The following is a 57,671-nucleotide window of genomic DNA, read 5'->3' as shown; positions in this document are numbered from 1 at the left end:
CGGCTGCGCGCGTTCGACCCGGCGGCACTGGACGACCTGCTGACCGGGCGGCGTGTGGCGCGCACCCACCTCATGCGCCGCACCGTCCACCTGGTCACCGCCAGGGACGCCGTGGAGTGGCGCGCCCGCCACGACCTCATGCTGCGCCAACGGGTACTCGGCGTCTACCGCCGCGAGTTCGACGGGGTGAACCTCGAAGAACTCGCGGCGGCGGCTCGAGCGGTGTTCGCCGAGGACGAACCCCGCACGATGCCCGAAGTCGGCCGGACGCTCGCCACGCGCTGGCCCGCCACCGGACCGCGGGCGCTGGGCGAGATGGCGGTCGTCGCCCTCGTCCCGACTGTCCAGTTGCCACCGCGCGGACTCTGGCGGACGAAGGCGGGCGCACGTACGGCCTTGCTCTCCTCCTGGCTGGGCCGGGAGATCGACCCGCCTGCCCCGGACGGCACCGACCCGGTCGGCGAAACACTGGCCGCGCGCTACCTGGCCGCTTTCGGACCTGCCACCGTGGCCGACCTGCGCGCGTGGTGCGGACTCGCCGGGCTCCCCGGCGCGGTCGCCGCGATCCGCGAGAAGCTGGTGACCTTTCGGGACGAACGGGGCAGGCAACTGCTCGACCTCCCCGACGCGCCGCGGCCCGACCCCGACACGCCCGCCCCTGTCCGGTTCCTGCCCGCCTTCGACAACGCAGTGCTCGGCTACCACGACCGCAGCCGGATCATCGACGACGCCCACCGCGGCCTGTCGGTCACCGGCGCGCGCTTCGTCCTGGTGGACGGTCGGGTCGCCGGCACATGGACGGCAGCAGAGGGAACTGTTGCCGTCACCCCACTGCGGCCGTTCACCAGGACCGAGCACGTCGCCGTTGCCGAGCAAGGCCGGAAACTCGCTTCGTTCATCTCGGGCAACGACGACGGCACCGGCGTCACGGTGGCGGCAGCTCCGCACTGAGCACCCGCGAGTGACCCTGGACCGGTTGCCGGTGTGGATCGAGGCCAGTGCGCAACGGACCAGCGCGGAAACCCGCGCACCGCCGGATCCCGGTGGCGGCTCAGGGCCGGACGCCGTCGCAGGCGAGGCGGAGCAGTCGGCGTGCCGCTGCCGGATTGCCTTCGTTGGCCAGGGAAATGGCCGTTACGAGGGCGAGCAGGTCGTCCGGTGAGGTTCCCGGTCGTACGGCACCCGCCGCGAGCGCTCGGTCCATCAGGTGCACGGTCGCCTCTCGCACCACGCCGTGGCAGTCCGCTGCGGATGAGGGCCCGCCGTCTGCGTCGGCCTCCAGCGACGCGGTCAGGCCACGGGTTTCGACAGCGGCTACGGTCAGTTCTTCCAACCATGTGAGGAGTCCCGCGCCGGGGTCGCCGTCGACCAGTTCGTCACCTCGCCGGCGCAGGTGCTCGACGGCCTCGCGGAAGACTTCGTCGAGCAGGGCGCGTCGGGACGGGAAGTGCCGGTGCAGGGTGGCCGAGCCCACGCCGGCCTCGCGGGCGACCTGCTCGAGGGAGACCTGGGCCCCGTCCCGGGCGACGAGGGGCCGGGCCGCCGCCAGGAGCCGCTCGTGGTTGCGCTGCCAGTCCGCCCGCTGCGACCTGGGCCCACTGCTCGCCATCGGGGTGACCTTTCACTGGACAAACGGGGTGGCACCCCATATCGTAGCCCATAGAAAACGGGGTACCACCCCACTTGCTGATCGGAGGGGCAGCCGTGCCCACATCACCGTCGTTCGTGCTGGTCGCCGGAGCGACCGGCAAACAGGGGGGCGCCGTGGTGCGCGCGCTGCTCGCCTCCCACGTCCCGGTTCACGCTCTGGTGCGGGACACCGACACCGAGCGCGCCGCCGCCCTGCGTGGACTCGGAGCCGTTCTCGTGCGAGGCGACCTGGACGACGTCCGGTCGTTGGAAGCGGCCCTCGACAACGCTCGCGCGGTGTTCTCGGTGCAGATGCCCGACATCGCCGACCTGCTGGGCGACTCCGAAGTCCGCCACGGCCGCAACCTGGTCGAGGCCGCCCGACGGGCGCGGGTAGGGCACGTGGTGCACACCTCGGTCTCGGGCGCCGGCACGATCGACGTCGAGCACTTCGACGAGCAGCGCTGGGGCTCCTTCACACGGCACTACTATCGCAGCAAGGCCGCGGTCGAGGATCTCGTGCGCACCGCGGGCTTTCCACGGTGGACGATCCTCAGGCCGGGCGCGTTCATGGAGAACTTCGTCCGACCGTCGCCCTACTTCGCCGACATGACCTCGAACCGACTCGTCGTCGCCGGCGACCCCGACGTCGCACACCCTTTCGTCGCGGTGGACGACATCGGAACCGCCGCCGCCGCGGCGTTCGCAGACCCAGAACGCTTCCACGGCGTCGAGTTGGAACTGGCCGGAGACGTCCTGAGCTTCCGCGACGCCGCACAGATCCTGTCCCGGGAACTCGGGACCGACATCGAACTGGCCCCCAGCCCGGAACCCGCTCGCGCGCAGGGCCTCCTCACCGCGCTCTTCCAATCGCAGCAGCACATGAGTGCCCATCCCGCGCCGGCGCGTCCAAAGTTCGCCGCACACCTGGGCATACCAACAACGACCCTCGCCGACTGGGCGAGGAACACCCTGTCCACCCGGTCGTCCGGCTAGGCCGTCAACAGCCGCCGCCTGTCCGCGTTCACCGCCGCCGGCCCGCGTATCGGAGCGGCACAGGCCGTTCATGGGGCGGGGCCACGTACGCGACGCCCGGCCGGCGGTGGCGGCACCGGGTGCGAGACGGAGATCCTGACCGGGTGGGCGTCGACGCGACGTGTCGGGAGAGCGGTTGTCACGAACCGCACCGCGGGGCCGTGTCGAGGATCTGGGCCCGGTTGACGGCCGCGTCCGTGCGCAAGCGGGATGATGTCGTCGGCACGACTCTCACTTCAGGCGGAGCGGAAGACCCCGCCCGGTTCTGCTTGCTAGAAGTGGAGCATGTCTTCCACTTCGATGCGACTGGCCACCTTCGACCGTTACGGACCGCCCGAGGTCCTGTCCGTGACCACCGGGCCGGTGCCGCGCCCACGCCCCGGCGAGGTTCTGGTGCGCGTGCGGGCGGTGTCGGTCAACGGAGGCGAACTGGCTCTGCGCGCCGGCCGGCTGCGCCCCTTCAGCGGCAGGCGGTTCCCGAAATGGGTGGGGATCGACCTGGTCGGCGAGGTCGTCACCGCGTCCGGCAGGTTCGCGGCGGGCGACCTGGTGTGGGGGCTGTGCGGCCGGCGGATGGGGTCGGCCGCCGAGTACGCCGCCGTGCGCGCCGACCGGCTCGACCACGTCCCCGCCGGGCTCGACGCGGTGCAGGCCGCCGCGCTGCCCACCGGGACCACGGCGATCACCGCGCTGCGCGACGTCGCCGCCCTCGCGCCCGGCGAGCGGCTGCTGGTCCGTGGCGCGACCGGCGGCGTCGGGTACGTCGCCGTGCAGCTGGGGAAGGCGATGGGGGCGCATGTCACCGGACTGGCCGGCGCGCACAACCTGGACCTGGCGAAGGACCTCGGCGCGGACGACGTGCGCGACTACCGCGCCCCCGGCGACCTGGGCCGCTTCGACGTCGTCCTGGACACCGTCGGCATCGACCTGCCGGCCTTCCGCCGCCTGCTCACCCCGCGCGGGCGCGTCGTCACGATCGCGTTCGACCTCGACCACCCGGTCCGCTCACTGGCCTACATCGCCGCCCACGCGACCCACCGTCGCCGCTGGGTGCGCGCTTTCAGCGGCAACCCGACCGCTCCGCTGTTCGCCGAACTCGGCCGTTGGGTCACGTCCGGGGCGGTCCGCCCGCAGGTGGACCGGGTGTTCCCCCTGGAGCAGATCGCGGGCGCGCACCGTGCGCTGGAGCAGGGCGGTGTCCGGGGCAAGGTCGTCGTGCGGATCGACTGACACGCGTTCGCCGTCCGCGTGGCGCTGAGCCGACACCAGCGCCACACGGAGTTACTCCGGCTACTTTTCGACCACTACCGCACCAGGTCTACCCGAACACACATGTCGACGCGGCCTTCCGCGCACTGCGCCACTCACGGCACCTGGGCAAGGTCGTCGTCACCTCGGTGGTCCAGACCGGTGTTCCGCACTGCCAACAAGTACGCGTCGCGTTGTGCGGGCCGGGTGACGCGGGCGGGGTGGTCGAGGACACGGGCGGTGAAGCGGCCGTTGCGGGTCAGGACGATCTCGTCGTCATCGGTCGGCGAGAGCAGCTCCCACGCCAGTCGGTGCGCGTCGGCGTCGGAGTCATGGCTCCGGTCGAGGGAGAGACGGCGGACGGTGATCTCCGGGTGCTCGTTGGCCAGCGAGCGCGCGGCGCCCCAGGGCGCGGCGTCGGCGACGTGGGTCGCGGCGTCCGGCAGCGCACCGCAAGGCCTGGTCACCAGCCACAGCGCCGCTTGATCGGTCGCGTTCGTTCCTCGGTACGCGGTGACGATCGCACTGAGCGCGGCCGTGCGGTGGACGGCTTGGTCGACGATCGAGCGGTGCCCCGCCGAGCCCACGTGAGAGCTGTCGAGCAGCACGACCAGGCGCACGGCGGTCGCGGCGGTCGGGCCGGTCGGCAGCACGGCACTCCAGTGGCCGGTCTGGTCGCTCAGGGAGGTGGTGCGTACCGACCCGGCCTGGTCCAGGCGTCGCGTCAGCGGCGCGACCACCGGGTCGTCCGGATCCTCGGCAACGACGACCCAGTGGAACGGCTTCGTGCCGGTCGGCAGGGACGGTGCCGAGGCCGGGCGGGGCTTTCGCCGGGCGACGGTCACCGAGAACGCGGGGTCCGGGTCGTCCTCCTCGCCTCCGAGGCGGGTCGCGGTGCTGAAGTCGCTGCCCAGCAACAGCGTGGTCCACTGCCGCGCCGACAGCAGCGGTGATGACGGGCGCAGGTCGGTGTCGTGGAACGTCCAGAAGTCGTCCGGCGCACCGGAGCACAAGGCGATCAGCGGCAGGTCGTGCGGTTCGGCGAGCAGCAGTCGCCCGTCATCGACCACTGGCGCGCGCGGCGGCCAAGGCCGAACTGGAGGGCACTCCACCGCCGGACACCCCGACGTTCGTTGTATGGCGACTCGTCGGAGATGAATCGAGGACGTCGCCATGAGTGTTCCGGACCGCAGGAACCTCGCCCTGTGCCTCGACGGCACGTGCAACGAGCCCGAGCCGGGTGACACGAATGTCGCCCGGCTCTACGACATCGCCGTGAAGTCCGACCGGCAGCTCGTGTACTACGACCCCGGTGTCGGGACGATGGACTCTCGCAGCGCCACCACCCGGCCGGGCAAGGCACTGACCCGGGTCACCGGGATGGTCATAGGGCACGCCGTCCGGAAGAACGTCCAGGGGGACTACGGGTTCCTCATGAACACCTACCTGCCGGGGGACCGGGTGTTCGTCTTCGGGCTCAGCAAGGATGCGTACACGGCACGGGCATACGACCCCGAGGTGGTCCGCGCCGTGCTCAAGCGCCTGGACGCGGCGCAGACCCCCTGACCCGTTCGACCAGCTCGTCCCGGTACTCGGTGGCCGCCTGGAACTCCGGCTCGTCGCCGACCGCTTTCTTCAGCGCGCCTTCCAGGATCTTCAACCCCTGGCGGTCGTCACCGTGCGAGTCGGCCATGCGCGCGGCGTTCTCCATGGCCTTGGCCAACCGGGTCGTGGGCTCGGGTTCCGCCTGCGCCCTGGTGATCCGGATCCAGTTGCCACCCGGATCGATGACCGTGAATCCGGTGTAGCGGTCGTTGCGGAGCCGGGGCCGGGTCATCCGCGGGATGCCGGAGGTGAGCAGCTTCCCGTGCGTCTTGCGCATGGCCGCCGCGAACTCCTCGAACAACGCGTGGATGTCCGGCACGACGACGATGCACGAGCTGTAGGACTGCGCCGGGTCGTAGTCGTCCATGCCGAAGAAGTGCAGGTTGATGTCGTCCCGCCGCACCGCCAGGTACGGGTTCGGCCGCGTCTGCCGATAGGTCACCTCGAAGCCGAGCATCTCGTAGAACGACGCGATCTCGTCGATGGAAGGACAGGGCAGGGCCGGAATCGTCAGTTCGTTCGCCACCGCCCGAAGCTAAGCCCGACCCGGCCGAAACGACACGGACCTATTTGCACAAGCGAACGGCAGTGCAACCCCGCCGAGCAACAACAACGCCGACTGCGCTATCGCGGCGAACGCGGATCGGGTCGACGTGGTGGTCGGCGAGTACGAGCGCGCGTTCCTCGACACGGCGCAGGTGCGGGAGCTGCGGGCGGTGCTGGAGCGGTACGGGTACAGCTGTGGCTGCCCGAAGCCGAAGGGCCGGTGGACTTCGACGACCCCTCGCACGAGGCGTTGCTGTCGTTGCTCGCGGCGCGCTCACAGACAGGGGTGCTGGGTTCCGGCACCGGGTCGTCATCGCCATGCGGATGCAGACGGTCGAGCAGGGGCGCTACCTCGGTGACCGGCCGCCCTACGGCTGCCGTCTGGTCGACGCCGGGCCGCATCCGAACCGGGCGTTGGCGCGTCGCGGTGTGCGGCGGCAGCGGCTGGTGCCGCACCCGGCCACGGCACCCGTGGTGGGAGCTGATCTGCTCCTTGCGCCTGGCGGGGCACAGTGCCGCGGGTATCGTCCGCCACCTCAACGAGCGATCCGTGCCCAGCTCTACGGGCGCCGACCCGGCCCGCAACGGACGCCGGGACGACCACGGCTGGTCGTTGCGCACGGTGGTGGAGGTCCTGGGCAATCCGCGCTACACCGGTCACAGGTGTGGAACCGCACGACCACGGTCGTGCGGCCTACCGCTGCCGCCACGGCCACACCACCGCCCGCCCCGAACGGAGGACGCGCCGCGCAACCTTTATCTGCGCGAGGACCACCTGCTGGCCCCACATCGCAGCACACCTCACCGCCGGGGGCATCGCTGATGATCCCGATCCAGAACAGACCGTACGACTGGTCGACGAACCTGATCTCGCCTTCCGCTGCGACGCCACCGGCTTCACACGCCCCGACCGCAGCGCCACTACGCGAGCGCGCAAAGCACGGCCAGCGCCTTCGTGCCATGATCTCGCCACCTTCGTCTCCGATCGGAAGTCACGTCGTTCCCGTGACTGCAGTTCAGCCGCCCGTTGACCAGGCCTCTCGGGTTCCTGGACGTTCCTGGACATTCCTGGACGGCAGGGAGAGGGACATGGCGGTGGTCCGGTGCACCGCCTGACGTCGTAGTCGGCGAGGTGGCCTCGTACAGCGAGGTCGCTCACCCCACTGGTGGCACTGGGCTACATGACTGACACGGAACCGCTCTGTGTTGTTGGTACTCGATCTCGTCCAGCCGGGTCGTCTTGGCCTGGTGCTCCCGCGCGGTCTGCTCCGCGCGGGTCAGCTTGGTGCCGGCCTCCTCCTACAGCTGATGTCGTCTGGCGGAACCGCATGAGGGACGCGTCGGCGAGGGAGATCGCGGTCTTATCCGGATCCATAAGGGATCTATTGGTCATGACCGTCCGATTCGGCTGAGCCGCGATGTCGGTTCCGGCTGAGTCCGCGCAACCGGGTGGTGTTCACCATGTGATGTGCCACTGTGCGCGGGTGTCGCTGTGGACTTGTGCACCGTTCAGGTGTTGATCAACAGCGTCGGTGTGAAGGACCGGGCGGCCACGGGTTCGCCCCTGGCAGGGTTGAAGCCGTGTCCCGCGTTTCCGCCCGGTGTGCCCGGTGGCGGTCGGGATGCCGTGTTCACTATCGGAGGAGTAGCTGCATGGTCAACGAACTCGTCTACGGCGCGAAGATCCACCTTCAGAACGGGTATGCCGGTTGGAGTGGCGGCTACCTGGACACCAATGGGCACAGCACCGACTCAGGCGCCAAGTACGCCGTCTCGACCGCCGACACGGCCACTCGTGGGGCGGGCACGGGCACCTGGGAGATCCTGTCCGCCTCGGGCAAGGCGAACGGCAGCCCCGTGGTGAGCGGTGACGTGGTCCACCTGCGCAACCTCTACGGCGGTGACGGCGGTTACCTCGACACCAACGGGCATGCCAACGCATCCCAGAAGAGCGCCGGGGGCAAGTACAACGTCTCCACTTCCACGGCCAAGGATCGCGCCGCCGGCACCGGTCGCTGGCGGCTCTATGCCCAGACTTCCGGCTCGCCCGCCGATCAGACGGTCCGGGCCGGTGGCGTGATCCACCTGTGGAACCTCTACGGCGACAACGGCGGTTTCCTGGAGACCAACGGCCACGCCACCGACGGCGGCAAGCTCGACGTGTGCACCAACGCCTACTACAACCGCAGCCAGGACGTCGCCGACTGGAAGATCCACAACGCCTGATCCTGTTCGCGACCGGACACCGGATGACCTCACTCGTCACCCGCACCCCGGTGTCCGGTCGCTTCGGCGATCGGGATGACCGTCCGGACCGCCGGATGGAAGGCAAGCCCGGTTGGCTGTGCGCTCGCGACCGTAGCGCCCACAGGGCAATCGCTGCGGTGAACGTGCACGGTTGTCCTCACGTCGTGTATGGCGCAGACCCGCCCCGCGGACACCGACGTCGCGGACGTCGACCTCAGCGACGACTGGGACTACGCCCAACTGAGGCTGCCGCCCCGCCGCCCGGAACTCCACCGGGCAACCCGGTCGACCGATACCTGACCCACGACGTCCCGGCCCTGTCCGAACACCGACCCGAAACGGTGGACTTCGCCCTCGGCAACAAAAGCCCCACCCCGACTGCGGGCGGCATCCACCTGACCACGGCGACTCTGATGTGCCCTGGGTTCTGTGGAGTCGAGTTGCTGGACTGTCATGCTGATGTCCTCGGGAGAGGTCGGTATGTCCGACCTCAACAGGCGCTGTCGTCGTGGTGCGCCGGGGTTCTCGGCAGTGGTCGAGCGGTGTGGGGCAGGAAGCGCCAGATGAGCGCGGCGGCCGCGATGGTGACGATTGCGGCGACGGTGGCGGCGGAGGTCATGCCGTCGATGAAGGCTTCCCGGGCGTCGTCCAGGAAACGGGTCCGCAGCGGTTCGGGCAGGTGCTCGGCCTCTGTCCGGACGTCGGGGAACGAGGCGTCGGCCGGTGGGTGTGCGGTGGAGGCGGCGGCGAGGATCGAGCCTTGGACCGCGACGCCGAGGCAGGCGCCGACCTGTCGCGTGCTGTCGTTGATCGCCGATCCCAGCGCGGCCCGGTCCGCCGGGGTCGCGGCCATGACCGTCTCGGTGCCCGCGGTCGCGACGAGGCCCGCACCGAATCCCGCGACGAGTTGGAACAACAACACGTGCGGGTAGCCGGAGTCCGCGTCCGTTGTGGACAGTGCGATGAACGCGGCGCTGACGACTCCCAGTCCCGCCAGGATCGGCGGCTTCTCGCCGTGCCGGGAGAGCAGGGGCAGCGCGGTGCCCGCGCCCGCGGTGAGCGCGACGGCCAGCGGCAGGGTGCGCAGCCCGGCCTCCCACGGGCCGTACTCCAGGACCCCTTGCAAGTACAGCGTGATGACGAAAAGTGCGCCGTACAAGGCGAAGGACATCATCGCCAGGGCGAGGGCGGCCATGCCGACGCGTGGCTTGCGCAGCAGTGCCGGGGGCAGCATCGGGTGGCGGGCGCGGGCCCGCCGGGCGGCGAACGCCGTCAGCAGCACCGCGGCCACGACGTAGCCGGCGAGCACGGAGGTGTCGGTCCATCCGCGACCGGGGCTCTCGATGATGGCCCAGACCAGCGCCAACAGGCTCGCTGCGGACAGCACCACGCTCGGCGCGTCGACGCGAGCCGTCCGCGGCGCGCGTGATTCGGGCACCACCAGCAGCGCGGTGACGATTCCCACCACTGCCGGCGGCACGGTGGCCCAGAACCCGGCCCGCCAGGAGAACAGTTCCACCAGCCACCAGCCACCCGCAGACGACCGGTCCGGTCATCCCGCCGACGCCGGCGGCGGCCGCCCACCCGGCGATGGCGCGGCGACGCAGCGCGGGCTCGTGGAACAGGGTGGTGATGATGGACAGGGTGGAAGGCATCAGCAGCGCCGCGCCGGCGCCCATGCCGCCGCGGGCCGCGATCACCTGCCAGGGGTGGGCGGCGAGCGCGCCGCAGGCTGCGGTGGCGCCGCACAGGGCCAGTCCGGTGATGAAGGCCCTTCTGCGGCCGATCCGGTCGGTGACCGCGCCGGTGGCCAGCACCGTGCCGCCCAGGACCAGGGCGTAGCCGTCGACGACCCACTGCACCTGGGACAGGGACGGCGCCAGGTCGCGTTGCAGGTCGGGGATGGCGACGTTGAGCACCGTGAAGTCCATGCCCAGCAGGAACACCCCCGAGCAGACCACGACGGCGGCGGCCCAGCGCCGTCCGCCGCCGGGGGTGGACCTGCCGGTCATGAGGCGTGCTCCCCGACTGCCGTGCGCAGGTCCTGGTGCAGCCGGGTGGTCACGGCCTCGGCATGCGCGACGGGGAAGGTGTGCCCGCCGGGGAACAGTCGCGGGGTTGTCGGGGTGGTGGCCAAGTCGTTCCAGGCCGCGAGTTCGGCGGGTGTGGCCGCCGGGTCGTCGTGGCCGCCGTAGACCGCGAGGTCGCAGTCCAGCGGTGGTTCGTCGCGGTGGCGGTGTTGCAGGAGCAACAGGAGGTCGCCCACCACGGGCAGGTACGCGGTCGCCAGCCGCGCCGGGTCGTCGAGGGCGTCCGCGCGGAACCCGAGGAGTTCGGCGGCGCCGAGGTGCCCGGCGGCGAGCAGTTCGCCCACCATCGCGGGGTAGGCGCCCAGTTGGGGTGGGGGGAACCCGGACACGGCCAGCAGCGCCGGCGGGCGGCGGTGGGCGCGTTGCAGCCGGCAGGCGGTGGTGAAGGCGAGCAGGGCGCCGAGGCTGTGACCGAACAGCGTGAACGGCCGGGGGTCGGCCTGGGCGGTGATGAGGTCGGCCAGGGCGGCGGTGAGGGCGCGGGTGTCGGTGGCGCAGGGGTGGTCGGCCAGCGGGCCGCGACCGGGCAGCCGCACCGCGCACAGTTCGACGTCCTGCGGGAGGACCGCGCACCAGGGCAGGTAGAACTCCGCTCCCAGCCCGGCGGGTGGCAGGCAGTACGCCCGCCACCGCGCATGCGGACGGGGGGTGAGCACGGCGATCGTGCCGACGACGGCCGTCACCGCGGTCCGGCCTGCGCGGCGGGACGCTGGTCGGGGATGTCGCTGCCGCCGGTGGCGGGGGTGTCGGTGCCGGGCGCGGACCGCCCGAGCCGGGTGTGCAGGCGTTGCGCCAGCGCGGTCACGCTGGGAGCGCCGACCATCTCGACCACGGCCACGTGGCAGCCCAGGCTCCGGTTCACCGCGGTGGTGAACTCGGCGGCCAGCAGGGAGTCCACGCCTAGCTGGTCGAGCCGGCGGCGCCGGTCGACGCGATCGGGGCTGGTCTGCAGGACCCGGGCGAGCAGCACGGTCAGGGCGTCCTCGATGAGCGCGTGGGCCTCGGCGTGGTCGGCCTCGGCCAGCGCGCCGCGCAGCCGGTCGGCGGCGGTGTCCTCCTCGGTGGACAGCACCGCGGCGGTCCGCGGCGCGGCGAAGGCGGGCAGGAACCGCGCCACCCGGTCCCAGTGGATGTCGCCGACCACCACGACCTCGGCATCGGGCCGGTCCAGCAGGTCGTCCAGCTCCCGCAGGGCCTCGGCCACGGGCATCACGTCGAACAGCCTGCCCAGTTCCTCGATGCGACCGGTGCGGTGGACGTAGCCGGTGTCGCCGATGCCGCCCCACTGGACGGCCAGGCCCGGAAGCCCGGACCTGCGACGGTCGCGGACCAGCGCTTCCAGCGCGGCGTTGGCCGCGACGTAAGGTGCTTGGCGGACGTTGCCCAGGCACGAGGCCACCGAGCTGTAGACGACGAAGAAGTCCAGCTCGCGGTGGCGGGTGAGCCGGTCGAGCAGGTGTCCGGCGGTCAGCTTGGGCGCCAGCACGGTCCGCAGCCGGTCGTCGGTGAGGTCGACCAACGGCGCGTCGTGCAGGACCATGGCCGCGTGCACCACCCCGGCGAGCCGTCGACCGGAGGCGTCCAGACCGGCCAGGACGCGGCCGATCGCGGCGGGGTCGGCGGCGTCGGCGGCGTGCGCCTCGACGTGCGCGCCGAGCGCCCGCAGGGCCGCCACGAGCCCGGGCGCCCCCGGTGTGCCCAGGCCGCGTCGGCCGATCAGGATCAGGTGGCGGGCGCCGCGGGCGGCCAGGTGTCGGGCGGTGGCCGCGCCGAACCCGCCCAGGCCGCCGGTGATCAGGTAGGCCGCGTCGGCGTCGAGAACCGCCGGGACGGGCTGCGCCGCGACGGGGACGGGTTCGTCGAAGGTGATCACGACCTTGCCGGTGTGCCGGGAGTGCTGCACGCAGGTGAACGCCTCGCGGATGCGCCCGGCGGGGTAGACGCGGTAGGGCAGCGTTCGGTAGGTCCCGGAGCGGATCGCCCCGTCCACCTCCGCCAGGGCCGTCGCCATGTGCTCGGGTTCGGTGAAAGCGGCGGAGAGGTCCACGCTGAACAGCGACAGGTTCTCGGTGAACGGTGCCAGCGGCAGCGAGGTGTCGGCGAGGAAGTCGCGCTTGCCCAGCTCCACGAACCGGCCGTGCGGCTTGACCACTTCCAGTCCGCGGACCATGGCTTCGCCGGCGAGGGAGTTGAGCACCACGTCCACGCCTCGGTCGTCGGTGAGGTCGCGGACTTGGTCGGCGAAGTGCAGGCTGCGGGAGTCCAGCACGTGTTCGACGCCGAGCAGGTGCAGCAGGTCGCGCTTGGCGGGGGTGCCCGCGGTGGCGATGACGTGGGCGCCGACGTGCCGGGCGTACTGGAGGGCGGCCAGGCCGACTCCGCCGGCCGCGCCGTGCACCAGCACCGTCTCGCCGGCTGTCAGGCGTGCCAGCCGGTGCAGGGCGTGGTGCACGGTCAACGCCACCAGCGGCAGGGTCACGGCCTCGGCACAGGACGTCTGCGCCGGCACCGGCAGGGTCTGCTCGACGGGCACCACGACGTGGGAGCCGAAGCACCCCGTCGTCACGCAGACCACCCGATCACCGCGGGTGGTGCCGGTGACGCCCGCGCCGACCGCGACCACCTCGCCGGCGCACTCGAACCCGACCTCGGCCGTGTCCGACCGGCGGCGCGGGGGAGCCGGCACCAGTCCGGTGGCGATCATGACGTCGCGGTAGTTCAGCGCGGCGGCCTCGACCGCGACCACCACCTCGCCCCTTCCGGGCGCGGGCACAGCCGCCTCCCGCCAACCCAGGCGGTAGCGGGGGCCGTGGTCGGACAGGGTGAGGGTGTAGGAGCCGCGCGACGGCACGAGCGAGTCGACCGGCGCGTGGAGGCGGGGGACGAAACGCCCGCCCGCGGTGAGCAGGACCTCGTCGTCATCGGACCGTGCCGACAACTCCCGCACGAGGTGACCGACCAGGGCACCGCCGGTCCCGGCGAGGGCCACCCGCCGCGTGGTCAACCGGGGGTGCTCGTTGGCCAGCGTCCGCGCCGCACCCCACAGGGCCGCCGCGCTTGCGGGCAGCACGGGAGCGCTGCCCTGGTGCGCGGGAACCACCACCCACACCGTGACCTCGACGTGCTCGGACACCTCCGAGGCGGCCAGCGCGCGCAACACCGCGCAGTGCCGCACCGCCTGCTCGGTCACCTCGGACGACGTGACGTCCTCGGACGTGCCGGCCAGCAGCACGACCTCGACCGGGCCGCGCGCCCCCGACAGCAGCGCGGTCCACCCGCGGGCGTCCTCCTCGACGACGACGTGGTGCGCCTCGGCAGCGCCGAGCGCGCCCAGCACGTCCTGCTCGGACACCGGGGGACTGCCCGCACCGGGCAGCCGACCGATCAGCCACCGCCGGGTGCCCGCGACGACGGGATCGGGCGCGGTCACCGCGACGGGCGCGGGCCGGTCGCCCCGCGCGGCGAGGAACACGGAGTGGCCACCGCAGGTGTCGTCCTCGGTCTGCACGACGTCGCGGAAGCCGCAGCCCGCCAACAACCCCGGCCAGCTCTCCCTCGCGGGCACCGGACCGAGGGGGCGCAGGCCGGGGTCCTCGATCTCCCAGAAGGAGCGCAGCAGGCCGAAGGTCGCCGCCAGCCCGTCGAGGTCGTGGAACTCCAGTGCCAGCAGTTGCCCGCCCTCGGCGAGCAGCTCACGCACCCGGTGCAGGGCGCGGGTCAGGTCGCGGGTGGCGTGCAGCACGTTGGCGGCGACCACCAGGTCGAACGAGCCGGGGGTGAAGCCCTGCCCGGCGGGGTCTGCGTCGAGGTCCAGCACGCGGTGGTCGAGGAAGTCGAAGGCGGCGAAGCGTTCCGCGGCTGCGGGGAAGAACGCGGGGGAGACGTCGGTGTAGGTGTAGTGGGTGCGGTCGGCCGGCAGCAGCGGCAACAGCGAGGCGGTCACACCTCCGGTGCCGGCACCGACCTCCAGGACCCGCAGCGGCCGGTCGGCGGGCCACTCGGCGACCAGGGCCCGCACCAGCTCGGCGGCCACCCGGTTGTGGTGGCGCAGCAGGCCGGAGCTGTCGTACAGGCGTGCGGCGAGGGTGTCCGGCTCGGCGAACAGCAGGTCCAGCGGATCGCGCTCCCCGCGGAGCACGGCCGCCAGGTGCCGCCCGCACACGCCGTGGGCGAGGTGTGCGGTGGCCTCCTGCGGGTGGTCGGCCAGCGCGGCTTGGAACACCTCGTGCGCCCTCGGTTCCGCGCCCCACGTCCAGCGTTGTGCGCCGGCGGTGGTGAGCAGGCCGTGCCGCACGGCCAGGTCGATCAGGACCGCGAGCACCCGGTGGTGCTCGGGCAGCACACCGGCGTCGGTCAGGGCGGTGATCGTGACGTCGGCCCGGTCGGGCAGCACTTCCCGCAGGGCGGCGGCGGTGAAGTGCGCCACCATCTCTGCCGTGCGCAGGCGCAGGTCGGCGAAGACGTGAGGTTGCCACTGCTCGCTCAGCGCGGCGAGGGCCGGCGCGGCGGCGGCCATCACCGCAGGCGGCGCGGGCAGCGGGCTGGGGGCGGCGGGTGTGCCGGGCAGTGGAGCCGCCCGGAGGGTTTCCACCAGCCACGTCCGGGCAGCCGGGCGGGCGTCGGCGAAGCGGCGTGCCCGACAACCCGACAGCTCCAACGCCACGGCACCGCCGGGATCGGTGATCACGAGGTCCCACCGCACCTCCCGGTGATCGGCGGCGCGGAGCCGCACGTGGACCACCCCGCTGGCGGGCATCGGCTCCCAGCAGCGGACCGCGTCGAACCCCACCGGCAGGTACGCGACCGGATCGGCGGTGCGGCAGACCAGGAGCAGCACCGCCTGCAACGCGCCGTCCAGCAGGGTCGGGTGCGCCTGGTGTCGGCCGTCGGGCTCGACCGTGGCGGTGTACTCGGCGAGTACCTCGTCGTCCCCGGCGCGCAGCCGCGTCACGGTCCGGAACGCCGGTCCGTAGGGCAACCCGGCTCGGGCACAGGCCGCGTAGTGCTCCTCGGCGGTGATGGTCCGCGCCAGGCGCGCGGCGACCGCCGGCACGTCCAGCGCGGGCGGCCGTTCGGCGAACAACCTGCGGACCCGGCCCCGGACGTGGTCGGTCCAGTCCCCGTGGCCCCCGGTGCGGGCGGACACCGTCAGGCCCGCGTCCCGGCCCACCGCGGTGTGCAGGTGGACCGGATCGTCCGCATCGTCCCGGTCGTCCCACGGCAGGGACAGCGCCCGCCCGATCGCCACGCGGACCAGCTCCACCGGTCCGTCGAACAGCTCCCGACCGGCGGCCAGCGCCAGGTCGAGGTGTCCCGCGGCGGGCATCACCACGGCGTCGCCGACCCGGTGGTCGGCCAGCCAGCCCAGCCGGTCCGGGTCGAGGGCGTGGGACCACACCGGGTCCGGGCCGGGGTGCCGGTCGCCCAGCAGCGGGTTGGACCGGTGCTGGGCGTCCCGCACCGGTCCTTCCAGCCACCACTCCGGGTGGCCGTTCCAGTGCCGCTCGCGCTGCCAGGGGAGGGCGGGCAGGTCCGCGACGCGGCCCGGTCGGGGGAAGAACGCGGTCCAGTCCACGCCCGCGCCGACGGCCAGCAGCTTGGCCTGCGCGGCGTCCAGCGCCGTGGTCCCGGCCACCGCGCGGGTGGTGGTGGGCACGATCGCGACCGGCGCGGCCGAGTCGGCCGTGACGCGGCGCAGGTAGGCGCCCAGGACCGGATGAGGGCCGATCTCCACCAGCACGTCGCACCCCTGCCGCCGAACCAGCGCGGTGACCGCGTCGGCGAACAGCACCGGATGGCGGACGTTGCGCCACCAGTACTCCGCGTCCAGCCTCGCACCGTCGACCACCTCGCCGGTGACCGTGGACACCAGGGGGATCGAAGACCTCTCATAGTCCATTGTGGACAGTGCGGTCATCAGGTCGTCGCGCAGCGCGTCCATCACCGGGCTGTGGAACGGGTAGTCCAACTCCAGGTCGCGGAAGAACACCCCGCGTTCCTGCGCGACCCCGGCCAAGGCCGCCAGGGCCTCTGCCGCGCCGGACACGGTGACGTCACGCGGGCTGTTCACCGCGGCGACCCACACCTTTCCGGCCCAGCCCGTCTCCGCCAGCAGAAGTTCGGCGCTCGAGGCGTCCAAGCCGATCGCGGCCATCCGCCCGGTGCCGGCGGTGGCGGCCTGGGCACGGCTGCGCTCGGCGATCACCCGGCACGCGGCGGCCCGGTCCAGCGCCCCGGCGCAGTAGGCGGCGGCCACCTCGCCCACGCTGTGCCCGGTCACCGCCGCCGGCGTGACGCCCCGCGCCGCCAGTGCCGCGACCAGCCCCGCCTGCACCACGAACAGCAGCGGCTGCGCGACCTCGGTGCGCTCCCACCGCCGGGGGTCGGGCGTGCCGAGTTCGGCGGACACCGACCAGCCCAGCAACGGGGTCAGCACCTCGTCCAAGAGGGTGACCTCGGCGCGGAACGCGGGGTCCTCCGCGAGCAGTTCGCGGCCCATCCCGGCCCACTGCGAGCCGTTGCCGTCGAAGACGAAACCGATGCGCCCCTCGGCAACCGCCCCTGCGGCGGCCCCGTCGTGGACCGCGTCCCCGTCGGCCAGCGCCCGCAGTGCCGAAGCGGCCTGCCCGGGGTCGGTCGCCAGCACCGCGATGCGCTGCCCGTGCTTGCCCCGCCGCCGGCACGAGGTGTACGCGATGTCGTGGAACCGGGCCGGCTCGGTCCGCTCCAGCAGGTCCGCCCATCGCCGAGCCGCCTCGGTCAGCGCTTCGGCGGTGTGGGCGGTGACCAGGACCGGCAAGGCGCCGTGGGGCACGACGTCCGAAGCGGGCAACGGGGGCGCGTCGGTGAGCACCAGGTGGGCGTTGACCCCGCCGAACCCGAACCCGCTGACCCCGACCACCGCGGGTCCGTCACCCGAGGGCAAGGGCGAGGAGTTGCCGACCGGGCGCAGCCCCAGACCGGTGAAGTCGATCTCGGGGTGCGGCTCGTCGAGGTGCAGCGTCGCGGGGATCCGCCGCTCGCGCAGCACCAGCACCGCCTTGAGCAGTCCCGGCACCCCCGCGGCGGCCTCCAGGTGACCCAGGTTGGACTTCACCGACCCGATCGGCAACGGGCCTGCACCGTTGCGCCGCCGTCCCAACACCTGGCCCAGCGCCGCGCACTCGATCGGATCACCGGCCTGCGTGCCGGTACCGTGCGCCTCGACGTAGGCCACGTCCTCCGGTGCGACGTCCGCCTCGCTGTACACCCGTTCCAACAGGTCGGCCTGCGCCCGGGGGTTGGGCAGCGCCAACCCGCCGGTGCGGCCGTCGGTGTTGGTGCCGCTCGCCGCGATCACCGCGTGCACCCGGTCACCGTCGGCCAGCGCAGCCGCCAACGGCTTGAGCACCAGCACCCCCGCACCCTCGGCGCGCACGAAGCCGTCCGCGCGGGCGGAGAACGGCCGGCAGCGCCCGGTCGGCGACAGCATCGACGCCTGCGAGAACCCGATGAACCCGGACGGGCTCAGCAGCACGTTCACCCCGCCGGCCAGCGCCAGGCCGCTGCGCCCCGACCGCAGCACCTCGCACGCCCGGTGCACCGCCACCAACGCCGACGAGCAGGCCGTGTCCACCGCCGCCGACTCGCCGTGCAGGTCCAGCGCGTAGGACACTCGGTTGGCCGCGTTGCAGGCCGCTGTCCCGCTCAACGAATACGGGTTGAGTGAACGCGATCGCTGCATTTGCAGGTCGCCGTAGTCGTGCGAGGACACCCCGATCAGCACGGCGGTATCGCCGCCCGCCAGGTCCGCTGCGGCGATCCCGGCGTCGTCCAACGCCTCCACCGCGCACTCCAACACCAGTCGGTGCTGTGGGTCGACCCGCGAAGCCTCCTTCGGCGAGATCCCGAAGAACCCCGCGTCGAACCCGGCGACGTCGTCCAGGAAACCGCCTGCGGCCGTGTACGACTTCCCAGGCCGCACACCACCCCCGGACACGAACGCCACGCTGTCGAACCGGGACGCGGGCACCGTCCCGACCAGGTCCACGCCGCCGTCCAGCACCTCCCACAACCCGTCCAGCGACTGCACGCCACCGGGCAGCCGACACCCCACCCCCACGATCGCCACCGCGGACGAATCCCGGACAGCGTCGAACGTCGACATGCGCACCTCATCGCGATGGGGACCTGAACGAAATAGGATCTAATCGATTTCTCACGCCCAGTGCACAGCTGTTCACTCAATGTGGTGACACGGTGAAGCCGTTCGCCCGGTATGGAGAAGCCAGACGGTGCTCACGTCGCAGAAGAAGTCCACGGACGGTTCACCGAATCGCGCATCGGCAGCCCCGACCCGAGCGAAGCCGTGGTCGGCAACCGGTGGTCACTCATCCCCTCTGGCCCATGGCGGCCCACTGTCCACCGCCCTGTCCGAGGACACCACCACCGCGTACAGCCGCCGCCGCACTCCCGACCTCTGGTGCTCGATCGTGGTGGTCGTGTGGGTCGACCATCCGGGCGCGCAGCCGGGCCGCTGCTCGGACGCGACTTCACCGCCGAGGGGGCACAGGTCCGAATCCTCTCGTCCCGACGGTCTGAAAGTGCCCGCTGGCTCTCGACGCTGCCGGCGACACCTACTACGCGTTGGAACGCTACGGACGTCCTGCACTTCCACCGGTCGGCAGCCGGCGTCTTCGGCGAGTGTGGCAACGTGCGTCGACGACCGGAGCCCTGGTGAACCTGGGCGCCGCTCTGCTGCGGGCCGTGGCGTTGAGGCGGATGCGAGTCCGGCCGAGGCGACGCGTCTGCTGACCGAGTTCTACGACGCCGCCTCCGCCGCACTGCGCGGGTGGGGTCGCGGACGGGTAGATCGCCGGCGGTTCAGCTGCGGCGCGGTAGGCGGGTGATGGTCAGTGCCCCCGCCACGACCGCGGCGAGTGCGCCGGCCAGGACGAAGGTCGTGCCGAGGCCGACGGTGTCGATGACGGGCTGCGCGATCAGCGGTGACGAGAACTGGCCGAGGAACAGGGCCGAGGTGAGCAGCCCCAGCGCCTTGGTTCGTGCGCCGGGGGACACGGAGGCGACCAGCCAGCCGTTGCTGGTCGGGTTCAGCAAGCCGACGCCGACGCCCACCACGACCATGCCGAGACCGGCCGTCCAGAGCGTGCCCGCCGACCCGATGAGGAACAGCCCGACGGCGAGCGCCGCGAACATGGCCGTCGCCAGCACCGCGAAGTTCCACCGGGTGTGCAGTCGTCGGTAGTTCAGGCCCACCAGGGTCATCGCCAAGTTCACCGCGGCGATCAGGGCGCCGGCGACCGCCGGACCCGCTCCGCCCACCTCGGCCAGCCAGAACGGGGCCTGGGTCGGCACGGTGTAGAACGCGACGACGCCCAGGAACATCAGCGCGTACAAGCCGAGCGACCGCCGTTGCCACGGTGTGCCCTCCGAAACGCCTTCCGAGGGCTGCACGGCCGCCTCGGGCACGAACCGGAGCACGAGAACCAGCAGCGGCACCGCCAGCAGGTACACCGCGAACGGCCCGCGCCAGCTCCCGTCCGCCAGCACACCGCCCAGCAGCAACGCCACAACCCCGCCGAAACCCATCGCCGCGCCCTGCAGGCCCAGCACTCGGCCGTGCTCCCGGGTGGGGTGGTGATCGGCGAGCAGAGCGGTCGACGTGGTCATGATGCCCGCGATGCCGACGCCGAGCAGCGCCCGCCCGACGAGCAGCCCGGACAGCGAGTCCAGCACCAGCCCCGAACCGCCGCCGACGGTGTAGAGCGCCAGGCACGCCGCCAGCACCGGCACACGACGTGTGCGGCCGCTGACCCGCGCCAGCAGCGGGGCGGACAGCATGATCAGCAGACCCGGTAGCGTCAACACCAGGCGCACCAGCAGTTGCGCGTGCGGCTCGCCGGCGAAGTGCCGCTCCATGCCCGGCAGCGCCGGAGTGATCGTGGCGCTGGCCATGATCGTCATCGTGCTGACGCCGAGCAGCGTCCCCAGCAAGGACTTCGGCGGTCGCCGCACGTCCGCGACGGTTGTTGCGGTCATGGCGGCGACGCTAAGACCTCGACCAAACTGGAGGTCAACGATCATGTCGCCCCGATCACGTCAGGGTGGGGTTTGCCCAGCGGCCGTCAGGCGCCGCCTCCGATCGTCCGGTGGTCGACCGGGACCGGTAGCCGGCGACGCAGGAGGATCCCGCCCCTCGGCAACGTGAGTCAGGTGCTGCGGCGCGTGACTCACCCATTGGAGGCGGAGACCGGACACCACGCGGGCGTGCCGTCGCGGGCGGGAGTGGGTTTCGGGCGAATTCAGCGGACAGCAGCTTCCGGGTCACTTTGTACAGCAGCGAAACGATCGCCCGGTCATGCTCTCACGACGGTGTCGCCCTCGCTCTACCGACGACAATGCCTTGTTGAGCGGATGCGAGTGCGGACCCACTGTGTCCCACCGCTTGTGGGCGGATCCCGGAAACAGTCCGACTGCTGCGCGAGCACCGGAGGCGCACCACTCGACGACATCACCGCGGCACTGATCGAGTAGATGGCGTGCGACTTCTTCCACGTCGACTCCGCCGCCACCCTCGATGGCCGACTCTCGGAATCCCACAGGGTTGAATCGTGTGGTTCCGCCCGAAGCAGTGGCGTAGCAGGTGATCCGCCGGACGGACCAGGAAAACGAGAAGGCCGTGAAGTATGCGGCGTGCCGGAGTCCGGGCACTGACCGGATCGGGCCCGTCCGATGATCTTCGTGCCGGTACCGGCGATACAGCCGAGTGGCCCTGCAGGGATGAATGGTCAAGCCGTAGCCTGTTTCCGGGGTAGCCCACTGCCGCCGGCATGAAGCCTCCCGATGCGATAGGAGACGCTCCTGTGGCTGTACGAGCCGAGCTCACGTCGTGCCCCGACCCTCTCGTGATCCGGAGGTGCTGGTCTTGGCTTTCGGGGTGACGGCCCGAACTCTGCCCTTGTCGGCAGTGCAGGCCGCCATCTGGTTCGGACAGCAGCTTGCTCCGGCGAGTCCCGCTTACAACACGGCCGAGTACGTGGTGATCGAGGGCGCCATGGATCGGGCGCGGTTGATGTGGGCGGTGCGCACAGCCGTGGCGGAGGCGGATTCCCTGCATGCGCGCTTCCCACTCGACCAGGGGCAGCCAACCCAGGTGATCGAGCCCGTGCGGGACTGGCGGTTTCCGGTGCTGGATCTCACCGTCGAGGCGGACCCGTTCGCGGTGGCACTGGAGTGGATGCGCCAGGACGTGCGTACGACCGTGGACTTGGCGTCCGGACCGCTGTTCGCCGAGGCGCTGTTCGAACTGGCCGACCACCGGTGGGTGTGGTACCAGCGTGTCCACCACATCGCTCTGGACGGTTACGCGTTCTCCCTGCTGGCTCGACGCGTGGCCGATCTCTACACCGGAACGGAAGGCGTCAGGTTCGGGTCGTTGGAATGTGTCGCCGACATCGACCGGACGTACCGGGATTCGCCGCAGTTGCGCGAGGACGCGTCGTTCTGGCGCGACTACCTGGCGGGGCTGCCCGAACCGCCGCGGTTGGCGGGCCGGGTCGCGGCCATCGACGGGCACGCCCTGCGTTGCGCGAGGACGCTGTCGCGGAAGGATGCCGATGGGTGGCGCGAGCTGGCTCGCGCCGCGGAGGTCGGGTGGCCTGAACTGGTCATCGCCGCCGTCGCGGCTTATCTGCACCGTGCCACCGGGGCGCATGAGGTGGTGCTGGGGTTGCCCGTGATGGGCAGGCTGGGCACGGCGGTGGCACGGGTGCCGGCGGTCGTGATGAACATCGTGCCGGTGCGCGTCGCGGTCGGTCCGGTCGACCCGCTGCCCGCGGTGGCGCGCGAGGTGGCCGGGCAGCTGCGGCGGATCCGGCCGCACCAGCGGTACCGGCACGAACAACTCCGGCGGGACCTCAACCTGGTCGGCGGCGATCGAGCGCTGTTCGGTCCGGTGGTCAACGTGATGCCGTTCGACAACGACCTGCGCTTCGGCGAGCACCGCGGTCGGGTGCACAACCTGGCCGCCGGGCCGGTGGAGGACCTGTCGATCGGTGTGCGGGCCTCTTCCGAGGCGGCCGGGCTGGAGGTCGAGCTGGACGGCAATCCCGCGTTGTACGGGCACGAAGACCTGGCACGGCACCGTGACCGGCTGCTGCGGTTGCTGGACCAGGCGGTTCGCGACCCCGACCGGCCTGTCGGCCGCATGGCGTTGGCGGAGGTGGCGGTCGCGTCCCGGGCGCGGCGCCCGCCCGCGCCGGACGTGGTGGACCTGATCCGCCGGCACGCCGCCACCCACCCCGATGCGGTCGCCATCGAGCAGTACGGGGTCCGGCTGACCTACGCGCGCCTGATCGCGGAGGCGGATGAGCTCGCCGGACGCCTCCGCGACCGGGGCGCCGGAACGGACGTCCCGGTAGCGCTGCTCATGCGCCGGCGGCCGGAGACGGTCGTGGCGGTGCTCGCCGTTCTGATCGCGGGTGCGGCGTACGTACCCCTGGACCCGGACGCGCCCGAGGAACACACCCGAGCGCTGCTGGAGGCGACCGGGTCGCCGATCACCCTCGGCGAGAATGGAGCGCTCGCCGGCAGCGCTGCGGCGCAACCCGGTGCGGCCACAGCGGATCGTCTGGCCTACATCATCCACACCTCCGGTTCCACCGGCCGGCCGCACGGGGTGCTGGTGTCGCGAGCCGCCCTGGCCGAGTTCGTCCGCGCCGCCACGGAGCGGTACGGCATCACCGCCACCGACCGGGTGCTGCAATTCGCCGTGCTGCACTTCGACGCCAGCGTCGAGGAGGTGTTCCTCACCCTGTGCGCGGGCGCCACCCTCGTGCTGCGGAGCGAGGAGATGGCCCGTTCCGCCGACGGGTTCCTGCTCTACTGCGACGAAGCCCGCATCACCGTTCTGGACTTGCCGACCGCGTTCTGGCACGAGTTGGCGCACACGGTCACGACGCGCCAGGGCTTGCCCGCCTCCGTGCGCCTCGTGATCATCGGCGGCGAGGCCGCGTCCGCCGCCGTGGTCGACCGGTGGGTAGAGGCGGTGCCGCACGTGCGGTTGATCAACTCCTACGGGCCCACGGAGGCGACCGTCGTGGCGTGCGCGGCCGATCTCAACGGAAAGGCCGTCGGGGCGGCGACGGTCGCAGAGGAGGTCCGTAGATGATCGGTCGCGGTACCGAGGGCACGGTGGCCCTGGTGACCGGCGCGGGGCCGGCCCGAAGGAGCCACCGGTGATCACCTCCGACGTACCCCTGACGGAACCCACCGACGTCTTCCGCGAGGTTTGCTTCTACTTCGCCTCGCCCACCGGCACCCTTCTCGCCGAGAGAGGGGATCGGACCCTGTCCGCTGTGGAGGTCCTCGACGTTTCCTCGGCCCGGGAACTGCTGCCGACCTGTGCGATGTGGCACCTGTCCACCAGGATCACCGGCGTGCTGCGACACCGACACCACGGCGTTGCACCTGGCGACGGCGTTACACCCGATACCGGCGGTGTGCGGGGTACCGCGGGAGAGCGCCAGGACGTTGATCGGCGAGTTGGAGCGGTTCGATCGCGGTTTCCACTCCGGACTGGTCGGCTGGACCGACGGGCGCGGCGACGGCGAGTGGGTTGTGGCGCTGCGCTGTGGCGAACTCAGCGACCGGACTTTCGAGTTGGAGGAGCGGCATGAACACCGAGAGCAGGGACCGGGTGCGGGAGCGGATCGCGGCACAGCTGGACATTCCGCCCGAGGTGATCGCGGACGACGACAACCTCCTCGACCACGGCTTGGACTCGGTGCGGGTCATGGCGCTGGTCGAGTCGTGGCGGGCGGATGGCGCAAGGGTGTCGTTCGCCGACCTGGCCGAGTCTCCCACCGTCCGAGCGTGGACCGACCTGTTGACGCGGTGATCGGCCGGATCACCCGTGGCATGTCCGCCGGCAGTAGGAGGGATTCGATCATGTCGGTCAGCGAGCCGAACGCCGCCGCGGCGGTATCGATCGGCAGACCCTTGGCCAACACGGAAGCTTACGTCCTCGACTCCGGGTTGCAGCCGGTGGACGTGGACCTGGTCGGGGAGCTGTACCTGGCCGGCGACAGCCTGGCCCGGGGATACCTCGACGATCCCGCGCTGACCGCGCGGCGGTTCGTGGCGAACCCCTTCGGCTCGTCAGGTAGCCGGATGTACCGGACGGGCGACCTGGTCCGGTGGCGTTCGGACGGGGAGCTGGAGTACGTCGGCCGTGCCGACTTCCAGGTCAAGATCCGCGGCTTCCGCGTCGAACCGGGAGAGGTCGCCGCCGTCCTCGGCACCCACCCCGGTGTGAGCCAGGCCGTCGTGGTGCCGGACGGCAACCGGCTGCTCGGCTACGTGACCTCGCTGTCGGGCGTCGATCCGCAGGACGTGCGGGCACACGTCAGGGCCCGACTGCCCGAGTACATGGTGCCCGCCGCCGTGGTGGTGGTGGAGGCCTTCCCCCGTACGGCCACCGGCAAGCTGGACACCGCCGCGTTGCCGGCTCCGGTGGCCGTCGGCAGCGGGGGCGAGCCGGAGACAGAGGCCGAGCATGTGCTGTGCGACCTGGTTTCGGCACTGCTCCACGTGGATGCCGTGGCTCCGACCGACGGGTTCTTCGACCTCGGCGGGGACAGCATCGTGTCGATGCAGCTCATCAGCCGAGCCGCGGCAGCGGGGTTCTCCATCACCCCCGCCGACGTCTTCACCCACCGAACCGTGCGAGGCATCGCGGCAGCCGCCACCCCGGTGACCACCACGACGACCGAGGAGCCGACCGAAGCCCTCGGCACGGTGCCGGCCACGCCGATCATCGCCTGGCTCGGTGGGGTGGGCGTCGATGTGTCCAGCTACCACCAGGCGGTCGTCGTGCGGACCCCGGTGGGCGCGGACGAGGACCGGTTGCGGCGTGCGTTGTCGGCGGTCATGACCCGGCACGACGTGCTGCGGGCACGCCTGGTGCCGGGCGACCCGTGGTCGCTGCACATCCCCCCGACCACAACTGTCGACCTGACGAGGGTGGACGCGGCGGCCGACGATCTCACCGCCGTCGTCGAGCGAGAAGTCAAGGCTGTGGGGAACCGGCTCGATCCCGAGGCCGGACGAATGATGGCGGCGGTGTTCGTCGACGCCGGGCCGGCACGCGCCGGCAGGTTGTTGCTGGCCGCACACCACCTCGTAGTGGACGGCGTGTCGTGGCGGATCCTGCTGCCCGACCTGGCCGACGCGTACCGGGGGAAACCGCTGCGGCGCTCAGGCACCTCCTTCCGCCGCTGGAGCCAAGCGGTGGCCGCCCGCGTCCACGACTTCCGGCGTGACCTACCCGCCTGGCTCGAGGTGCTCGCCGCCCCCGAGCCGCCGCTCGGATCCCGCCGCCTCGCACCGGGTATCGACGTCGAGGGTGCGAAACGCCGGCTCACCGTCACCCTGCCCACCGACATCACCACCGCCGTGCTGGGAGCCGTGCCGGCGGCCTTCCAAGCCCACGTCGACGAGGTACTGCTCACCGCGCTGGCGGTGGCCCAGCAGCGGGTCCGCCGGCTGACCGACATCGTGGTCGACCTGAAGGGACACGGCCGGGTGGACCTGGGTCCGGACATCGACGTCACCCACACCGTCGGCTGGTTCACCAACGTGCACCCGGTCCGGCTACGCATCGGCTCCGACACCACGAGCTCGGCAGTGGACGCCGTCAAAGAGCAGCTGCGCGCGGTGCCGGACCCTCTCGGATTCGGGGTGTTGCGCTACCTCGATCCCCTGAGCGCAGCCCTGCTCCAGGCACGTCCCCCGGCACAGATCGGGTTCAACTACCTCGGCAGGTTCACCGTCGACGACGAGGACTTCGCACCGGCCACCGACAAGGTCGCCCTGGTAGGCGGATTCCCCCCGCACATGCCGGCCATTCACGTCCTTGACCTCGACGCCATCACCCACGAACACCGAGACGGGCCTCGACTCACGGCAACATGGGCTTGGCCGGGCGAGCTGATGGACCAGGCCGAGGTCACAGCGCTCGCTCGCGAGTGGGTCAACGCGCTGGCCGAGCTGGCGGGGATCCGGTGTTCCGGGTCGTCGATTCGTTGTAAGGAATTGTGATGGCTCGTCGTGGGCCTGCGTTACCCGTTGGTGCCGACCGAGGCGGAGCGTCTGACGCTGGAGGCGTGGCCCGCGTCGTCGGTCGACGGCGAAGGCTTCGGCCTTGCGGTCGCGGATCGGGTGCGCCTGCAGCTCAGTAGGGATCGGAACAAGAACGTGCAGATCCCGGTGCTGTGCCACCAGATCACCGTCCTGGAAGGCGAACCGAGCCGCACCCAGGTCAGGGCGGCGGGTACCACCGGCGTCCTGGTCGCGTGTGGAGTGCTCCAGGCCGGGTCGGCGTCGATTCTCCGGCCGGATCCAGGCGGCCGGTTCGGCCAGTCCTCAAAGGACACTGATTCGGGGTGAGTAGCCGAGGTCTGTGGACCGACGGACCCTTGAGTACGCACGACACGCCCCGCAGCGTCTACCACAGACTCGACCAACCGGTGCGGGAGGCCGTCATGGCTGCGCATCCTGCTGCTCGTCCTCGGCGTCTACGGCGTGATCTGGATGTTCGGCTTCTACGCGGGTGCGCACACGCGGCCCCACTACATCGACCACGAACTGGTGCTCCGGGTGGGCCACCTGGCGGCGATCTTCATGCACGTCGACTCGATCCGCGAACCGGTGCCCCTGGCCACCATGCTTGCCCCTGGCCACCATGCTGGTGGCCAGGGGCACCGATTCGGTGTGTTCGGACGTGCCCGCGCCGATCGAGCCGCGGGTGCGGAGGCCGGTCAGTCGATCTGGTCCAGGACCACGTGCTTCGCGCCCTTGCCGGGAACGTTGCGGCACAGGTGGTTCCACTTGTCGCCGGAGTACTCGTAGAACGCGGTCAGGCAGGCGCCGAGTGCCTGCTGGCCGTAGTAGTTCGGGTGGACCGACTCGTCGGTGTCGCCCTGGTTCACGAACGGTGTGGCGTCGAGGAATCGGGCCCATTCCGCCTTGTCACCCAGCTGGGGCTTGAGGTGGTTGTCGTAGTCGGTCGCCTGCTCCGCGCTCTTGGCGCACACCTCGTGCCCGCTGAACAGGTCCCGCACGTCGAGGAACTCCACCTCCTTCTGGTCGGCCACGTACTCCAGCGAGTCGGCGATCTTGGGCACCACGACGTTGCGCACCCAGTCGGCGTCGGAGTTGTAGACCGGGCACCCGCCGACCTGGTAGCGGTCGTAGCCGTTGGCCTCCGGGTAGCGGATCTGCGCGCCGGTCGGCACCGGCGAGGGGTAGGACTGGAGCACGAACCGGTAGTCGTCGCGGCGGTAGCCGGCGGCGGCCATCACCTCGCGAACCTTGTCGATGGCCAGGGCGACGTTGGTCTCCGCGCGCACCAGGCCGTTGGTGAAGGCCGTCGCCTTCTCGGCCCGGCAGCGCGGGCCGCTCCTCAGATACGTGATCACGCAGCTCTTGATGATGTCGCGGAACCCGATGTCGTTGCCGCCGACGTTGAGCACGACCAGCTTCACCCGGTAGTCCCGCGCCACCAGGGCGAGTTGTTGGGACTGGGGAGGCTCGTTCTTGAGCGGCGTGTTGATGATGTCGGACGTGTCGGCCCCCGAGCAGGCCAGGTTGATCCGGCGGGTGACGGGCAGGTCCGCGGCCTGGATCTGCGCCGAGTAGGACCGCAGGCACTTGTTGTCGTAGGAGCGGCCGTAGACGATCTTCGGGTCGTTCTTGCAGGAGTTGGTGCCGAGCGGGCCGCAGCGGTACACGGCGCGATCGGTGCCGAGGACGTCGGTGCCCCTCAGTCCCTCCCGCACCCCGTTGCCCTGCCACCGGCCCGCGACACCGGAGATGAAGCTGTCGCCCAGCGACACGGCGGCGGTGAGGGTCTGCGGCACGCCGGTGGCGATCCCGGTGGGACCGGAGTCCACGTCGGCGGTGGAGACGCGGGTCGTCGCGGTGTCGATGACCGACGTGGTGCCGGACTCGCTGTTGGACACGTAAACCTTGTCGCCGTCCGGGCTGATGGCCACGCCCGTGGGCCGGTGACCGACACGCACGACGTACCGCACCGCGATCGAGTCCGTCGTGGCGGGATCGGTGTCCAGCGCCGTGACGGTGTCGTCGGCCCCGTTGGAGACGTAGGCGCGCAGGCCGTCGGGGGCCACGGCGACCCCGGACGGCCCCGCGCCCACGGCCACCGTCTGAATCCGACGGTTGCTGCCGGTGTCCAGCACGGACACGTCACCGGAGCCGGTGTTGACGACCAGGACCTTGCTGCTGTCCGGGGTGGCCGCCAGCCGACCCGGGCGGGTGCCGACCGCGATGTCGTCCACGTGCGCGGTGGTGGTGGTGTTCAGGACGGACACGGTGTTGCTGTTGGTGTTGGACACGTAGGCGCGGGTTCCGTCGGGGATCACGGTGATGCCAGTCGGGCTCTTGCCGACCGCGGTGAGCGCCACGACGCGGTGCGTGGCGGTGTCGATCGTGCTGACCGTGTTGGAGCCCGCGTTCGTGACGAACGCGCGGGTGCCGAGGGCGTTGAACGCCACGCCGGCGGGGTGGCTGCCACCGGACGTGAAGGTGGCGATGACGCTCTTGGTGGCGGTCCGGATCGCAGAGACGGAGTTGGACGTGGTGTTGGCCACGTAGGCCAGCGACCCGTCGGGCGAGATCGCGACGGCCGAAGGCCCGCCGCCCACCCGGATGGTGGCCGTGCCGCCGGTGGACACGCTGATCGTGGTCACGGTGTCGGACCCGCTGTTGGCGACGTAGGCGAACCCGAGCTCCCCGGCCACCGCCGGAGGTGCCACGACCGCCACCCCGGCCACCGCCAGACCCACGACCGCCGCACCGGCCACCGCGCACCGCGCTGTTCGCTTGAGCAGATACCTCGCCACGGGGTTCCTCCCGGTATTCCACAAGGATTTCGAATAGGCGACTTCCTCTCGCCCGACGGGTATCGGCGATTTCCGACACGGCATTTCGCTCCATCCGGGTGACAACCCGAATGGACGCCGTGCGGTTGATCAGAGTTGATGGAAGTCGATCGGCGCGGTGATTGCCCGGTGCGGGACCATTCGCAGCGCGAGTGGTTCACTTCTTGGGGTGGCGGTAGAATCCTTCGCCGGTGTTGCCCCCCCCGGATGATCATATGCCCAGCGTGGGCGAGAAGCGTCGCGCGGCGATCACCCGGAGGCGTCGGCGCGCGGCACGGGGCATTCCCCACCGGGGGCGACGGCGAGTTCGAAGTGCCACATCTCGTTCGCATACGTCTGGCACAGGCCGTACTCCGCGCCGTTCCGGATCACCCAGTCGGCGGCGTCGGTCGGGCCGATGTCGACGGCCTTGCCGGTCACGTGCGTCGACTTCTCCGGGGTGTTGACCAACCTCCGCGCCTCCGCGAGGCTCCCGTGCTTGGCCACGGCTTCATCCAGCAGGCGTTGTTGGTACGCCTTGCTCCGCTAGCCCGAGGTCACCTTCAGCTCGACACCCGCGGCACGAGCGTCCGCCGCGGCCTTTCGCACGGCCGCCAACAGGTCCGGGTCCATCTTCCGGATCGCGACGTGCTGGGAGTGGGGTGAGATGCCGGGGTCGGGAATGTGCCCGTCCTCGTTTGCGCTCTTCGGGAAGCCACTGCCGCTCGTGGTGTTCGACGTGCAGGCCGTCAACGCTGCCACGAGCGCGGTGAAGACCGCCACCGAGGTGAGGCGGCCGGACTTCCGACTACCGTCTTCCTTCGCGCGCACCGCTTCGCAGAACATGTTTCCCCGCTGGTCGTGTCGGATCTGAACACCTCCGACACTGCCGGTTCGATGTCTGCGCCCCGTGCGAGTCGTGTTCTCGTTGTGTGACAGCAGTTCAACACTCGTGCTCGACCGCTCCTCGCGGCACGGTGAGGGTGAACACCGCGCCGTCGACGTTGGCGACTTCCAGCGTGCCGCCGTGCAAACGGGCGTTCTCGTGGGCGATGGCCAGCCCGAGCCCGCTGCCCTCCGTGCGGCTGCGGGCGCGGTCGCCACGCACGAAGCGGTCGAAGACGACCGGGGTCAGGTCGTCGGGTAGACCGGGGCCGGAGTCGGCCACCGTCACGCGCACCCGCCCGGTTTCCGTGCCGTCGACGGTGACGTCGACCGGTGGTGCGCCGTGCCGGACTGCGTTCGTCACGAGGTTGCGGACGATCGTGTGCAGCCGGCGCGGGTCTCCCAGCACGACGACGTCCCCAACACGTCGGACGGGGATGCCCGTGCCCGGCGCGCTCACCTCGACGGCGTCCGAGACCAGGGCTGCCAGGTCGACGACCTCGGGACGCAGCTCGGCCGCGCCCGCGTCGAACCGGGACATCTCCAGCAGGTCCTCCACCAGCCCGCCGAGCCGCCTCGTCTGGCTGCCCAACAGCTCCGCCGACCTGGCCCGGTCCGCGGCGTCCGGGCTCTGCAGGCCGTCCGCGGCCGCGACCATGGACGCCAACGGGGTGCGCAGGTCGTGTGCCACGTCGGCGACGAACCGCCGCTGCTGCTGGTCCTTGAGCCGCAGCTGTTCGATGGACTCCCCGAGCCGCTGTGCCATCGCGTTGAAGGAACCGGCGAGGGCGGCCAGCTCGTCCCGGCCCTGCACGGGCAACCTGGTGGCCAACTCGCCGGCCCCGAACCGCCGGGCGGCGTCGGCCGCGGTGCGCACCCGGCGCTGGATCGCCCGTGCGGCCAACACGCCCAGCGCGCTGCCGAACAGCGCGATCAGCACCGCCACGGCGGCGAGCCGGGTGCGCAGGGTGGCCAGTTCGCTGTCGATGCCGCGCGTGTTGTAGAACTCGGCCAGCAGCAGACCCGGTTCGACCTCGCCGACGATCACGAGCTGCGAACCCTCCGGGGTGTCCACGGTGTAGCGCACCGAACCCCGGCGGTCCCGAACCTGGTCCACTTCGGACATGGGGAGCTGACCGGGGAACCACCCCGTGCCGGCCACCGGGACGTACATCCCGTCCCGGGAGACGGAGACGGGACCGGACGTCGGGGTGAAGTTCACCAGCGCCCACGTCAGGCCCAGCCGCGCCCGCATGTACTCGGCCACACCATCCACAACGGACTTGAAGTCGGTGCTGCGGACGAGGAACTGGTGCGCCTGCTGGGTGTCGGAGTCAAAAGCGGCCTGCGCCGCGGCGGTGAACCGCTCCCGGGTGGCCCCGGCCTGGAGGTGGTAGGTCGTCAGCGCCATCGCGACGGTCGTGACCAGGGTGACGACGACGACGGTCAGCACGATGCCGGCCCGCAGGCCCGGCCGCCACGTCACGGCTTGACCAGGCGGTAACCGAATCCCCGGACGGTGCGCAGCAGCACGGGGTTGGTCGGATCGGGCTCGATCTTCGCCCGCAGGCGGGCCACGGCGGCGTCGACCAGGCGCGAGTCGCCGGAGAACCCGTAGTCCCACACCCGCTTCAGCAGCGCCTGCCTGCTCAGGACCTGACCCGCGTGCTCGGCGAACTCGATCAGCAGGCGGATCTCCGTGGACGTGAGGTTCAACTCCTCGCCGTTCCGGGTCACGACCATCGCGACGGTGTCGAGTTCCAGGTCGCCCAACGTGTGCACGTGTTGCCGCGACGGCTGTACGGGCACCGCGCGGCGCAGGATCGCCTTGATCCGGGCGTCGAGCACTCGCGGCTCGACCGGTTTCACGACGTAGTCGTCGGCACCGCACTCCAGGCCCACCACGATGTCCACCGCGTCACCGCGAGCGGTCAGCAGAATCACCGGAACCGTGTCGCCCGACCGGATGCGGCGGCACACCTCGAACCCGTCGACACCGGGCAGCATCACGTCCAGCAGCACCAGGTCCGCGGCCACCCGCCGCTCGACCAGGCTCTCCAACGCCTGCTCTCCCGTGGTCGCCACCGCGACTTCGTGCCCGAGGCCGCGCAGGGCGAGCGTCAACGCCTCGGCCAACATCGCGTCGTCCTCCACGAGCAGCAACCGCGACACTGGTGGAACTCCTCGTCCTCGGCACGACCTCCCGCCCACAAGCGTATATCCCCACCATCGACGACGAGTGTGCGCGCCCTGCCGCAGGATGATGACAGGTCTGTGACGAAGTGTGACGAACGCGCACAGCCGCACCCCGGCCGACGCCGGGATCGGCGATCGACCGACCACAGTGGTCCGGACGTGGAAGACTGGCCGCCGGTTGAAGCAGTTGATGCGGGAGTGGCGAATTCATGGGGATGACGCTGTCGTTCACCCGGGTGACCCCGGCGGAGCTGGATCGGGCGTTCGAGGATCCGGAGTGGGCACGGGAGCACCTGGACGACGAGGAGCTGCCGTACTGCTTCCTGGAGAAGTCGTGGGCGGGTATCCAGTTCCTGCTGGACGCGGCCGAGGTGAGGGTCGACGTGTACGAGGACGGTGACGCCATCGACGAGGAGTGCACGCTCTTCGGTTGGAGCGACAGCATGGTCGCCGAGGCCGCCAAGGCGTTGAGCGCCACGCCGTTCGAGGTGTTGGCCGGCTACTACGACCCGCGGAAGTTGAGCGAGAAGGACGTCTACCCCATGAAGCACCTCTGGGACGCCGACGACATCGACTACCTGCGGTACAACTACCAGGACCTGGTCGCCTTCTTCGAAGAGACGGCCGCCTCGGGGAACGCGGCGATCCGGCACTTCAGCTTCTGACCCTGGAGCCCCGCGAACGGCGGCCACGTCACATCGCTCGAACGAGTGGGTTGGGGTCGGCCTTCCCGAGCGGAGGCGGTTCGGGTGTGTTCTGCTGGACGACGGCACGCCGAAAGGCAGGAGGGCCGTCCTTATTCGCAGGACTCGTCGCACTGGGCGCGGGTCGGAGTTGCTCTACCGCGTGGGCATCCCCGACGGCCGGGTGTCGAGCCTCCACAGGTGAGGCGGGGAGTTCCCCGACGGTGTGGTCGTGCAGGGCGGTGTCCTCTCCTGGACCGATGGGAAGAAGGTCGCCGGTCGCAAGCGACACATCTTCGTGGACACCACGGGGTTGCTGTCGGCAGTTCCGGTGACCCGGTCTCGGCGCAGGACGGGGTCACCGCCCGCAGCCTGTTGCCGCGCCTGCGCGCCACCGCCGGCAAGCGGGTCTCGTTGGTGTGGGCCGACGGCGGCTACACCGGCACCCTGCTCGACTGGACCCGAACAACTCCCGGCCTGCTGGTGGAGATCGCCCCAACGCCCCGATCTGCCGACCTTCACCGTGCTGCCCAGAAGGTGGGTGGTCGAGCGGACTCTGGCCTGGATCACGGGACATCGTCGCTGTGTCCGCGACTACGAACGTCTACGCCACCACCACGAAGCTATGTCGCCGATCAGGCTTCCGCTCTTCTCACGGCAAACTCGGGTAGGCCGATCCCACCGCACTGATCGCATACACCGGTCACGGACAGGCCATGGTCTGTCCGACCACCCTGCGTAGGGCCTCGCGTCAATGGATCGGGTGATTCGCCGGTTCTGGCGGCGGACGGCACGCCGTGCCGTGTTGGAGACCAAAGCGCGAGGGCAACCTGGTTGACGGTGTGTCGTCACTACGACTCCACACCGAACGCCACCGCCAGGAGGAGCCCTCATGCTGGGTAGGTTGCCGCGCGCCGCGTCGTCGATGCCGGTGTTGCGCGATCGGCTCGCGAACCGACGCGGCGCGGTGGCAGTGGTACTGGTCCTGGAGCTGGGCGCGCGGGGGGTCGGGCTGGTCCAGCCGCTGGCCGCGCGGCACGTGGTCGACGGTGTGGGGTCGGCCCGGAACCTGACCGGGCCGATCGCCGTGCTCGGCGCTCTGGCCGTCGTGGGCCTGCTGTTCAACTACGTCGCGTACCGCCAACGGGGCAAGTTGAGCGAGCGGTTCGTGCTCGACCTGCGCAAGGAGGCCGCACGCAGAACGATCTTCGCGCCGGTTCCGGTGGTGGAGTCCAGGTCGGCGGGTGACATCCTGTCCCGCATCGGATCGGACACCACCCTGGTGCAGCACACGGTGGTCAAGGCGTTGGTCGACCTGGTCGTCGTGCCGCTCACCGTGGTCGCCGGCATCGTCCTGATGCTGTTCGTCGACCTGTCCCTCGCCGCCCTGGTCGTCGGGCTGCTGGCCCTGGCCGCGGTGGTGGAGTTGAAGGTCTTCGGCCGCCTGGTGCGGAACACCGAACGCGGCCAGCAGCACGTGGGCGCGATGACGGGAGTCGTGCACCGCCTCCTGCCGGCGTTGCGGACGGTCAAGGCGTCGTCGATGGAGCACCGCGAAGCCGAGTCCTTCGACCGGGAGGCCGGGTCGGCTTACCGGGCGGGCCTGCGGGCCGCGAAGACGGGTGCGTTGGCCGACACCGTGGCGTACGCCTCCGTTGACCTGACGTTCCTGACCGTTCTGGCCGTCGGTGTCCTCGAGGTGAGCGCCGGCACGGTCGGTGTGGGTGATCTGGTCGCGATCCTGCTGTACGTGGTCTACATCCAGGACCCGGTGGAGTCGTTGACGGAGTCGGCGAGCCGGTTCTCCGAGGGGTTGGCGGCGCTGCGGCGGATAACCGAACTCCTGGAGCTGCGTCCCGAGACCGAAGCGCTGCCGCCCCGCGCGCACGTGACCGGTCGTCCGCGGAAGGACGGCTGCGCGCCCGGGCGGTACCTCCGGCTGGATCAGGTGTCGTTCAGCTACGAGGGTCGCGAAGTGCTGCGGGACGTCACGATCGAGGCGCGGCCGGGACTGACCGTGCTCGTCGGGTCTTCGGGCGCGGGCAAGACGACCATCCTGAGCCTCGTCGAGCGGTTCGTCGAGCCGGACCGGGGTCGCGTGCTGCTCGACGGGGTGGACGTGCGCGAATTCCCTTTGCCGGACCTGCGTCGACGTGTGTCCTACGTGGAGCAGGAGGCGCCCCTGTTGGGCGACACGATCCGCGAGGCGGCGACCTACGGGATCGACGGCCTCGATGACGGGGAACTGCAACGGGTCCTGGCGTCCGTCGGCCTCGACGCGTAGATCGGCGGTTTGCCGCGTGGGCTCGACACCGCGGTCGGCGAACGCGGTGTGCAGATCTCCGGCGGCCAACGCCAGCGGCTCGCCGTCGCCCGCGCGCTGGTGCGGCACAGCGAGGTGCTGCTCCTCGACGAAGCGACCTCGCAGCTGGACCCGCTCACCGAGCAGATCCTCGTGGAGTCGGTCGTGCGCGAACACAGCGACCGGATCGTGCTCGCCGTCACGCACCGGCTGCCGCTCGTCCACCACGCGGACCAGGTGGTCCTGCTGCACTGCGGCTCGGTGTACGCGACCGGGGTGCACGAGCAGCTCATGCACGACCCGACCTACCGGGAGGTCCTCGCGACCCCTGTCTCAGCCGGCCGATGAAGGCTGCGGCAGGTCACCAGCCGTAGTGGATGGGAGAGCAAGATGGTGAAATCGTTGCGTGAATGGGTCACCGAGGACGTGGATCCCGTTCGGGACAGGTCGGTGGTGTGGCTGTCGGAGCACCACTTCTTCCGCGACCCGATGCGGTCGGTCTACGTCGATCCGGCGTACTTCTTCGCGCCCGCCGACGGGATCATCATTTACCAGGCCGTCGTCGAGCCCGACGCGCCGGTCGTGGAGATCAAGGGCAGCTCTTACACTTTGCGCGACGCCGTCCGGGACGACAGCTACGACGAGGTGAGCCTCGTCATCGGCATCTTCATGACGTTCTACGACGTGCACGTCAATCGAGTGCCCTACTCGGGGCGACTGACCTACCGGGAACTCGATGCGATCGACTCGGTCAACCGGCCGATGCTGCACGTCGAGCACGAACTCCTGAAGCGGCTACGGGTTCCCGCCACCGGCGGGGAGTACCTCAGGCACAACCAGAGGATGGTCAACCGCATCGACGCCGACGAGTTGTGCCGCCCCTACTACATACTGCAGATCGCCGACTACGACGTCAATTGCATCACGCCGTTCGGCCTCGCCCAGCACCGTCCGGTCCAGCAGGGATGGCGATTCTCCCAGATCCGCATGGGATCGCAGGTGGACCTGATCATCCCCCTCGGGGGACGGCACGACCTGCGGCCGTTGTGCGAACTCGGTCAGCACGTGCAGGCAGGACTCGACCCGTTGGTCCGCATCGTCGGCAAATGACTTCAAGGAGGAAGCTGTGCTTGAGGACAACATTGGGAACGTCCCGTGCAACCCCAGTCGCATGGACAAGCCCGCCTTCATACTCAACCCACCGTTCTCGCTCTCCACCGAGGTCGCGAACAACATCTGGATGGAAGAACTCCCGCCCGACCTGAGGCAGTGCGACACGGACAGGGCGGTGACGCAGTTCTTGGCGCTCTACCGGCACCTGGCCGCCGAGAGCCTGGTGTTCCTCCTGCCGACGCCCTACCCGGACGGCTTGCAGGACTTGGTGTACACGGCCAACCTCGGCATCGTCCTGGAACACCTGCCGGACCGGAACACGGTCGTGGTCTCCAACTTCGCGTCCCCGCCGCGCAGGGGAGAGACGGAGGTCGGTGTCCGGTTCTTCGAGTCGATGGGCTACCGAACCGTGGTGCCGGACACGAAGTTCGAGGGCGAAGCCGAGCTGAAACACCTGCACGACAACGTCTACGTCGGTGGGTACGGCCAGCGCTCGCAGTGCGAGACCTACGACTGGCTCGAAAGCGCCTACGACATGGTGGTCGTCAAGCTGGCCGAGACCGACCCCTACCTCTACCACCTGGACTGCACGGTGTTCCCCATCACGGCGGAGCAGACACTGGTGTGCACCTCGAAGTTCGAGCACGACGAGCTGCGCATGCTGGAGAAGCACACCGAGGTCATCGACGTGTCCCTCGACAGCGCTTACAACGGACTGTGCAACTCGGTGCGGCTGAACAACGTCATCCTCAACTCGTCGCACATCCACGACCTGCGTTCCGGCAGCGACGAGTACCAGGACGAGCTGCGCAAGAACCGCGAACTCGAAGACATCGCGACGAAGCTGGGGTTCGAGGTCGTCCTGGTGAACCTGAGCGAGTACCACAAGAGCGGCGCCATGCTGTCGTGCATGGTCATGCACCTCAACCGCAATTCCTACCAGTTCAGCCTCTTGTGACGCCGACATCGGTAGCACGTGGAGGCGCGAGCGCGCAGATCCTCGACGGGAACACGTCCCGCCTCCTCGTCCGAGACCGGTGACTTCGCTGGATAAGTGCCCGTCTTTGAGCTTGAGCTTGAGCAGTCGTGCCCGTTGGTGCGCAGACAAGGGAACCCCTGGTAGATCGGACGTTGTCGAAGCGCCGCTCTGCCAGGAGTTCCGTTGTTATCGTGCCCGATCGCCGCGGGCGGTTCCACCGCGGGTGCCCCTGCTCTGGCCTGGCCGCCTCCAACCACTCCACCGTGCGGACAGGTCGATATCCGACCGACTTCACCGACGCCCAGTGGGCCGACCTCGACCCGCTGCCGCCGATCCCGCGTGCCTGGCCGGTCGGGGCGGGCGGTGGTAGAAGCCTGATGTCGGGCGATCGTGGACGCGATCCTGTACGTGCCCGACAACGGTGTCGAGCGGCAAGTTGTTGCGAATATCCGGTAACGATCGTCCGGGGTGTGGGTGATGTGGGTGCGTCGCCGATGGATGTTCATGGTCGATCTCCGGTGATGCTCTGCTGGACGGCGGTCAGCGAGACGAGGCCGGCACCACCAGCACCACCTACGATCTCGCCGGCCAAGCGCTCACCACCACCGACGCACGCGGCCAGACGCTGGCCTTCACCTACGACGTGCTCGGCCGCAGGACCGCCCAGTACGCCGACACCACCAGCGGCACCAAGCTCGCCGAGTGGCATCGGCCAACTGCCTCGGAGATCCGCTGCCTCTCGCGCGCCGAAGGACAAGAGGTCAGGGTTCGAGAAGGGCTTGCAGGCGTTCAACAACTTCGCTGGCGGCGTAGTTGATGCCGTAGACCCGCTGAACCACCCACTGGTCAGCCCCGTGCGCTGATGGAAGACACGGCGGTGTCATACGGTCATGGCGACAGCAGCTGTGGGTCGGGACGGTGGTTGTTCGACCCGGTTCCTCGGGATGCTTCTGGGTCGGCATGATTCAACGGTGGCGCGGGAGATCGCCGCGAACGGCGGTCGTCGTGGTTATCGGGCGGTGCGGGCGCAGTGCCGGGCCGCCGACGGTCGTCGTCGGCCCCGGGCGCGTAAACTGGAGTCGTCGGCGCGGTTGCACGACGCGGTGAACGCCGGACTCGCCCGGAAATGGTCACCGCGGCAGATGCTGTACCGCTACGCGGCCCACTACAACCACCGCAGACCACACCGAACCCTGCAACTCACCCCACCACGACTCGGCCACCCGATCACAGGGCCAGGCTGCACCTCGATACGCCGCCGACCAGTCCTCGGCGGCCTGATCGACGAGTACGAACCCACAGCAGCCTAACCAAAGGTCAAACGACGCCGCCGACTTCTGACACCCCACAGGGTCGCTGCGGAAGCCGACCCGGGCGGTCGCGTCAGTCGCCGTGCCAGGACCGCCACAGGCGGCTGTAGGCGCCGCCGGCGGCGACCAGTTCGTCGTGCGTGCCGAGTTCGATGAGCCTGCCGTCCTCCATCACGGCCACGCGGTCGGCGTCGTGCGCGGTCTGGAGGCGGTGGGCGATGGCGATCACCGTGCGGTTCTCGAGCACTGCGGCCAAGGAACGCTCGGTGGTCCGTGCCGTCGTCGGATCCAGCAGTGCCGTCGCCTCGTCGAGGATGACGGTGTGCGGGTTCGCGAGCACAACCCGGGCAAGGGAAAGCTGCTGCGCCTGCGCTCCATCCAGTTTGGACTGGGTGCCCAGCACGGTGTCCAAGCCCTCCGGCAGGTCGTGGACCCAGGTCGCGCCGACGGAGACCATCGCCTGTTCGAGTTCGGCGTCGGTGGCCGTTGGTACGACGATGAGCAGGTTGTCCCGCAACGACTCCTGGAACACGTGGTGGTCCTGGGTGACGAGCACCACCTGCTCGCGCAGCCGGTCCGGGGACAGGTCGGCGACGGCCACGCCGCCCACGGTCACCGTGCCGGCACGGGGTCGGTCGACGCCCGCGATGAGCCGGCCGAGGGTCGACTTCCCCGCGCCGGACGTGCCGACGAGCGCGAGCCGTTCCCCCGGTCGCACGGTGAGGGCGACGCCGGAGAGCACGTCCCGGCCGCTGTCGTAGGCGAAGTACACGTCGTCCACGACGATCCGGTCGTCCCGCACCTCGGCGGTGGCCACCGCCGGCGCGGTCGGGACCAAGGCGATCCCCTCGACGCGGGTGTAGGACGCCACGGCCGCCTGGATCTGCTCCACCCAGACCGTGAGGGTGTCCAGCGGGCCGACCAGCTGTCGCAGGTAGATGGTCGCGGCGATGACGGCGCCGAGGCTGACCGCGCCGTTGTCCACGAGCGCCGCGCCGATCAGCAGGACCGCCACCACCGGCAGCATGTACGAGATGTCCATGGACGGGAACAGCACCGTGCGCAGCCTGAGCGTCCGCAACCGGGCGCTGCGGGCCTCGGCTACCGCGCTGTCCACGGTCCGCGCGCGTTCGTCGTGCAGACCGAGCGCTTCCACGGTGCGCGCGCCCTTCGCGGTGCTGGTGACGACGTCGGCCAGCTGTGCACCGGTCGCGGCCTCGTGCAGGTAGGCGGGACGCGCGCGGCGCAGGTACCAGCGGAGCGCGACGCCGATCCCGAGCAGCGACGCCAGCCCGCACGCGCCGAGGAGCGGGTCGACCACGAGCACCGCCGCGATCAGGAACAGCGCCTGCACCAACGCGATCAGCACCTCCGGGATCGCGCGGCGCAGCGAGGTCGCGACCATCGAGGAGTCGATGGTGCCCCGCACCACGAAATCGCCGACCGGCACCCGGTCCACGACGGCGGCCGGGATCGACAGCGCCCGCTGGAGGAAGCGCTCGCGGATGTTCCCGGCGGCCCGCTCGCCGAACCGGTACCCGACCGAGAGGGCCCAGCGGACGAGCAGCGTCTGCACGATCGTGAACGTGATGATCCAGACGGCGGGCATGTCGATCGTCCCGTGCAGGTCGGGCCCAGGACCCGCCTGCACGGCGTCGACGATCCGGCCGAGCAGCCACGGGGCGACCAGTCCTGCGCCGGCGGCCAGCGCGTTGAGCACGAGCATCGCGGCCACCGTGCCCCGGGCGGCCCTGATCTGGGCCCAGGCCGCGGCGCCGACCTGCCTGGTCGACGCGATCGGGAGCGTGGCTTCGCCGCTCATCGGCTCTCCACCTCGTCCTGTTCCTGTCCGGTGACGCGGGAGACGACCTCGCGGTAGGCCGGGCACGACGACAGCAGCTCGTGGTGCGTTCCGACCCGGTCGACCACACCGTCCACGAGGAGGACGACCCGGTCGGCGATGTCGAGCACCAGCGGCGAGGTCGTGGTCACGACTGTCGTGCGGCCATGTCGTGCGGCGGCCAGGCGTTCGGCCATGACGGCTTCGGTGTGCGCGTCCACCGCCGAGGTGGGTTCGACGGCGAGCAGCACGTCCGGGTCCGCGTACAGGGCCCGTGCCATCCGCATCCGCTGCTTCTGGCCACCCGAGAGGGTCGCCGCGCCCGACACGACCTTCGAGTCCAGCCCCTCGGGCAGCGCCTCCACGACGTCGTCGGCCACGGCGTCGCGCAGGGCCGTCCGGATCGCGCTGTCCTCCGGCTCGCGGCGACCGGCGACGGCGGTGCGGACGGTGCCGGCGAAGAAGTCGGCGTCGTTGTCGGCGACCAGGACCCGTTCCCGGAACGCGTCGACGGTGATCCCGTCCACCCGGACGTCACCCCAGGTCGCCTCGGTGTCGCGGAAGCGCCCGAGCCGTTCCACGACGGCGATCGCGTCGGCGGGACGGGCGCTCACCACGGCGGTGAACAACCCGGGTTCGACCACCACGCCCGACTCCGGTTCGACCAGCGCTGCCGGTCCGGCGGGCACGGGGGCGGCCGGATCGGTATCCCGGTGCTCCGGCTCCATCCGCAGCAGGTGGATCACCTGGCGCGCCGAGACCAGGGCCCGCGCGATGTCCCCGCTGCCCTCGATCAGCGCGCCGACGGGGATGACGAGCACCGCCACGTACCCGTGCACGGCGACGAAATCGCCGATCGAGATCTCGCCCGTGGCGGCCATCCGCGCGGCGATCCACACGACCACGGCGAGGAACAGCGCGGGCAGGCCCGTGGCGAGCGCGACCACCCAGCTCGCCGGACGCCCGACCTGGAAGCCCTTCCCGACCAGTTCCCGCGACTGCGCCCGGTACCGGTCGAGGTGGGCGTCCTTGCCGCCGATGCCGTTGAGGACCCGCAGGCCGCCGATCACGTCCACCAGCCGCCCGGTCAGCTGCCCCTGCAGCCGGCGGTACCCGGTGGTGGTCTGCTCGATCCGCCGCAGCAGCGGGCCGATGAACGCGGCCAGCAGCGGCACGCCCGCCAGCACGACGACGGCGAGCAGCGCCGAGATGTCGAACATGATCACCGCGATGCACGCGTACGCGACCACCGCGCCGAACCCGGGTCCGGTCACCGTCAACGCCTGCGAGACGACCTGGACGTCCCCGGTCCCGATCGCGGTGACCTCGCCGCTGTCCAACCGCCGGGACAACGTCGAGCCGAGCCTGGCCGACTGCCGCACGCTCGCCCGGATCGTGCGGAACGAGGCGTCCATCCGGATCCGGGTCATCGTGCGGTGGCGCGAGATCGCGAGCACCGCGATGAGGACCGACACGACCAGCAACGCGCCGGCCCACAGCAGCAGCGCCTGCCGGTCGCCCGGGATCAGCCCCCGGTCGATCGCCTGGGAGAGCACGAAAGGCGGCAGCGCCAGGCTCACCATCCAGGAGCTGCCCAGCGCCATCCCGGCCGCGATGCGCGCCCGCTGCGACCGGACCAGCCACAGCAGGTACCGGCCGGGCCCGCTGATGTCCCGCGGCGTCGGCGGGCGGTAGGGCTCCAGCGCCCCCGGATCAGTCCGACCCACGTCCGGACACCTCCCTCGTTCCCGGTACGGATTTCGTTGCCACCACTGGATAACCGCCGTTCACCGGTCGGGGTGCAGACCGCTGAAGAACGACGGGATCACCGTGGCGGTGCCCTCCGCGAGGGCTCGGCCGTGCACGACCTCGGCCAGCGCGAGGTCCAGCACGCCCAGCCCGAACGGGGAGAACACCACCGGCCGGTCGCCGGGTGGGGTGAACCGGCCGGTCAGGACGTCGGCGAGGGTGGCGTGCACGTGGTCCCGGTTGCCGGTCAGCTGCTCGGCCAGGTGTGGCGACGTGTTGGCCTGCAGGCAGTGCTCCACGTCGTCCACGACGTTGGTGGCGCCCAGGACGATCTGCGGGCTGAGGTCGCGCAACGAGATGTGCAGCACGACGGGGCGGTGGGCGAGCCAGTCCGCGTCGGTGACGTGCGGGGTGCCGGCGGTGGTGGCGAACACCACCAGGTCGGACTCGCGGACGGCCTCCTCGGCGGTGCGCGCGACCTCGGCCCGGTCGACCCGTTCGGCCAGTCGCGCGGCGCGGTCCGGGTTGTGGTCGTGCAGCAGCACCCGTTCGGCCGGGATGCCGACGGCGGCGAGGAATTCGGCGATGCGCGCGGCGATCAGCCCGGCTCCGACGAAACCGACCCGGCGCGCGGAACCCGCCAGGGCGCGGGCGGCGAGCGCGGCCGACGCCGCCGTCCGGGTCGCGCTGATCACCGACGCTTCCACGCACGCGGTGGGGAAACCGGTGCGCCGGTCGTTGAGGACGAGCACGGCGGAGGCGCGTGGCAGGCCCCGGTCGAGGTTGTCCGGGAAGCTGGAGATCCACTTCAGACCGGCGACACCGGGTTCGCCGTCGAGCGCGGCGGGCAGCGCGATGATGCGCGCCGCCGGATCGTCCGGGAACCGCAGGAAGTACGACGGCGGGTTGACGGTGCCGCCCGCGTCGTGGCGCAGGTAGGTGCGCTCGACCAGGTCGACGACGCCCGGGAGGTCGGCGTCGAGGATCGCGCGCACGGTGTCGGCGGAGACTACGGAAAAGGCCGTGACCACTGGGATTCCTCTGCTAGGAGAGCTGGCTCGCGATCGCCTTCCAGAGGTTCTCCGGAGTGGCGAAGGTGTCGTTGGTGAGCAGTTCGTCGGGGAAGGTGAAGGAGAAGCGGGTCTCCAGCTCCACCATCAACCCGATGACCGTGACCGAGTCGATGCCCGCGTCCTCCAGGTCGAGGTCGGGCGCCAGGGCGCCGGGCGCGGGCCGTTCGGCGAGGTGCGCGCCCAGCACGTCCTCGAACTCGGCAGGCCACGGCACGCGGTTCGACTGCACGTCGGCTTCCTCCTCGTCACGACGGCGGCCCGGCAACGCCTTCCGTTCCGGCGCCCGGGAATCGTGGTCCCGCCGGGTCCAGTCTCGGCAGGTCCATCGTGGACCGTCAAGGGCGAAGCCCGGTGGTCCGGCCCGCCTTTCGCGTCCAGATGCTTGCTACAGAAAGGAAACGTCAGGATACTGACCCCCGGAGTCGGCGACCACGAGGGGGATCGGTGATCGTACTCGGATTGAGCGGACTGCCGCACGCGCAGGACGACCACCTCAGGGAGCACCCCGACGCGGAACCCGAGGACCGGCGGATCTGCCAGGGCATGGACAGCGCGGCCTGCCTGGTGCGCGACGGCGTGATCGTCGCCGCGGCGGCGGAGGAGCGGTTCACCGGGGACAAGGGAACCGGCGCGCTGCCCGTGCGGGCGATCGAGTTCTGCCTCCAGGAAGCCGGAATCGGCCCGGACGACGTGGACTTCATCGCCCACGGCTTCGACCACGACAAGTTCCGCCGCTACTTCCACACCACGCCCGCGTACTTCGACCGCGTGCTGAGCAACCGCACGGTGGTCGACGGGCTCACCGCGCTCGGCTGGCGGGACGTGGAACGCCGGTTCCGCCCGGTGGAGCACCACCTCGCGCACGCCGCGTCGGCCTTCCACCCCAGCGGTTTCGACGACGCGCTGTCCATCGTGTCGGACGGGATGGGCGAGTTCGTCTCGCTGACCGTGCAGCGCTGCTCCACATCGGGGATCGAGGTGCTGCACAGCCAGGGCTTCAAGGCGTCCCTGGGCCTGCTGTACTCGATCTTCACCCGTTTCCTGGGCTACACCTTCAACTCCGACGAGTACAAGGTGATGGGCCTGTCCGCGTATGGCGACGCGCGCCGCTTCGCCGACTTCTTCGCGGGCTTCCTGCGCCACGACGGGGGTCGTGTCCACATCGGCTGGTCGCACGACGCGTTGGGGCGCGGCGGCGAGGGCTACCCGACGGCGATGGCGTTCCTGACGAAGGAACTCGGCGTGCTGCCACGGCGTCCCGGCGACGAGGTGGACCCGGTGTACGCGGACGTCGCCGCCGCGTTGCAGGCCCGGTTCACCGCTGTCCTGACGGAGTTCGCCCGGCACTGGCTCGACCGCACCGGGCTGGACGCGCTGTGCCTGTCCGGCGGGTCGTTCCTCAACTGCCTCGCCAACGAGTCGATCGCGCGGATCCCCGGCCTGCGGGCGCTGTTCATCCCGCCCGGCGCGAGCGACGACGGCACGGCGGTGGGCGCGGCGCTGCACGTCGCGGGCGGGCTGCGCGGCGGCTACACCCCGTACACCGGCCCCGGCTACACCCACGGCGACGTCGCCAAGGCGCTCACGGCGGCGCGCGACGGCGGGGCGGCCGTCGAGTGGGCGGACCTCGGGTTCACCGACGAGTACTACGACCGCGCCGCCGACGACCTGGCCGCCGACCGGATGATCGCCTGGTTCGCGGGCCGGATGGAGTTCGGGCCGCGCGCGCTGGGCAACCGCTCGATCCTGGCCCTGCCCAACGGGGCCGACATCAAGGCACGGCTCAACCACGTGGTCAAGATGCGCGAGGGGTTCCGCCCGTTCGCCCCGGCCATCCTCGCCGAGGACTACGCCGAGGTGTTCGAGAACGACCCGGTCGACCCTGCCCGCTACATGCTCTGCACGGCCAGGGTCCGCGAGGGCCAGGCGTCGCGGATCGACGGCGCGGTGCACGTCGACGGCACGGCGCGGGTGCAGATCGTGCGCCGGGAGGACAACGAGCCGTTCTGGACGCTGCTGACCCGGGTCAAGGAGCGCACCGGGCTGGGCTGCGTCATCAACACGTCGTTCAACGTCAAGGACCAGCCGATCATCGCCTCCCCGGAGCTGGCGGTGGAGGGGTTCGCCCGGATGTCGTTGGACCGCCTGTACGTCGAGGGTTTCCGGGTGGGTCGGTCCGCTTCGGACTGAGCGCGGGGTCACAGCGGCCGCACCGGGGTCAGATCGAGTCCGGCCACGGTGCGGGCCTGTCCGGCATCGAGCCGGATCAGGCCCGCCTCGATGCCCGCGGCCACGGTCGCGGGCAGGCCGCCCGGCAGGTAGTCCTCGCTGGCACCGACCCCGATCATCAGGCCGCTGCCGGTCGCGATCGCCAGGTGCAGGTTGGGGCCGGTGCGCTGGGTGGAGCCCCGCCAGGCGACGGACGTGCGCAGCGGGGAGGCGGCGTCGGGTTCGGCGTCGACCGGGCCGAGGAAGTTGAAGTGCTTGGCGAACGCCGTGGGGTCCGGGTCCGCGACCCCCGCCTCGGCCAGGGCGGCGGTCAGCGCGTCGACGTCGTAGGAGCCGTGCAGGTACGCCGTGAGGCACCGCAGGTACCCGTTGGTCAGGTACTCGTCGGGATCGAGGTCGCCGTCGACCTCGATCGTCACCGGGCTGTACTGGTTGAGCGAGGACACCAGCCCGGTCCAGCGCCGGTCGAGCCGGTTGGCCGCCATCAGCGCGAACGTCACCCGGTCGCGTCCCTCGTGCCGGGCCAGCGCCAGCGCGCCGACCGCGAGCACGATCGACTGCGGCGACACCCGCAGCCGTTCGGAGAGCGAGGTGGTCGCGGCGAGCGCGGCCGGGCTGTACAGCGAGGCGCGCCGGCGGGGGCTGCGGTCGCCGGGTTCCCGGTCGGCGGCCTCCAGCGCGGGCCACACCGCGGTCCAGTGCGCCAACGCCTGCCCGCCGGTCTTCGCCCGCTGCTGCCCGGCCAGGTCGGCGGGTTGGGCGTCCGCGACGACGTCGGCGCCGTCCAGCGCGGCGAGGAACTGCGCCTCCAGGACGCGCAGGGCCTCGTTGTCGGCGGCGGCGTGGTGCACGACGGCCACCAGGTACACCGGGTCGCCCTGCTCGACGGCCACCACCGCCCGCCACGGGCGGTCCCGTTCGACGTCGATGGGCGTGGCGGCCAGGTCGGCGGCGATCCGGTGGGCGGCCTCCGGCGTGGCGTCGGCCAGGTCCACGGTGGGCAGGGGCGTGGAGCCGAAGGCGTGCACCTGTTGTTCCACGCCGTCGTCGGTGACGTGCAGGGTCGTGCGCAGCGATTCGTGCGCGGCGACGAGCCGCAGCCAGGCGTCCATCGCCTGGGCGGTGTCCGGGCCCGGCGGGATCTCCCAGACGCTGACCAGGTTGGCCACCTGCTGCCCGTCGGGCCCGTGGACGGCCAGCGACCGCATGACGGAGAGCTGGCCGAACGTGGCGGGCGCACGGCGCACGGCGGTCACCGGGCACCCACCCTGGCCGCGTACTGCCCGAGCAGGGTCTGCTGGATCTGCGTGGTGCCCTCGATGATCTCCAGCACCTTGGCGTCCCGGTAGTGCCGCTGCACGGCGCTGTCGCCGATGCCGCTCGCGCCGTGCAGCTGGACGGCGTCGGAGGCCGCCCGCACCGCCACGGTGGACGCGCGGTACTTGGCCATCAACGTGTGGTTGACCGCCTCCACCGAACCCTGCTCGCGGCTCACGCCCGCCTGGTAGCAGAGCAGCCGGGCGGCGGTGGTGTCGGTGACGAGGTCGGCCAGCATCGCCTGGACGAGCTGGTGGTTGCGGATCTCGGTGCCGTACTGGGCGCGTTCGCCCGTGTAGGTCGCGCAGGCCCGCAGGCACGCCTCGGCCAGGCCGACCGCGCCGCACGCGGTGCTGTAGCGGCCGAGGTCCAACGCGCCGGAGGCGACGAACGCCAGACCGAGGCCCGGCCTGCCGACGATGCTGTCACCCGGGACGACACAGCCGTCCAGGGTGATCTCGCCGAGCAGCGAGCCGCGCAGCCCCAGCAGGCCGGTGATCGGCGCGACGGACAGGCCGGGGGTGTCGCGCTCGACGAGGAACGCGGTGTGCTTGCCGTCGAGGTCGGCGAAGACCAGGAACACGTCGGCGATCTGCGCGAAGCTGATCCACTTCTTGGTGCCGTCGAGGCGGTAGCCGCCCCGGTCGGGACGTGCGGTGGTCGTCACCGCGCCCGCGTCGCTGCCGACGCCCGGCTCGGTCAGCGCGAACGCGGCGACTGCCGTGCCGCCGAGCAGCGGCCCCAGCCAGCGTTCCCGCCGGCCGTCGGAGCCCCACTGGAGCAGCGAGTGGACGACCATGTCCTGGACGGCGACGAAGTTGCGCGCCGACTGGCACGCCCGGCCGATCTCCTCGGCGAGCAGGCCGTAGGCGACCATGCCGAGCCCGCCGCCGCCTTGCTCGGCGGGCACCGCCGAACCCAGGTAGCGGTGCTCGGCGAGCACGGCGATCGTCTCGCGGGTGACGGCCTGCCCGGCGTCGATCCCGGCGGCGCGCGGCACCAGTTCCCGATCGGCGAACGCGCGGAACTCCGCGCCCTGCCGGGCCTGGTCCGGTGTGAGGTACCCGGGGGTCACGCTGCTCCTCCTGCGTCGTCGCGGTGCTGGTCCGGTGTGGTCCGGTAGTGGCCCGACAGGTCGCGGCCGGTCAGGACGGCGAGGGCCACCTCGTCGCGGCCGATCCGCCCGGCGGCGGCCTCGGCACGCAGGGCGGCCACGGTGGCCGCCGACGAGTGGCAGACGTCCAGGTCTTCCAGGTCGGCGAGCATCGCCTTCGCCGTGACCAGGTCGTCCTGCGCCACGGCGACGATCGAGCCGCCGCTGATGTGCGCGATCTCACGCATGTACGGGTAGGTCGCGCGGCCGTCGCCGAGCAGGATCGCCCTGGCCAGGCCGTGCGGGTCGGGCACCACGTCGGCGTCGGTCAGCTCGGCGCGCCCTTCGGCCCACGCCCTGGCCATCGGCGCGCACGTGTCCTGCTGGGCCATCAGGAACCGGGGCCGCGCGGACAACCGGCCCAGGTCCAGGTACTCCTCGGTGCCTCTGTGCGCGGCCATGATCCCCATACCGCTGCTGACCGCCTGGACGACGACGTCCGGCGCGGTCCCGGCCGCGCGCAGTGCGTCGTAGGCCTCCAGGTAGGTCAGCTTCAGGCCCGCGCGCCTGGCCCAGTTGAAGAAGCCGCCCTCCCAGGTCAGGCCGCGCTCGTGGGCGAAGCGGACGGCGGCGTCGCTGGCCTCGGCGTAGCAGCCGTCGACGGGGGTGAGCGAGATCCGGTCGTCGGTGGGGAAGCGCTGGTCGGCCACGAAGCCGGCGCCGCAGAAGAAGTGCGCGCGCATCGTGGGGTCGCCTTCGACGGCGCGGGCGAGCGCGGTGGAGCTGTTGCCGGTGCTGGAGGCCACCCACTCGGTGATGCCGAAGCGCCGGAACACCGCCAGCACGATCGCGGCGAAGCGGTCCTTGGTGGTGCCGGTCGGCTGGCGCGACTCGTCCTTGACCCACAGGTTCGGCACGCCGATGGCCGCACCCAGCCGGGGCGCGGGACGGCACGGCGTGGCCACGCTGAGCTCCGCGTCGGGCAGGTCGTCCGCGTCGGCCGGCAGGAAGTCCAGGTAGGCCAGTTCGGGCCGGTGGTGCGGGCGCGGCGCGGCCCCGGTCAGGTCGAGCACCGGTTCCAGGGCGCCCGCGCAGGACGGGCAGCGCAGCAGGAAGCGCGGCGCGGTCCGCCAGTCGCAGCGGACGCACCGCAGGTGGAAGGTGGTCGGCCCGCTCGCGGCGGTGCGCGGGTCGGTCGTCGTCATCGGTGCCCTGGCCTCTCGCTTCGGCTCGCTGGTGCTGGGTGGGACAGCCCCGTCAGCGCGGTCAGCGCCGCCAGCGGGCCCGCGCTGTCGTCGTCGCCGTTGCGCATGGTGGCGACCACGTCGACCGGCGTCCCGGCCGCGCACTGGCGCAGCGCGGGCACCAGCACCGGGTGGGCGCTGACCTCCACCAGCACGTCGTGGTCGGGCAGCAGGACGGCCACCGCCTCGGAGAGCCGCACGGTGCGGCGCAGGTTGTCGGCGAAGTACGCCGCGTCCACGGTCCGCCAGTCCAGTTCGGCCCCGGTGACCGACGAGATCATCGGCACCCGGCCCGGCCCGGGTCGCAGCGTTCCGACGGCGCGCACCAGGTCGGCCATGATCGGGTCGATGGCGGGGCTGTGCGCGGCCAGGTCGACCCGGACCGCCGCGCACAGCACGTCGTCCGCCCGCAGCGCCGCGACCAGCTCGGCCAGTTCCGCGGCGGGTCCGGCCAGCACGGTGGTGCGCGGGCCGTTGTGCGCGGCGACGCTGAGGGAGCTGCCGGCCGGCAGGCGTGCGCACAGCTCGTCGGCGGACAGCTCGGCCACTGCCATCCCGTGGCCGGGGCCGGCGACCCGGCGCTGCTGGTCGCTGTAGTGGTGGACGAGGCGGACCGCGTCGGGCACGTCGAGGATGCCCGCGACCGCGCAGGCCGCGATCTCCCCGACGCTGTGCCCCACCACGGCGGACGGTGGCGCCCCGTGCGCCTCCAGCCACCTCGCGATGCCCACCTGCACGGCGAACACCACCGGCTGCATCACCCCGACGTCCCCGGTGCGGGCGTCGGGCTCGTCGAGGAACAGCTCGTCCACGATGGACCACCCGGTGTGCTCGGCGAGCGCGGACGAGCACTCCTCCAGCGCGGCCCGGAACACGGGTTCGGTGCGGAACATGGTGCGGCCCATTCCCATCCATTGCTGGCCGTACGGGGAGAAGACGAACGCCGCCCGTCCCTTCGTCCGCGCCGGGGCGGCGGGCGGCGGCAGCTCGGCCACCCGCCGCGCCCCCGTGCCCAACGCGCTGATCGGCAGGTCCGGCCTGGCCGCCGCGGCGGCCAGGAAGTCGGTGAACCGGTCGAGCAGGGCCACGGCGTCGGCCTCGGCGACCAGGTCGACAGCGTAGGTCAGGCCCACCGCGATCCCGCCGCCCGCGGGCTGTTCGACCAGCTCGAACCGCAGGTCGAAGCGGGTGATGTGCTCCTCGACCGGCACCGGGGCGACCACGAGACCGGGCAGCCGCAGCTCGGCGGTCGCGGTGTTCTGGAACGCCAGCATCACCTGGATCAACGGGTGCCACGCCGGCGAGCGGACCGGGTTCAGCGCCTGCACGAGGTGGTCGAACGGCAGGTCCTGGTTGGCGAACGCGGCCAGGTCGGTGGTGCGCACGCGGTTGAGCAGGTCGGTGAACGACGGGTCGCCGTCGGTGCGGGTGCGCAGGACGAGCGTGGTGACGAAGAACCCGACCAGGTCGTCCAGCGCGTCGTCGGACCGGCCCGCCGCCGGGATGCCGATGGCGATGTCGGTGCCCGCCCCGGCCGTGGTCAGCACGGTCGCCAGCGCGGCCTGGACGAGCATGAACACGCTGGTGCCGGTCTCCTTGGCCAGCCGGAGCAGGGCCGCGTGCACGTCCTCGGGGACGACGCCGGCCACCCGGCCGCCCCGGTGGGACAGCACGGCGGGGCGCTCGCGCAGGCGGTCCAGGCGCAGCCGCTCGGGCATCCCGGCCAGCTCGCCGCGCCAGAACCGGGTCTGCCGGCTGAGCACGCTGTTCGGGTCGTCGGCCCGCCCCAGGACTTCCTGCTGCCACAGGGCGTAGTCGGCGTACTGCACGGGCAGCGGTTCCCAGCCGGGTGCGGCGCCGCGCTGCCGTGCGGCGTAGGCGGCGCCGAGGTCGCGCAGCAGCGGCGCCAGCGACCAGCCGTCGCAGGCGATGTGGTGCACCACGAGCAGCAGCACGTAATCGTCGTCGGCGATCCGCAGCAGCCGCGCGCGCAGCGGCGTCTCCCCGGTGATGTCGAACGGGTACCCGGCCGCGTCCGTCAGCGCCGCGGCCAGCCCGTCCTCGGTCACGGTCGCGGTGGCCAGCTCGACCGGCGCCTCGTCGGGTTCCAGCACGACCTGCTGCGGAACGCCGTCCCAGTCCGGGTACGCGGTGCGCAGCACCTCGTGCCGGGCCACCAGGTCCTGGAGGGCGGCGTCGAGCGCGGCCACGTCCAGCGGGCCGGTGAGCCGGTGCGCGATCGGCATGTTGTAGTGCGCGGCCTCGCCGTGCAGCCGGTTGAGGAACCACAGCCGGGCCTGCGCCGCCGACAGCGGCACGGTGTCCGGCCGGTCCGCCCGCACCAGCGGCGGACGTCGCGGCCCGCCCTCGGCCAGTCGTTCGGACAGCAGCGCGACGGTGGGCGCCTCGAACACCGCGCGCAGCCCGATCTCCACGCCCAGCGCGGCGCGCACCCGGGCGATCAGCCGGGTCGCCAGCAGCGAGTGGCCGCCCAGCTCGAAGAACGAGTCGTCCACGCCGACCTCGACGACGCCCAGCGTCTCGGCGAACACCGCGCACAGCAGCCGCTGCCGGTCGTCGGCGGGCTCCCGGCCCGTCATCGGCGGTCCTCCCGCAGCCCGGCGCGCACGCGCTCGGGCCACTGCGCCTCGTCCAGCCCGAACTGGCAGAGGAACGCGTAGGCGAGCCGTTCCAGGCCGAACCCGACGCAGCCGCTGCGCACCGTCTCGCGGGGGTCGCCCGCGCCGATGTCGAACGCCTTGCCGAACAGGTCGTCGTGGAAGTTGAACGAGGCGACGGCGATGTCCCGGTCGGCCGCGACCGGCAGCCGCAGCTCGTACTTCAGGCCCAGCAGCCGCTGCGACCAGATCCGGGACGGCGTGTCCGTGCCGCCGAAGAACGGGTCGTTGCCCGTCTCGCACGTCCCGGCGAACCCCAGTTCGTCGAGCAGGGCGAACGCGCGGCCCATGAACGTCTCGCGGGCCGCCAGCACGTCGTCGCGGGGGCCGAGGAACACGATCTCGCGGATGGTGAAGTCCCACAGCCGTTCCAGCGTGGTGGCGTACCCGGCCTCGAACCGGAAGGACTTGCCGCGCGCGGTGATCACGTGCACGCCCGGGTCGAGCGTGCGGCCCTCGTGCTGGTGGAACGTGTGGTAGCACATGGTCGGCGGCAGGCAGTAGTCCACGTTGCCGCCCAACGCCAGCACACCGGGTTCGAGGCCCGCACCGTACGTGCGGTGGAACTCCCGGTAGACGTCGACGTCGTTGCGCAGCCGGGTGACCAGCATGAGGTGCTGCGGGAAGCTGGTGAAGTAGCCCGCCTTGGCCAGCGCGTCGGTGCGGATCAGCGTCGGGTAGCGGTAGGCGGTCGCCGTGAAGTCCTCGGCGAGCGCATCGAGCACCAGCCGGTCGAAGAACTCCAGCAGCGACAGCAGCGGCTCGCCCACCGCGACCTGGCCCTCGCCCACCTCGGTGACCGCGCCCGCCTCGGCCAGCGCCGGGAACGCGGGCGTCGTGGCCCGCTGGTGCGGGGACGACCAGACCACCGTCGCCGGGTTCGCCAGCTGCGGGCGCACGTCGGCGTCCAGCAGCCGGTTGAGCTTCCCGGCGACGGCCTCGGCGTCCAGCGGGGCGGCCGAGTACAGCACCACCCCGCGCAGGTCGCCGTCCTCGGCGGTGTCCAGGCGGTAGCCGGTGATCTCCGGGGAGACGAACAGCAGCCGCCTCCCCACCTCGTCGGCCAGCGCGGCGGGCACCGGCGGGTCGAGCGGGATCACCGTGCCCGCCTCGGCAGCGGCACTCATGCCGCGGTGCCCACCAGGCGGACCAGCCCGTCGACGGTGCGGAAGTTGTCGAAGTCCATGTGCTCGGGCTTGAGCACGATCGAGAACTCCTTTTGCACGAACGCCGCGAGCTGCATCGCGAACAGCGAGTTGACGTAGCCGAGGGCGAAGTAGTCGTCGGTGTCGGCGATCACCTGGCCGCTCATGTGCGGCAGGAGGAAGGCCCGGATGCGCGCGCGGGCGTCGCCGGTGTCGGTCGTGGCGGTCGTGTCGGTCATCGTTCGTGCTCCCCGTCGGCGGTCGGTCAGGTGTGGTTCCGGGTCAGTAGGTGTAGAAGCCGCGGCCGGTCTTGCGGCCCAGCAGACCCGCCTCCACCATCCGCACGAGCAGCGGCGCGGGCCGGTACTTGCTGTCGCGGTAGCTCTCGTAGAGCACGGTGATGGAGTTGAGGATCGTGTCGAGGCCGATGAGGTCGCCGGTCCGCAGCGGACCCATGGGGTGGCCGAAGCACCCTTGGAACATCAGGTCGACCTGCTCGGCGGTGGCCACGCCGTCCTGCACGCAGAAGATCGCCTCGTTGATGGTGGGCATCAGCACCCGGTTGGTGACGAAGCCCGGCGCGTCCTGCACGACGATCCCGGTCTTGCCCATGCCTGCCAGCAGCTCCGACGCGGTGTCCAGGGTGTCCTGGGACGTGAAGGTGCCCCGCACGACCTCGACGGTGTCGAGCATCGGCACCGGGTTCATGAAGTGCAGGCCCAGCACCTTCGGCGCGCGCCCGGTCACCGACCCGACCCGGGTGATCGGGATGGCCGAGGTGTTCACGCCGAACACCACGTCGGGGCGGCAGATCCGGTCGATCTCCTCGTAGACGGCCCGTTTGACCGCCCAGTCCTCGGTGACGTTCTCCACCACGAAGTCGACGTCGGCCAGCGCGTCGTTCGCGGTGGCGGTGCGGACGCGGGCCAGCACCGCCGCCGGGTCCTCGTTCCCGGCGCGCCCGGCCGTGCCGGGCAGCATGCGCAGCACCAGCAGGTCGCGGGCGATCTGCTCGGTGGCGTCGGCCAGTTGTCGTGCGGAGACGTCGACGAGCACCACGTCGTGACCCGCCTGCGCGAGCGACTGGGCGACGCCGCGCCCGATCGTCCCGGCTCCGATCACGCCTACGGTCCTGGGGGTCACGCGGTGTCCTCTCCGGTCGGCCCGCCCGGCGCGGTGGTCGACGCGTCCAGGTGCCCGGCCAGTTCGGCGACCGTGACGTACCGGAACATGTCTGCCATCGACACCCGCAGGGAGAGCGTCTTGTGGATGTTCTGGGCGATGCGCAGCGCGGCCAGCGAGTCGACGCCGAGGGCGAAGGAGCTGTCGCGCACGTTCAGTTCGGTCAGCCCCAGCTCGGCCGCCCAGATCCGGGCCAGCGCCCGCTCGGTCGGCCGGTAGTCGCCGTCGGCGCGGCCGTGCAGCACCGGTCCGTCCGCGGCGCGGGCCTCGTCGCCGCCGCCCCGCGCGTCGGCCACGGCCCGGCTCAGCGGCTCGGACAGCACGACGGGGGAGCGGCGCAGCATCGCGGCCACGGCGGGGTCGCCGAGCCGGGCCCGGTTGACCTCGCCGACGACGACGCCGGTGCGGCGGGCGGCCAGCACCTCGTCCAGGCTGGCCAGCGCGTCGGCGATCGACACCGACCGGAAGAAGCCCTGGTCGGGCGGCACGCCGTGGTCGGCGGCCATGCCGGTCTCCAACCAGTCGGTCCAGGCGATCGACACCGCGTCCCGGCCGCGCGCGGCCAGTTCGCCGGCGTAGGCGTCGAGGAAGGCGTTGGCGGCGGCGTAGTCGCCCTGCCCGGCCGGGCCGAACACGGCCACCGTGGAGCCGAACAGCACGGTGGTGGGCCGGTCGTCGGCGGTGGCCTCGGCGATCGCGACCGCGCCGAGCACCTTCGGGTCCAGCGTGCGCCGGAACGTGGCGGTGTCCTTGCGGAACAGGAACCCGTCGCCCGCGACGCCCGCCGCGTGCAGCACGCACCCGACCGGCCCGAGGTCGGCCCGAACCCGGCGCACCGCGTCGGCGACCGCGTCCGCGTCGGTGACGTCGACCGCGTAGGTGCGGACCCGCGCGCCCGCCTCGACCAGGTCCCGCACCGCTGCCGCCCGCGCGGCAGCACGCGGGTCGGTGTCGTGCGGCTGTGGGACCGAGCGGGCCAGCAGCGCCAGCCGGACGCCGGGGACGGTCGACGCCAGGTGCTTCGCGCAGGCCAGGCCGAGACCGCCGAGACCGCCGGTGATCAGGTGCACCCGGTCGGACGGGACCGCGTCGGACCGGGGGCGCGCGCGCAGGTCGACGGCCGCCAGCTCGCGCACGTACCGCTCGCCGTCGCGCAGCGCCACCGTGACGGGGGCGCGTTCGCCGACCAGTTCGGCGCGCACGGCGGCGAGGTCGGTGCCGACCTCGACGTCCACGCAGCGCACCTCGGTGTCCTGGCTCTCCGCGCCGATCACGGCGGCCAGCCCGAACAGGGATCCGTGCACGCCCGCCGGGACGCCTTCGCGGCCGGTCACCGCCGACACCACGGGCGCGACGACGCCGAACCGCTCGGGCACGACGCCCCGGTCCGACAGCGCCCGGGTGAGGTGGAACAGGGCGAGCACCCCGGTGTCGAGCCGGGACGCGACACCCGCGTCCGAGGCGGGCGCGGCGACATGGATCACCAGGTCGGGGCGTCCGGCCAGCCCGTCCACCAGGTCGCCGAACCCGGCGACGGTGGGCGGCACGGTGAAGCTGCGGTCGTCGTGGCGGGCGAAGGCGTCGCCGAGCACGGCGATGTCCACTGTGGACTCCACCGATCGGAACTCCTCGGCGAGTGCGGCACCCGCGCTGCCGGGTTCGGCGATGACGAGGACACGGGCCGGGGTGTCCGTCGGGCCGGTGCCCTCGGTGGCACGAGTCCAGTCCAGCGCGTGGTGACGGCTGTGTGGGCGCAGCCGTGCGACCGTGCGGCCGGCGTCGGTGACCCGCTTCGTGGTGAACCCGACGATCGTGGCGACCGGCGTGCCCGTCTCGTCGTAGACGTGGACGTCGACGCTGCGGACCTCGCCGTCGAGGCGGGTGTCGGGGTGTGCGGTGATCAGGCTCAGCGCACGGGCGGGCAGCGGGCCGTGCAGCACCAGCCGGTCGTAGCCGACGGGCAGGAAGAACCCGCGGTCCGCGTCGGCGGCCGCACGTTCGGCGGCGGACGCGGCGACGGCGAAGCCGGTGAACCCGGTCGCCAGGTCCAGCAACGCCGGGTGCAGGCCCAGTTGATCGCACTCGGCCCGGTAGCGGTCGGACAGGGCCAGCTCGCCCAACGCACTGCGGTGTCCGATGTGGACTGCGCGCAGGCTGTGCACCCACCGTTCGCCGAACGCCATCACCCGGTGGTTCGACTGCCGCGCCGACATGTCCAGGGTCTGCTCGACGCAACGGCCGCGCAGCTCGGCGGGGTCGACGTGGAGCGGGGCGGGCGTGGGGACGGTGCTCGCGATGCCCTGGGCGTGCCTGGTCCAGCGGTCCGTCGTCGGGTCGTGGGAGTCGACGGTGAAGACCATGGTCCCGTCGTCGTCATCGCGGACGGTGGTGTGCACCGTGCGGGGCTTGCCGTCCTGGACGAGCAGCGGCACGAGGAAGACGACGTCGCGGAGTTCGGTGACCGGCCTGCCGGCGTGGTGGGTCGCGGCGGCACGGGCCATCTCCAGGTAGGTCGTGCCGGGCACGATCGCCTCTCCGAGCAGCCGGTGCTCGGAGAGGACCCAGTGCCGTGCGGTGTCGAAGTCGGTGCGGAACACGCTCTGCCCGGCCGACCGCAGCGCGACGGCGTCCAGCAACGGGTGCGGGCCGCGTCCCGGGACGGGTCCGGCGGGCTCGTCGTCCGGGATGTCGAGCCAGTGCCGGGTGCGCCGGAACGGGTAGGCGGGCAACGACACGCGTCGGCGCTTCCCGTCGGACAGGGCTTCCCACCGCGGTTGCGCGCCTGCGACCCACAACCGTGCCAACGCGTGGCGCATCGTCTCGACCGCGCCTCGACGGTCCCTGCGGTGCGGGAGCGACGCGACCGTAAACGCGGTCGACCCGGCGAGGATGCGTTTGGTGAGGGTGGTGAGGGTGTTGCCGGGTCCGATTTCGAGGTAGGTGGTGGTGGGTGTGGTGGTGTTGGTGATGGCGTTGTTGTATTCGACGGTGTTGGTGAGTTGGTCGGCCCAGTAGTTCGGGTCGGTGGCCTGTTGGTCGGTGAGCGTGGTTGCGGTGGTGGTGCTGGTGATCGGTGTTGTCGGGGGGTTGAGTCGTGTGGCTTGTAGGTGGGTGAGGAGTTGGCGGGCTGCCTCGCGCATGCTGGGGTGGTGGTAGGCGTGCGGGGTGGCGAGTTGTTGGGTGATGGTTCCGTTGGCTTGCGCGGTTTGTTGGAAGTTCTGGATGTCGTGGGCGGTTCCGGTGATGACGCAGTCGTGGGGGCTGTTGTGTGCGGCGAGGGTGATGCCTGTGGGTAGTTGGAGGTTGTCGCGTGTG

37 protein-coding genes and 4 pseudogenes (1 of these 41 running past the window's edge) are annotated in these 57,671 nt (G+C 71.5%); 16 read left to right on the top strand and 25 right to left on the bottom strand.

The window, feature by feature from the left end; genetic code table 11:
• A protein-coding gene (locus FHS29_RS35520; RefSeq protein ID WP_184698978.1) for a winged helix DNA-binding domain-containing protein crosses the window boundary here: on the top strand, positions 1-951 show its 3' portion. Its footprint begins 153 nt before the window's first position; only the last 951 of its 1,104 coding nucleotides appear in the window; its start codon lies off the left edge, out of view; it ends in the stop codon at positions 949-951.
• A 100-nt stretch (positions 952-1,051) separates the two neighbouring features.
• Here FHS29_RS35520 and FHS29_RS35515 read toward each other — a convergent pair whose 3' ends face one another.
• Positions 1,052-1,609 carry a TetR/AcrR family transcriptional regulator gene (locus FHS29_RS35515; RefSeq protein ID WP_184698976.1) on the bottom strand — a complete coding sequence of 186 codons (558 nt, stop codon included), beginning with the start codon at positions 1,607-1,609 and terminating at the stop codon, positions 1,052-1,054.
• Positions 1,610-1,725: 116 nt separating this feature from the next.
• On the opposite strand from FHS29_RS35515, the gene FHS29_RS35510 reads away from it, so the two are divergent.
• Together FHS29_RS35510 and FHS29_RS35505 are read left to right on the top strand one after the other, a co-directional pair.
• On the top strand, positions 1,726-2,625 hold the full coding sequence (locus tag FHS29_RS35510) for an NmrA/HSCARG family protein (protein WP_312865251.1): 900 nt from the start codon (positions 1,726-1,728) through the stop codon (positions 2,623-2,625).
• Positions 2,626-2,949: 324 nt separating this feature from the next.
• On the top strand, positions 2,950-3,894 hold the full coding sequence (locus FHS29_RS35505; protein ID WP_184698974.1) for an NAD(P)-dependent alcohol dehydrogenase: 945 nt from the start codon (positions 2,950-2,952) through the stop codon (positions 3,892-3,894).
• Between the two features lie 134 nt (positions 3,895-4,028).
• Here FHS29_RS35505 and FHS29_RS35500 read toward each other — a convergent pair whose 3' ends face one another.
• On the bottom strand, positions 4,029-4,982 hold the full coding sequence (locus FHS29_RS35500) for a Rossmann-fold NAD(P)-binding domain-containing protein (protein WP_184698972.1): 954 nt from the start codon (positions 4,980-4,982) through the stop codon (positions 4,029-4,031).
• 103 nt (positions 4,983-5,085) lie between these two features.
• On the opposite strand from FHS29_RS35500, the gene FHS29_RS35495 reads away from it, so the two are divergent.
• Entirely contained in the window at positions 5,086-5,478 is a 393-nt protein-coding gene (locus tag FHS29_RS35495) for a phospholipase effector Tle1 domain-containing protein (RefSeq protein WP_184698970.1), read from the top strand.
• Here the strand turns inward: FHS29_RS35495 and FHS29_RS35490 are convergent.
• Complete coding sequence (locus FHS29_RS35490) at positions 5,447-6,043, bottom strand: bleomycin resistance protein (RefSeq protein WP_184698968.1); 597 nt, start codon at positions 6,041-6,043, stop codon at positions 5,447-5,449. The genes FHS29_RS35495 and FHS29_RS35490 overlap by 32 nt on opposite strands.
• Positions 6,044-6,283: 240 nt before the next feature.
• On the opposite strand from FHS29_RS35490, the gene FHS29_RS38600 reads away from it, so the two are divergent.
• Together FHS29_RS38600 and FHS29_RS35480 are read left to right on the top strand one after the other, a co-directional pair.
• Complete coding sequence (locus FHS29_RS38600; protein ID WP_376774517.1) at positions 6,284-6,886, top strand: recombinase family protein; 603 nt, start codon at positions 6,284-6,286, stop codon at positions 6,884-6,886.
• 830 nt (positions 6,887-7,716) lie between these two features.
• Positions 7,717-8,289, top strand: a complete 573-nt coding sequence (locus FHS29_RS35480) for a hypothetical protein (protein WP_184698965.1) — start codon at positions 7,717-7,719, stop codon at positions 8,287-8,289.
• A 511-nt stretch (positions 8,290-8,800) separates the two neighbouring features.
• On the opposite strand, the gene FHS29_RS35475 is transcribed toward FHS29_RS35480, so the two are convergent.
• From FHS29_RS35475 to FHS29_RS35460, 5 genes and pseudogenes are all read right to left on the bottom strand, one after another.
• Positions 8,801-9,832: an MFS transporter gene (locus FHS29_RS35475; RefSeq protein ID WP_281391826.1), complete on the bottom strand. Its 1,032-nt coding sequence runs from the start codon at positions 9,830-9,832 to the stop codon at positions 8,801-8,803.
• 76 nt (positions 9,833-9,908) lie between these two features.
• Positions 9,909-10,241: pseudogene (locus FHS29_RS38595) on the bottom strand (MFS transporter); the annotation flags it as partial.
• Between the two features lie 77 nt (positions 10,242-10,318).
• Positions 10,319-11,083 (bottom strand): thioesterase II family protein, encoded by a 765-nt coding sequence (locus FHS29_RS35470; protein WP_184698963.1) that lies wholly within the window; start codon positions 11,081-11,083, stop codon positions 10,319-10,321.
• On the bottom strand, positions 11,080-18,546 hold the full coding sequence (locus FHS29_RS35465) for a type I polyketide synthase (protein ID WP_184698960.1): 7,467 nt from the start codon (positions 18,544-18,546) through the stop codon (positions 11,080-11,082). The genes FHS29_RS35470 and FHS29_RS35465 overlap by 4 nt, the downstream gene beginning before the upstream one ends.
• Before the next feature lie 716 nt (positions 18,547-19,262).
• Complete coding sequence (locus FHS29_RS35460; protein WP_184698958.1) at positions 19,263-20,438, bottom strand: MFS transporter; 1,176 nt, start codon at positions 20,436-20,438, stop codon at positions 19,263-19,265.
• A gap of 898 nt (positions 20,439-21,336) precedes the next feature.
• Between FHS29_RS35460 and FHS29_RS35455 the strand changes: the two genes are divergently transcribed.
• The 5 genes and pseudogenes from FHS29_RS35455 (at position 21,337) to FHS29_RS35445 (ending at position 26,846) form a co-directional block, all read left to right on the top strand.
• Complete coding sequence (locus FHS29_RS35455) at positions 21,337-23,568, top strand: condensation domain-containing protein (protein WP_184698956.1); 2,232 nt, start codon at positions 21,337-21,339, stop codon at positions 23,566-23,568.
• A gap of 233 nt (positions 23,569-23,801) precedes the next feature.
• Positions 23,802-24,002 (top strand): annotated as a pseudogene (locus FHS29_RS38590) (chorismate-binding protein); the annotation flags it as partial.
• Positions 24,003-24,072: 70 nt separating this feature from the next.
• The gene (locus FHS29_RS37450) at positions 24,073-24,297 is read left to right on the top strand and encodes a phosphopantetheine-binding protein (protein WP_246441212.1); all 225 of its coding nucleotides are present in this window, start codon (positions 24,073-24,075) and stop codon (positions 24,295-24,297) included.
• A complete protein-coding gene (locus FHS29_RS35450; protein ID WP_312865250.1) occupies positions 24,273-26,498 on the top strand; it encodes a condensation domain-containing protein in 2,226 nt (741 codons plus the stop codon). Before FHS29_RS37450 ends, FHS29_RS35450 begins: the two co-directional genes overlap by 25 nt.
• Positions 26,499-26,507: 9 nt before the next feature.
• Positions 26,508-26,846, top strand: coding sequence for a hypothetical protein (locus FHS29_RS35445; RefSeq protein WP_221457271.1), 339 nt, complete (start codon positions 26,508-26,510; stop codon positions 26,844-26,846).
• A gap of 371 nt (positions 26,847-27,217) precedes the next feature.
• Here the strand turns inward: FHS29_RS35445 and FHS29_RS35440 are convergent, their stop codons facing one another.
• From FHS29_RS35440 to FHS29_RS35425, 5 genes and pseudogenes are all read right to left on the bottom strand, one after another.
• Entirely contained in the window at positions 27,218-29,320 is a 2,103-nt protein-coding gene (locus FHS29_RS35440) for a beta-propeller fold lactonase family protein (RefSeq protein ID WP_184698950.1), read from the bottom strand.
• Positions 29,321-29,608: 288 nt separating this feature from the next.
• Positions 29,609-29,872: pseudogene (locus tag FHS29_RS37445) on the bottom strand (M15 family metallopeptidase domain-containing protein); the annotation flags it as partial.
• A 12-nt stretch (positions 29,873-29,884) separates the two neighbouring features.
• Positions 29,885-30,121, bottom strand: coding sequence for a hypothetical protein (locus FHS29_RS37440; RefSeq protein WP_246441210.1), 237 nt, complete (start codon positions 30,119-30,121; stop codon positions 29,885-29,887).
• Positions 30,122-30,281: 160 nt separating this feature from the next.
• Complete coding sequence (locus FHS29_RS35430) at positions 30,282-31,709, bottom strand: sensor histidine kinase (protein WP_312865249.1); 1,428 nt, start codon at positions 31,707-31,709, stop codon at positions 30,282-30,284.
• Positions 31,706-32,395, bottom strand: coding sequence for a response regulator (locus FHS29_RS35425; protein WP_184698948.1), 690 nt, complete (start codon positions 32,393-32,395; stop codon positions 31,706-31,708). Before FHS29_RS35425 ends, FHS29_RS35430 begins: the two co-directional genes overlap by 4 nt.
• A 233-nt stretch (positions 32,396-32,628) precedes the next feature.
• Here FHS29_RS35425 and FHS29_RS35420 point away from each other — a divergent pair, with 233 nt between their 5' ends.
• The 4 genes and pseudogenes from FHS29_RS35420 to FHS29_RS35400 all read left to right on the top strand — a co-directional run bounded on the left by FHS29_RS35420 (position 32,629) and on the right by FHS29_RS35400 (position 37,475).
• Positions 32,629-33,084, top strand: a complete 456-nt coding sequence (locus FHS29_RS35420; RefSeq protein WP_184698946.1) for a YfbM family protein — start codon at positions 32,629-32,631, stop codon at positions 33,082-33,084.
• A 910-nt stretch (positions 33,085-33,994) separates the two neighbouring features.
• A pseudogene (locus FHS29_RS35410) lies at positions 33,995-35,752 on the top strand (ABC transporter ATP-binding protein).
• 42 nt (positions 35,753-35,794) lie between these two features.
• Positions 35,795-36,514 carry a phosphatidylserine decarboxylase gene (locus FHS29_RS35405; RefSeq protein WP_184698942.1) on the top strand — a complete coding sequence of 240 codons (720 nt, stop codon included), beginning with the start codon at positions 35,795-35,797 and terminating at the stop codon, positions 36,512-36,514.
• Between the two features lie 61 nt (positions 36,515-36,575).
• On the top strand, positions 36,576-37,475 hold the full coding sequence (locus FHS29_RS35400) for a dimethylarginine dimethylaminohydrolase family protein (protein WP_184698940.1): 900 nt from the start codon (positions 36,576-36,578) through the stop codon (positions 37,473-37,475).
• Positions 37,476-38,879: 1,404 nt separating this feature from the next.
• Here FHS29_RS35400 and FHS29_RS35390 read toward each other — a convergent pair.
• The 4 genes from FHS29_RS35390 to FHS29_RS35375 are packed head-to-tail and all read right to left on the bottom strand — an operon-like array spanning position 38,880 to position 43,697.
• Positions 38,880-40,628 carry an ABC transporter ATP-binding protein gene (locus tag FHS29_RS35390; protein WP_184698938.1) on the bottom strand — a complete coding sequence of 583 codons (1,749 nt, stop codon included), beginning with the start codon at positions 40,626-40,628 and terminating at the stop codon, positions 38,880-38,882.
• Positions 40,625-42,373 carry an ABC transporter transmembrane domain-containing protein gene (locus FHS29_RS35385; protein ID WP_184698936.1) on the bottom strand — a complete coding sequence of 583 codons (1,749 nt, stop codon included), beginning with the start codon at positions 42,371-42,373 and terminating at the stop codon, positions 40,625-40,627. Before FHS29_RS35385 ends, FHS29_RS35390 begins: the two co-directional genes overlap by 4 nt.
• Before the next feature lie 60 nt (positions 42,374-42,433).
• Positions 42,434-43,432, bottom strand: coding sequence for a 2,3-diaminopropionate biosynthesis protein SbnB (sbnB, locus tag FHS29_RS35380; RefSeq protein WP_184698981.1), 999 nt, complete (start codon positions 43,430-43,432; stop codon positions 42,434-42,436).
• 7 nt (positions 43,433-43,439) lie between these two features.
• Positions 43,440-43,697 carry a phosphopantetheine-binding protein gene (locus tag FHS29_RS35375; protein ID WP_184698934.1) on the bottom strand — a complete coding sequence of 86 codons (258 nt, stop codon included), beginning with the start codon at positions 43,695-43,697 and terminating at the stop codon, positions 43,440-43,442.
• Between the two features lie 215 nt (positions 43,698-43,912).
• On the opposite strand from FHS29_RS35375, the gene FHS29_RS35370 reads away from it, so the two are divergent.
• Positions 43,913-45,658, top strand: coding sequence for a carbamoyltransferase family protein (locus FHS29_RS35370; RefSeq protein WP_184698932.1), 1,746 nt, complete (start codon positions 43,913-43,915; stop codon positions 45,656-45,658).
• A gap of 8 nt (positions 45,659-45,666) precedes the next feature.
• Here the strand turns inward: FHS29_RS35370 and FHS29_RS35365 are convergent, their stop codons facing one another.
• The 8 genes from FHS29_RS35365 to FHS29_RS35330 form a co-directional block, all read right to left on the bottom strand.
• Positions 45,667-46,953 carry a condensation domain-containing protein gene (locus FHS29_RS35365; protein WP_184698930.1) on the bottom strand — a complete coding sequence of 429 codons (1,287 nt, stop codon included), beginning with the start codon at positions 46,951-46,953 and terminating at the stop codon, positions 45,667-45,669.
• Positions 46,950-48,089, bottom strand: coding sequence for an acyl-CoA dehydrogenase family protein (locus tag FHS29_RS38400; RefSeq protein ID WP_184698928.1), 1,140 nt, complete (start codon positions 48,087-48,089; stop codon positions 46,950-46,952). Before FHS29_RS38400 ends, FHS29_RS35365 begins: the two co-directional genes overlap by 4 nt.
• A complete protein-coding gene (locus FHS29_RS35355; protein ID WP_184698926.1) occupies positions 48,086-49,312 on the bottom strand; it encodes a threonine synthase in 1,227 nt (408 codons plus the stop codon). Before FHS29_RS35355 ends, FHS29_RS38400 begins: the two co-directional genes overlap by 4 nt.
• Complete coding sequence (locus FHS29_RS35350; protein ID WP_184698924.1) at positions 49,309-51,951, bottom strand: condensation domain-containing protein; 2,643 nt, start codon at positions 51,949-51,951, stop codon at positions 49,309-49,311. The genes FHS29_RS35355 and FHS29_RS35350 overlap by 4 nt, the downstream gene beginning before the upstream one ends.
• A complete protein-coding gene (locus tag FHS29_RS35345) occupies positions 51,948-53,156 on the bottom strand; it encodes a class-II aminoacyl-tRNA synthetase family protein (protein WP_184698922.1) in 1,209 nt (402 codons plus the stop codon). The genes FHS29_RS35350 and FHS29_RS35345 overlap by 4 nt, the downstream gene beginning before the upstream one ends.
• Entirely contained in the window at positions 53,153-53,413 is a 261-nt protein-coding gene (locus tag FHS29_RS35340) for an acyl carrier protein (RefSeq protein WP_184698920.1), read from the bottom strand. The genes FHS29_RS35345 and FHS29_RS35340 overlap by 4 nt, the downstream gene beginning before the upstream one ends.
• A gap of 43 nt (positions 53,414-53,456) precedes the next feature.
• Positions 53,457-54,317 (bottom strand): 3-hydroxyacyl-CoA dehydrogenase family protein, encoded by an 861-nt coding sequence (locus FHS29_RS35335; protein ID WP_184698918.1) that lies wholly within the window; start codon positions 54,315-54,317, stop codon positions 53,457-53,459.
• On the bottom strand, positions 54,314-57,671 hold a 3,358-nt coding region (locus FHS29_RS35330; protein WP_184698916.1), incomplete at its 5' end, for an SDR family NAD(P)-dependent oxidoreductase. The genes FHS29_RS35330 and FHS29_RS35335, both read right to left, overlap by 4 nt.

Origin of the sequence: Saccharothrix tamanrassetensis (assembly GCF_014203665.1) — a bacterium.
Classification (GTDB): domain Bacteria; phylum Actinomycetota; class Actinomycetes; order Mycobacteriales; family Pseudonocardiaceae; genus Actinosynnema; species Actinosynnema tamanrassetense.
The sequence above is the reverse complement of the archived record's forward strand: the minus strand, read 5'-3'. Positions and strand labels throughout refer to the sequence as shown.

What these genes read in the sequence shown, in the direction of transcription:
- FHS29_RS35515 (WP_184698976.1), bottom strand. Translation starts at nt 1,609, where the DNA reads ATGGCGAGCAGTGGGCCCAGGTCGCAGCGGGCGGACTGGCAGCGCAAC.
- FHS29_RS35505 (WP_184698974.1), top strand. Translation starts at nt 2,950, where the DNA reads ATGTCTTCCACTTCGATGCGACTGGCCACCTTCGACCGTTACGGACCG.
- FHS29_RS35495 (WP_184698970.1), top strand. Translation starts at nt 5,086, where the DNA reads ATGAGTGTTCCGGACCGCAGGAACCTCGCCCTGTGCCTCGACGGCACG.
- FHS29_RS35480 (WP_184698965.1), top strand. Translation starts at nt 7,717, where the DNA reads ATGGTCAACGAACTCGTCTACGGCGCGAAGATCCACCTTCAGAACGGG.
- FHS29_RS35465 (WP_184698960.1), bottom strand. Translation starts at nt 18,546, where the DNA reads ATGTCGACGTTCGACGCTGTCCGGGATTCGTCCGCGGTGGCGATCGTG.
- FHS29_RS35460 (WP_184698958.1), bottom strand. Translation starts at nt 20,438, where the DNA reads ATGACCGCAACAACCGTCGCGGACGTGCGGCGACCGCCGAAGTCCTTG.
- FHS29_RS37450 (WP_246441212.1), top strand. Translation starts at nt 24,073, where the DNA reads ATGAACACCGAGAGCAGGGACCGGGTGCGGGAGCGGATCGCGGCACAG.
- FHS29_RS35420 (WP_184698946.1), top strand. Translation starts at nt 32,629, where the DNA reads ATGGGGATGACGCTGTCGTTCACCCGGGTGACCCCGGCGGAGCTGGAT.
- FHS29_RS35405 (WP_184698942.1), top strand. Translation starts at nt 35,795, where the DNA reads ATGGTGAAATCGTTGCGTGAATGGGTCACCGAGGACGTGGATCCCGTT.
- FHS29_RS35400 (WP_184698940.1), top strand. Translation starts at nt 36,576, where the DNA reads ATGGACAAGCCCGCCTTCATACTCAACCCACCGTTCTCGCTCTCCACC.
- FHS29_RS35390 (WP_184698938.1), bottom strand. Translation starts at nt 40,628, where the DNA reads ATGAGCGGCGAAGCCACGCTCCCGATCGCGTCGACCAGGCAGGTCGGC.
- FHS29_RS35355 (WP_184698926.1), bottom strand. Translation starts at nt 49,312, where the DNA reads ATGACGACGACCGACCCGCGCACCGCCGCGAGCGGGCCGACCACCTTC.
- FHS29_RS35350 (WP_184698924.1), bottom strand. Translation starts at nt 51,951, where the DNA reads ATGACGGGCCGGGAGCCCGCCGACGACCGGCAGCGGCTGCTGTGCGCG.
- FHS29_RS35345 (WP_184698922.1), bottom strand. Translation starts at nt 53,156, where the DNA reads ATGAGTGCCGCTGCCGAGGCGGGCACGGTGATCCCGCTCGACCCGCCG.
- FHS29_RS35340 (WP_184698920.1), bottom strand. Translation starts at nt 53,413, where the DNA reads ATGACCGACACGACCGCCACGACCGACACCGGCGACGCCCGCGCGCGC.